The following is a 57,671-nucleotide window of genomic DNA, read 5'->3' on the forward strand; positions in this document are numbered from 1 at the left end:
CTTAGATACTTACAAGAAAACTTTTCCGGACAGAAAAGCCCCTAACAGATCTACTATCGAACGCATTCTTAAGAACGCTGGTTTACAGGACTCTAAAAGAAAAAGAAGATCTCATAACTCAGGTCAGCGAATCTCTATGCCCGAGAAAGCGACTAGACCTAACCATGTTTGGACTGTCGACTTCAAAGGGTGGTGGTACACTCCGGACAGAGAGAAAGTTAACCCTCTCACTGTCAGAGATGATTTCTCCAAATACATTCTCTCTATCAAATGTTTTTTTGTTTTGCAATCTTTTTGACCAAGATGGGCGCTTAGAACGATAATTCTTCGGTACGTTTTGTTAGCGACTTCGCCCGCCTCCAATTGGTTCGACCAATCATCGAGCCCATATGAAAAGATTCGATTTGAACAACAAATCCTTTGGCATCTGAACCAAATTCAGAAACAAAAACCATAACGAACCAGAAGGACCATTGGATCAAAGTCTATCCAGGTAGAAGGAAGGAAGGCACCAATCAAAGTCCGAAAAATTCTAAACAATCCACCTTTAAGCTAAACAGTTACCATTTTCAAGACGGATCTCACTTCTTGTAAAAGGCTTAACCATTGCATCCAAAGCAACAATCCCATTGCTTCCTTCTTCCTGGTAAGAGAGGCTCTGTTTCAATGATCTCCGCCACCGTATTGAAAAACCTTTCCTTCCAATGTAAAATATAGGCCTCCCAAGGGCCCTGATTTCCGTTCACTGACAAATCACTGGGTCTTTAGCACTTCCAACCGAAAATTGAACCTTCTAAACCGTAGAGGGCCACTCTTATCGAACAAATTGTACCAAGAAAAGGAATCCAATTTAATCGATGTCAAAAATTTACCAAGACACATCAACAGAAAACACTGTTTAGAATTTACAGATTAGGAACTGACGAGGAAAATCCTCCGTTTATAGGATTCGAACAGACGGAAACATTGCAAAGACAAAATAGGTATGGAACATAAAAATGGCCCTCTGAAAATTTCTTTGAAGGCTCAGTGAAAAAAAAATACATAAAATACAAAATTTCTTTTTGACAAGTAACATGTACTACACGATACTTCCCTTGCTTTGGATCAATCGAATCTTACAGAAAACCCTGATCATATAAAAAACATTCACTTCAAATCGAATGAGGAAATCAATAAACAAGAAGACGTCGGAGACACTCCGAATGAAAAAGACATTCATTTTAAATTTGATCTGAATGCATTCAAATCCGAACTCTTTGGAACGAGTTCTGAATATTGGTCACCCACGGAAGTAGACGATGGATTGCTATTTAATGAAATAGAACTCATCTATGATGATGAAAAAAAACTTTCAAACGATAACAAAAAGGGAACACCGTGTTCATATACTAATGGGATTTCGCAAGTTACATCCAATCCTGGGCATTGCAGCATTCTAGACCAATTACCAGTTAAAAACATCATTCACGATATCCCAACTTCTCGTAAAAAATGCAAGTGTGGGCAAAAACTAGAATCAATTGGAAGTGAACAAAGCGACAAAGTTGATTTCATTCCCCCACAAATCAATGTCATACGCCACATTTACTTAAAGTATCGCTGCTCAAAATGTAACGACTCAGAAATCAAAATAGCATCATCAACTCCACAATTCCTTTCTAATGAGGTTGCAGATGTTGGCATGTTGGCTTATCTATTCGTATCAAAATTCTTAAAAGGAATTCCCTTCTCTCGTTTTGGAAATATTTTTTCAAAATATGGTTTTGGCATCTCAAAAACTAATCTATCTAATTATGCAATTAGTAGTTACAAGCGATTAAAGTACTTAGAAAATGATTTTTGGAAAGAACTATACACAAGTAATTATCTTCAAATTACAGAAACACCTGTTCAATTTATACAGAAAGAAAGGTTAACAAACACAACACAGCCTTATCTGTATGTATTACGAGGTATCAATCGAGGTAAGCCAATCATTCGATTTTATTATATACAAAATCAAAACAAAGAAGCTATTTCCGAAAAGTTAAAATATTACAAAGGAATTATCCAAACAAAAGGGATTTATACATTCGATGCTTTGACCGAAGAGAACTCCAAAATAGCAAATTCATGTTGTTGGGGTTATTTCCGAAAGATGTTTTCAGAAATACTTACAACAGATGAAAAACATGAGGGAGCAACTAAAATTATACAATTCATAGATGAAATCTACGAAATTGAAGATAAAACCAAACACTTGAGCCGAGAAGAAAGAAAATTATACAGACAAACAGTCTCTAGGCGAGTTATAGATAAAATTTTTGATACCATTGATAGAAAAACATTCAATAACCCTTCTAATCAACTCTATACGCAGGCAATCCAATTACTTAATTCCCATACAAACCAACTTTTAGTATTTATGGATCATCCTGAATTGCCTTTAGATACAAGTCTTGCAGAAAATGACCTACGACCATTTGCCAATGAGAATGAGCATTGGTTGTTTACTGAAAATTCAGAAGGCGCAGAAACAAGTACGTTTTTCTATTCACTGCTTGAGACAGCAAAAGCCAATGGTTATGATCCTGATTCCTACTTAAAGAATTTATGTTTAAAAGTCCAATCGGGAGAAACTCCAAAATTATTTCAAGTCGATTGATGTGCCAGTTTCATTGCTCTAAAATGGAACCCTTTCAAAAGATCAGAAAAGAATAAAAAATATGAATTGGATTCTCTTATTGATTGCAGGTTTATTTGAAGTAGTATTTGCATTTTGTTTAGGCAAAGCAAAAGAAACACAAGGATACGAAACTTATTATTGGTATTTGGGATTTTTTCTTTCCCTACTGATCAGCATGGGTTTACTCATAAAAGTAACCCAAAGTTTACCCATCGGTACAAGTTACGCAGTCTGGACAGGTATCGGAGCCGTAGGAACGGTACTCATTGGTATTCTCTTCTTTAAGGAACCAATCGAATTCTGGCGGATCTTTTTTCTTTTTACCTTGGTTCTATCCATAATTGGTTTAAAATTCATCTCTCATTGAAACACATATGATAGCAAACGTTCCAATGGAATCTGACCATCCAATACATCTGAAGAATTTACTGACTTTATTCTTAAATCCATTAAATGTATCCATTTACGAATTACAAATTGAGAAAGAAAGTTTTGAATACAAAGCTTGTCATTTCAAATGCAACCAAAAGAAAATTCTCTTTCGCAGTGCAAAACTGACACCTAAGAAAAAAGGTTTATTTGTTACCCTATGGAAACGAAATTCCAAAGGCGCAATCCAACCCTTTACTTTGAAAGACTCCATCGACCTTTGTATCATAGAAGCCATTGATAAGGACCAGATTGGTTATTTTATTTTTGATAAACATACATTACATGCAAACGGAATTATTTCGGGGAAGTCAAAAGGGAAACTTGGATTTCGGATTTATCCAACTTGGACGAAACCAGATAACAAACAAGCTCTCACTACACAAAAATGGCAAATACCTTATTTTTATGAATCGAATCCGAATGATAGCCAATGGAAGTCAATTGCTCACCTATTTGGATCTGGCTAACAGTCCAATTCTATCATTGCATATTCAACTTGCAAAAATCAAGATTGGACCTGCATCACAATACGTAAGATTCCATTCGAAAATAAGTCATAGGCCGAATTCCAAATTCTACTTTCAGTTTTTTTAATGGCGAACAGTAGACCGATTGGTTCACATAACCTTTTGTAAGATTCTGTGAGCGAATTTCATTACATTTCACAAACTGAGTGTTTCGGAATTTTTCTTTACCATTCAATGGAAACCAAAACAAAGGTGGTATGGATCAAATTTATCGGAAAACGTTAACCACTCGCCATTTTGATTTGGATTGGAACCGACATGTTACGAGTCGAACTTACGAAAAATTTGCCTATGATGCAAGATGTGAAGTCTTAAAGGAATTCGGATTCTCCATAGAATCTATGTTAAACAATTCCGTCATCATTTCACCTAATAGCTCCTATGTTCGATTTTTAAACCAACAATTTGTTAATTCGGAAATTCTGGTGGAAACGGAAGTTTTTACGCTCCCAAATTTATCCTTGTTATGGAAACAAGTGATGACTGACAAAGATGGTAAAAAAGTTTGTGAGATTGAATCCATTTCTACTTTGTTCAAAGATGGATCAATCCTCTCTATCGAAAACATACCAAAAATCGAAAATAGGACACAACACCAATTTTCAATCCATCCCAAACCAATTCAACAAAATACAATTGAACATGATTATTACATTCCTTATAGCGACATGAATTGTTTTTGGATTTTACCTGCCGATGCGGTTTGGAAAGTTTTTGAGGAAGGTCGATTTCTATTTTTTAAAGAAATCGTTGATTTCCAATTAATCAAAGCAACAGATTCCACCACTTTTTTTATGGGAGGTGAAATCCAAATTTATCACCAACCTAGTCCAGGTTCGCATATAAAGTTATACAGTTGGATCGAAAGTTTTGAAAAAATTCGTTTTTACTTTAGGCAAGATATGATTGATGGAAATGGCAAACTCATTGCGAGTATGAAAGACGAACAGTTGTTTGTTTCTTTGACGAATTCTCGACCAAAAAGAGCCCCTTCAGCCTTTTTTGAAAAAATTGAAAGGTTTATAGAATGAATCATGACCTTTGTTTTAATCTGATCTCTTCATCCTCAGTAAGTTCCCGATAACTTCCTAAACTAAGATTAGGATCCAATTCTAAATTTCCCATCTTCACTCGCTTTAAATACAAAACCTCTTTTCCCAAACTTTGGAACATCCTTCGGATTTGTCGGTATTTCCCTTCTTTCAACCAAACGGTGACAACCTTAGGATGATCTGGATTGGGAATGGCAAGTCTTGCAGGAAGAGTTTTATACCCATCATCCAATACAATTCCATTTTCAAAACATTTGATATCATCATCAGTCACTTCATCTGAAATCTCAGCATAATATTCCTTTTCAACAAAATGTTTAGGAGATGTGTAATAATGTGCCAACGTGCCATCAGTTGTGAATAATAATAATCCTTCCGTTTCCTTATCCAACCTTCCTACTGGAAACAAATTCATATTCTGATGGCGCATTGAAAGATAATCCATAACCGTTTTCTCTTTTGGATCTTCTGTGGCAGTGATGCAATTTGGTGCTTTATTCATCATAAAGTAATAAAATTCTTTTCGCACCAAAACTTCTTCATTAAAAATGATCACATCTTCTAGTGAAACTTTAAATCCTGGGTCTTTGACAATTTGCCCGTTCACTGTTACACATCCTTGGTAAATTTCTTTTTTCACATCTGAACGTGAACCCAAACCATAATTACCAAGGGCCTTATCTAACCGCTCTTTTGCCATCTATGATTAACATAGAAAAATAAATCTGAATTTAGAAAAGTGGATTTCTTTGTTTTCCATAGAAATAAAACAAAAAATGCTACCGATTCGGATTCATAAAAACAATCTAACCAATATGTTCGGAACTTTTTACCGTATCGTTCAATCCTCTAAAATTGCATTCCACCTATCATACAAAAGTTCAGCAAAACTTACAATCCTCATCACTCTTTTGACAATCTTAAATGGTTTATTCCCCTCTACCCTCGTTTGGATAGGCAAACTGATCATTGATTCAATTTTAAATGCAAACAGGAATTATACGAATTGGAATGAAATTTTACAATCAGAAACAGCGATTTATGTTTACTTAGAAGGGATCATCACCATTCTTTTTTTTGGATCTCAAAAACTTTACTTTTTGTGTACAACCTTACTTAGGATCAAACTTGGACAAGAAGTGAACGAAAGGATTTTGTCAAAAGCCATCACTCTGGAACTGACACAATTTGAGAATTCGGAAACCTATGACAAGATGACACAGGCGCGATCCGAAGCTTCATCCAAACCACTATCGATGGTGAATCGTTTTTTTACCATCACCCAATCTTCTATCACAATCATTAGTTTTTTTGGATTACTTGTAAAATTATCACCGATTGCGTCTCTCATTCTCATCATTGCAGCAATCCCTACCTTCATAGCAGAAACACGATTTTCGACTCACAGTTTCCGATTATTCCGATGGAAAGCCAAAGAAACAAGAGAACAAGTATACCTTGAAACATTAATGGCAAGAGAGGATAATGCAAAAGAAATTTTATTATTCAACTTAGGAAAAGAATTTTTAAGTCGTTATCAAAATAATTTTCAAAAGATTTATTCAGAAGATCGAAAACTAACGATAAAAAAATCAATTGTAAGTTTTTTGTTAGGTCTCATTAGCCAATTAGCCTTCTACGGAACGTATGTATGGGTCATCAGTTTAGCCTTAGAAAAAAAAATCACCTTAGGTGAAATGACAATGTACTTGGTAATTTTTCGCCAAGGCCAAACCACCTTTGCCAATGCTTTGTCTGCTTTTGGTGGGATTTACGAAGATCATCTTTATATCGAAAACTTAATGGAATTTTTAAATCTACCGGTTTTACGAAAATTTGGTAAATACAAAAATCAAGATTCTAAATCGGGAATCATTTTTGATTCTGTTTCATTTCAATACCCAGGTTCCCAAACAGATTCACTAACAAATGTTAGCTTTGAATTGAAAGCGGCAGATAAAATGGCAATCGTTGGTGAAAACGGATCAGGAAAAACAACATTAATAAAACTCTTAACACGTTTGTACACACCCACCTCAGGTACCATATACTTAGATGGTGTGAATTTAAATGATTGGGAGGAAGAAAGTTTACGAAAAAGGTTCGGCGTCATCTTTCAAAATTTCGTCCAATACCAATTTAAAGTAGGTGATAATATTGGTATGGGTGATGTGAAAAAAGCCCAATCGGAAGAAGAATGGGTACATGCTGCAAAATTAGGCATGGCCCATGACTTCATCAATCGACTTGACCTCAAATACCACACCCGCCTTGGAAAATGGTTCCAGGATGGAAGGGAACTATCTGGAGGACAATGGCAAAAAATTGCACTCTCAAGAGCCTTTATGAGGTCGGAAGCTGATATTCTCATATTGGATGAACCCACTTCAGCAATCGATGCAGAAGCTGAAATGAAAGTTTTTGAACATTTTAGAGAGCACACTCTTGGAAAAACTGTCATCCTTATCTCACACCGGTTTTCTACCGTAAGGATGGCAGATAAAATTTTAGTTTTAGAACTAGGTAAAAAAACGGAATGGGGAGACCATCAAAGTTTACTGGCAAAAAAAGGAAAATATGAAAAACTATTTCGATTGCAACAGGCTGGATATCAATAAGATTTAAGCCGACTCCGATACTTTAATTAGATCTAAAGCATGAGGTTGGTGAGAAGATGGATGATAAATATTCCAATTTGGGGATGCGAAAACTCAAAGAACTGATTGATTCCTTTGGCGAACGTTCGAAGGAAATAGGTTCCGTCGCTTCATCGATCCAACAGGTAGCAAAGCAGACCAACTTACTGGCGCTAAACGCTTCAATCGAAGCAGCTCGTGCAGGGGAACATGGACGTGGGTTTGAAATTGTCGCCAACGAAGTTACAAAACTATCGTTTCAAACATCAGAGGCCACCAAAAAAATTTCCGAAATTTTATCACGGATCAATTTAGAAAATTCGGAAGCGAATGCAGATGTTTTAGAGATGGAAAAACAATCCATCGTAGAATATGCAGAACTATGGGCGAATAATATCGCAAAAGAACTGGAATCAAAGTTTTATATTATGGCGACATCCCTTTATGGATTAAAGTTTTTAATCCAAAGTTTGGTTCATGCCAATATCGGGATGAAACGAGAACACCTTTTACTTATATTACAAGAATACCTAATCCAAAACGAACAACAGTTAGCTTATGCTATTTGTTGTGAACCAAATGTGATCGATGATAAAGATGCGGATTATGCCAACAAGGAAGGGCATGACCCAAAAGGAAGGTTCGTTCCCTATTGCCATCGACATACAGGTAGAATCTCTATTGAACCTCTCCAAGGATATGATGTTCAGGGCGAAAATGATTGGTATATCCTTCCTCGTGATTTAGGGCAAGATGTGATGATGGAACCTTACGATTATCCAATCGAAGGGAAAACAGTAAAGATGACAAGTCTTATGACCAATTTGTTTTTACATTCTAAATTTGCAGGTATCCTGGGTGCGGACTTTTCACTAGAGCAACTTCAGAAAGAATTATCGCCCAAACAATTATTTGGAGTTGGAAAAACATCTTTGGTTACCTATGAAGGAAACTATGCATCCAATCCTGAAATGGAAAAATTAGGTACCCGAGTCGATTCACTTCCAACCGACGCCTTCCTTGCCATCCAAAAAGGAGAAAGTTATACCTATATCGATTCCAACCAATTTGCTCGTATTTTAAAACCAGTGAGAATTGGACAAAGCAAACGACCATGGAGTATCTTAGTTGAATTCAATATTATTTCCATTTTGAAAAAGTAATTCGTCTAATAACAGATGGAAGAATCAAGAGACGAAAACCTAGAAGCCCAAATCATTACTTTGTATAAAGAAAAAGAAGAATTAGAACTAAGACTTGGAACTTCTGATACGGATGCAATTTTACAAGAATTTGAATCATTAGGAAAAGAATTATCAAGATTATATTCGTTCAAAGAAAATTACAGAAAAGTTGATACAAATTTGATTCGGATCGATTCCATACATTCTGCTTACATTCCAAAAAATCGATTCGAAACAACTTAAAACGAAACAGGGGTCATAATGGAATTAATTTTCATAAAAGACAAATTAACCAATCATTCGTTTACACGGTCTGTTTCGGAAAATTTAGATGATTGGGCCATTGGTTTCGAACAAAACCAAGAGCAAAAAAAGCAGATCCAAGAATGGTTTGATTCAGTGATCCACCAATTCATTCATATTCTAGATGATGTGGAAGTAAAGGAAGAACTGAGTGTCCTTCTATTTTCAAAATATGTAGAACTAAAATGTTATTGGAAACAGCTAAATACCCAAATCCAATACCAGAATTTCAACCGAGGGGACGCGGATCCAGATTTAATCATCAAAGCTTCCCTTACAACTTATATCCTCATCGCATTAGAACCGATGATCCATGAGGAGGATTTGACTGAGATCCAACAATTTTTAGCCAAACCAATCCGAGAACTCATGATTGAGGAAACTTCGCAAGAACTCATTCAAAATCATTCTGATGAGACCGAAAACTATTTATTAGAACAACAAATTGAAGCCTTGTACTATGACAAAGAAAAGTTACTTTTACAATTAAACTGTACGGATATGGCAGGAGTCATCGAAGTGATGCAAAACATGCGAGACCAAGTCCAAAGTTTAAAACAAGAAATGGAAGATTCATGCATTCTGGATGGACAAATCCGTTTTACAGGAAAACGAAGGATACGGATTCAGAAAATCTAATCCAAAGAGAGTTGCCCTAGCCCAATGTTCCTAAAATTCTGGTTTTATGGACATTGATTCTTTACTTGGTGAATTAAAAACACTCATCAATTCACCCAAAGAACTTGTAACCTTACCAGAAGAAAAACGGCTGGAACTTATGATCCTCTGCGGAAAAATTTCCAGACCAGATCGAAATGAAGTTCGTAAGCGAAATCGGACTGTCCGAGTTGAAAAAAAACAAATTATCAAAATCCAAGAGAAACAAAAGACTGCATTAACCGGCATTAGACGAGCTCGTGAATCGTCGGTTTTCAAAGCACCTTTACAGATTTCCAATTCTGCTGGTTGGTCCTGGGATACGGCGACAGAGTTATTGCAACCTAAACCATGTTATATTTGTAAAACTCCATTCACCAAACTGCATTTTTTTTATGACTCAATGTGCCCATCCTGCGCAGAGTTAAATTATTCAAAACGATACCAAACCGCTGATTTAAGGGGAACTGTGGCAGTGATCACAGGTTCGCGGCTCAAAATTGGGTACCAAGCCACTCTCCTCCTGCTTCGGGCCGGCGCAAGGGTGATCGCTACGACAAGATTTCCAATTGACTCTGCCATTCGTTTTGCAAAGGAATCCGATTTTCATTTGTGGAAGGACCGATTACAAATATTTGGTTTGGATTTACGCCACACTCCCAGTGTTGAAATTTTTTGTAAGTTTTTAGAAAACCATTTAGAAAGATTAGATATCCTCATCAACAATGCAGCCCAGACAGTAAGAAGGCCACCTGGTTTTTACGCACATCTTTTGGAAATGGAAAGTACTGCCATTTCTGACTTACCAACTGAAACTCAAAAACTGCTTAACTTTTACCAACATTGCAAAAACGAATTGGACTCCTATCGTTCCGATACAGAAATGAAAGACACCGCAACTGCACTTGCAGTGAGTTGGAACCATAAAACTCCAGGAGTAGGCATTCGTTCTTCAGCGGCTCTTTCCCAAATCCCTTATTCTCATGACAATTCTCATGAGTTAGAAGCAGTTTTCCCTGAAGGGAAGTTAGATGCAGATTTACAGCAAGTTGATCTTCGCAAAACAAATAGTTGGCGACTTAAATTAGGAGAAATTAATACTTCCGAAATGTTGGAAGTGCAACTTGTCAACGCAGTGGCACCCTTTGTATTGTGTAATCGATTGGTGGGTCTTATGCGAAAAGATAATACTGGGAAAAAACACATCATCAACGTTTCTGCTATGGAAGGAAAGTTCCATCGTTTTAAAAAAGAAGATCGCCACCCCCACACCAATATGGCAAAAGCCGCACTCAATATGATGACTCATACTTCTGCAGAAGACTTTGCAAAAGATGGGATATTTATGAATGCAGTTGATACGGGATGGGTGACAGATGAAGATCCTATTGAACTTGCCAAACGAAAACAAGACCTACATGACTTCCAACCCCCTCTCGATATTGTGGATGGTGCCGCAAGGGTTGTGGATCCATTGTTTGATGGAGTGAATACAGGCAAACATTGGATCGGTAAATTTCTAAAAGATTATTTCCCTATCGATTGGTAGAGTCATCCCATATCCAATTAGGTAGGTGAAACCTGTTTTGCATAAAGGGTCGCAGGCGAATACCCAAAACGATTCGGAACAGTAAACCCGTATCCCTTTAAAATCATTGCGATGATGGCATAATGGTGCACGGTATGAGAGACTAGGAAAAGTAATTCTCGTTCGATTGTGGAAGATAAAACAGGTTTCGGAAACTCTGGATTGTAATTTTGAGAGACAAGAACCTGCCCTTCGGGAATTCCATTCTGTAGTAATGCTAAGCAGAGCGTCCCTAAGATTTCCAAAGCATAGGTACGATTTGTTTCGAGTTTTAAATTTCGTTCCCGTTTGTCATAATCAATGTAACCTCGGGCAATACCTTGCAGAAACATTTGGTAGTGTTCTATGATGTGGCGGAAATGTTCTCCTACCGAAGAAAGGCCATCATCCCTTTCCGAATGGTAGAAATCATCTGGTAAAATTTCTAATAGTGCGATCCCTTCCTTCAAAAGGATTTCATTTTCTTCATACAAACTTGGCATCTTTTTCCCAACTTAGACCCGTCATCAAAAAACTGTCTCAAATTAATTTTGCCAAAAGAAAGAATTCTTGTTCTCAATTTACCGTCTTTTTGGTGCAAAAAAACCTCATTCAGCGAAAAAAATCCCTTAAACAAGGGAAAATGAATATTAGTGAAAAAAACGAAGAGAAAAAAAGAATTTCTGTATCGGTTCCATTTCCGAAAACTTCCATTTTATTATATTGACTGACCAGTCAGTATCTCTGTTTATGGAAAACAATGGTTATCATGGTTCCCTTAATCAGTGGCCTTCTACTTCTCATTTTTGGAGCCATCATCAGTTCACCCGATGCCCCATTCCCACAAGGGGATGAGATCATGCACATTCGTTCGATTCGGGAAAGCCTGCAGATGGGAAGTTACTGGATTCCTAGCCTATCTGGTATGCCAAACCCATACAAACCACCTTTACTCTTTTGGTTGGGAATGGTTTCGGACCAAATCTTTGGTGTGGGGTATGCCCCGGAACGACTCGTTTCTTTGGTTTTTGGTTTGGGAAGTTTGTTCCTACTCTACCGATTGGCATATCTCATTCGGAATTCAAAAATAGAAGCGGCCATCACAGCCATTCTATTTGGATTTTCCTTTTTATCTCTAAAATTCTTTGGCCTTCTTATGATGGAAGGGCTGATGGCATTTTTTGTTTTGTTTTACTTTTATCATTTTTACCTCTATCGAAAAACGAAACGTAAGGTTTATTTGATTTTGGGAAGTTTTGTCTCAGGAATTGGGTATTTATTAAAAGGTCCCATCCTTCACGTGTATTTATTTTTATTCATCATCAGTTATTTTTATGTGAAGGTGATTCGTTTCCGAAAAGGGAAAATAAATATCAATTGGAAACATATCTTAAAGGAAAAATTCATAATTTTGTCCTTTGGGTTCACGATCCTTGTTCCAGTGATTTGGATTTTATTTTTGTATTTTTATGTGCCTTCAGGTAAAGACTTATTACGATTTTTCTTTATCACGGAAAATGTAGGGAAGTTTTATTCTGCAAACCAACCAGGGATTCGCATATGGTTTGGCTGGATTCTCTATACGATTCCTTTTACGATACCGATTTTCCATATGGTTTGGAATTCTGTTTTCCAAAAAAATCAAATAAAACACCAAATCTATGTACAAACAATTTTAGTATTTTTAATTTTGGTGACAAGTTTACACCTGCTCCCCAATCGAAAGGACCCATATTATGTGACACCTTTTATTAGTTTTTTATTTTTACTTCCACTCATGAATCGTATGAGTTGGGAATCATACCTATCCACAAAAACAAATCGATTCTCAATTTTAATTGTATATTTCGTACTCGTAATCATCGCAATCTTATTGAGACTCCCCCAGTTATTTGTCGTTTCACTTTTTGGCACTGTCATTGCAGGAAGTTCATTTTCTTTGAATCATAACAATACTAGATCCTTTTGGATGATTATACTCACTCAAATTGCAATCATTCCAATTTTGATCTTTTTTTTACTCCGTCCCATGTCGGATCCAAACTTACCCGAACAAACGTTAGAAGCCAATCAAGAGAACATTTGTGTTGTGGCAGAGAATCCTTGGACGGCTATGGATGTACAAAACAAATTAGAGTCAGCAAAAATTCAATTTTCACTCCCTTTAACCATAGAGGAAAATTGTAATCATACGAATTATCTAATCAATTATACGAGTAAGGAAGTTCCCCAAGGTTACATAATGGTGAATTCTTGGTACCACTGGACACAACACTTACAAATGGATGTACCAACTCTATTCAATTCAATTTTGAAAATGGATCTATCAAAATTCAAAACAAAAATTTCACTATGGAAACGAGGGGTTGGCATTTGAAGAAATATGGAATCTTAGTTTTAATTTTGTTTTCGGTCACGATTTGGGACCTTTCCAAGAACAACCTGATGCATTTTGGGAAAAAAGTTTCTACAATGGAAGCACCTAAATGTAAATCAATGTGTGAATCAGTAAACCGATGTTTGAGTGCAGAACAAAAACAATTACAAGACCCTAAACTTGTTCAGTTTGCATGTGAGATTCTTTGCACAAAACAATACCAACTGTTTGAAGGTTGTTCTCAGGCTATTTTAACTTCCTGTCAATCAGGAGAGGTATGTATTAAAAATTTAACAAAGGGGCTTTTTTAATTATAAAGAAGTTGAATGACCAGTCATGCAAGATAAAACAAGTATCATCATTCCTACATACAATGAAGCAGGAAATATCAAAAATTGTGTAGAAACAATCACTCGTATCTTAGAGAAACATTCAATTTTATTTGAAATCATCATTGTGGATGATCATTCTCCCGATGGAACCTATGAAGTAACAAAAGTAATGGAAAAGTATGACCCGAGGGTCAAACCTTTTGTAAGACTTACAGAAAAAGGATTAAGTTCTGCAGTTACTTTTGGATACAGTAAGGCAAGTGGGGACAAATTGATTGTGGTGGATGCGGATTTCCAACATGATTATAACAAAATTCCAGATCTCATACATTTATTAAAAGACAATGATATTGTAGTGGCGACAAGAAGGAGTCAGGATGGAGGTTATGGAAATTTTCCCATCTTACGTAAGTTAGCAAGCCTTTTCGCAACCAAAATATCAGAATGGCTATTCCCTGTTAAAATTTCAGATCCGATGAGTGGTTTTTTTGGAATTCGTAAATCCGTCTATTTAGACACAAAAGACAAGTTACACCCAAGGGGTTATAAAATCCTTTTTGAAATCTTAGGAGTTGTCAAAACAGACAAAATCGCTGAGATCGGTTACACTTTTGGACTGCGCACTTGGGGGCATTCCAAATTGGATTCCTTTGTGATCTTTTATTTCCTATGGGATTTGGTTTCCATCAAATGGAACCAATGGAAAGAATCCCACCGCTTCTTTTATGGTGCAAAAGGTAGGAATTCTCACATCCATCCCTAATTCCAACTTAAGTGAATTTTGAAAAAAGGTGGATTGAAAAGATTTTTTTTAATTCGTTTTTTCTTTGAGATTCCTAAGGTATTTTATTTGATTACCGTAGATCATTTTGTGAGGGACAAAATGGTTACGGACATCATTCACGAAAAAAGTTACCGAGTGGAAACCAATCGTTTGGATTTATATTCTGCTAAAAGTTTAGAAGAGGAGATGGCAAATCTCTTCCAACCAGGAACCATTGCAATCTACATTGACTTTTCCAATGTAGAAGAAGTATCTTCTGCAGTGCTTGGATTAATTTTATACAAAAAAATGAATTACCAAAAACAAGGTGTCCGGTTGTACCTTGTCAATGTAAAACCACAAATCCAAAAGATCTTAAAAATTTTAAACCTAAGCCACCACCTACTCCCTTGAAGGTTTGGATCCCATCACTTGTAATATCATACCTGAAAGCGAGGGCAATTCTAAAAACGAACCACTTAGTATCGAACCACCAAAAGCATAAATCAGTTTTGTTTTGTTTGGAATTCGTATCTTTTCTCTGCTATTTCCAAAATTTAGATACACATGTAAAATCGTATCTTTATACTTTCTTGCAAAACACAAAACATCATCTGATTCCATCTCGATGGTATCCAAACTCCCTTCTCTGATTGTCTGCCACTCTTTACGAATTTGGAACATGACTCGGTAGTGGTTCCACAAAGATTCTGGGTCTTTTTTTTGAAAGGCAACGGTATCTTCTTTTTGGAATGTTCCCAGTGGCAACCAAGAGGTTCCAATGGTAAAACCCGCATTTGGGGAATCATCCCATAACATTGGTAAACGGCAATTGTCTCGGTTGATATAAATCCCAAGTAAGTTTGATAAAAACAAAGGAACAAACCGATTCATTTTAGCAATTGGATCCTTACCTTTGAAGTTGGAAATTCGCCCCTCACCCCGCCCAATTTCTTCTCCATAATAGATGATGGGAACACCTCTGACTAAAAATTGAAAGCAAACAAGAAGTTTTGCTTTGTTTCGATCACCACCGATCCGATCGATGTATCGCCGTTGGTCATGGTTCCCTAGGACGTACGTTGGAGTATAAGGACTTGGAAAGATAGTTTCATTTTTTAAAAGTAATTGTTTAAAAAACTTTGCTTGGAATTGGAAATGGATGAGTTCAAACTGAAACACTAAGTTTAGGCCGTCGGCTTTCTCTCCTAAAAAAGATTTTAAAACTTGGTCGGAACCACTTACCTCTCCAATGAGGAATGGTTTGTGTTTATACTTTGTTATATGTTTTCTTACTTCTTTGGCAAAGGAAAAAGATTCTGGTAAATTTAGATTGTACTGTTTTTTTTGAAAGAACGCCTCATCATGGTTATCTGGTGTGGGAAAAAACCGAAGACTAAATGGATTGTCTTGGAAACTTTCATCTTTGTAGATTGAATTGAAGATATCCAAACGAAATCCATCCACTCCTTTTTTTAACCAAAAATCAAGGACACCGAACATAGCTAATTTGACCTTAGGATTTCTGTAATTGAGATCAGGTTGGAAGGATAAAAAATTACTATAATAGTATTCGTCCGTCGTTTGGTCATAATTCCAACCCGATTTTCCTACCATTGAAATCCAATTATTGGGAGGTTTTTTTCTCCCTTTTTTCCAGATGTAAAATTCTCGTTTTGGATTTGTTACCGAAGATTTGGATTCCAAAAACCAAGGGTGTTTGTCAGAAGTATGGTTCATCACCATATCAAGCACCACTTTCATTTTCCGTTTGTGGATTTCTTTGATTAAGCGATCACAATCCTCCATGGTTCCAAACCGAGGGTCGATCTTTGTGTAATCAGCAATGTCATAACCAAAATCTTCTCCTGGGCTCTGGTAAAAGGGAGAAAACCAGATCGTCTCTACCCCCAATTCTTGGATTTCATCCAATCGTTTGAGGATTCCCTTTAAATCCCCGATCCCATCCCCATTGGAATCCTGGAAGGACCAAGGGTAAATTTGGTAAATCGAAGTTTGTTTCCACCATTCCATCTTGTTTTCCATGACTTTTCTAAATTCCTTTCGTTATTTCAGTTGCTTCTTACCTAATCACCGAATTTCTGTTCTTTATACAAGCAGGTAGCAATGGATAAAGAAAAAATCAAACTTTCCGGTTTCAACAATCTGACAAAAGTTTTGAGTTTCAACCTCTACGATTTTTGCATCACACTCGATGATGAACAAAAAGGTAGGTACGTAAGTTATATCCACGACAAATACAATGCTAGTAAAATCACAGAGATATCAAAAGAGATCGTAAAACGAATTGATGCCAATATCCTTTCGGTTTCGGCTCAGGATTACGATCCAGTCGGTGCTTCAGCGATGGTCCTTATGAGTGATGTGAAAGGTGGCGGGAATCCCATTCCTTCAGCGCAAGTGAGTATGCATTTGGACAAATCCCATATCACAGTCCACACCTACCCTGATGCGGCTGATCCAGATGGAATTTGTTCTTTCCGAGTTGATATCGATATTTCTACGTGTGGTGAGATCATTCCTCTTGACTCCATCAACTTCTTATTCGAAGCCTTTGAGTGTGATGTGGTTTACATTGATTATGTGGTCAGGGGTTACACAAGACTTGCTGATGGAAGGAAAATTTACAACGACCACCACTTCAATTCCATCCTTGATTTTATCAAACCAGAAATCAAAAGAAATTATACTTATCTATCCGATATCAACATGCCACAAGATAACACTTGGCAAACCAAGATGATGATTCGTGAACTCGGACCTGAAAACTATTTATTAAATCCAGAAGACATTTCTCATCCAGAAGTGCAAAACAAAATGAAACTTCTTAGGGAAGAGATGAAGGAAGTTTACCACATGATCCATTGATGGATCATGTTACACTAGATTTCGGGCTTTGAAAAAATCTCTTTCTGGATTTTCATCCAATCATTCTCGTTTAATTGAGGAAGCGAATATACTATTTCTTTATTTGGTGGGATGAGAAAAAATTGAGTCCCATGTTCATCCCTTCTTTTTAGTAATTCATGTTCAGGCAAATAAGCACCTAACCTTCTGTAGAATCGTTTTTCTTCATCTGAACTCGGACGAAGGGCTTCAATTTTTAATGACTTTTGGTAATATGCCAAATACTCTTCGATCGCTTCATCGGTTTCCTTTGGGTCGGTCACTAAAAAATAAATAGAAAAACTTGTTTTGGGGAAACGAAGGCGAAACTGTCGCATTGCTTCAAGTGCCAATGGGCATTTTTTCCCACAGCCAACTAATCCAGGATAGATGAGTATCCAACTTGATTTCGGTTCCGATTGAAATCGGTTTTTACAAAAATCACAACTTATTTTTCGATAAGAACTAGAGATACTTTGTAAATAAAAACTAAAACCAAGTAATACAATGGCCGAAAAAACAAAAACCCATCGTTTCCAAATGGATTTAGTTTGGACTTCCATGACCAATCATTGAGGCAAGTGTCTCTACTGAATTGTTTAAGTTATTAAAGATCACATTCCCTTTATCAATAAAGGAAATCATTTCAGAACTTGTATTCAAATTGGTTTGTGTTTTTAGATTCAAATCCATTATGGAATCAGAAATTTCAATCATACTGGAAGATTGTTCTTTGCTTGAAAGTTGCATATCCTTGGCAATTTGATCAAGGGTAGTGAGTGCACTCTCTTGTTCCTCAAATGCTGAAAGTGTCCCAGAGATTTTTTCGGTTAACTCTCCCATTCCTACGTCAGATGCTAAAATGGATTTTACGAATCCCTGAACCGTTTGGTTGATTTGGTTTGACTGTTTGAAACTCACTTGGATTGCAGATTTAATTTTCCCAGAGATCGAAGAGATATTTTTTGTCGCTTCTGCCGTGGAATCTGCAAGTTTCGAAATCTCTGAGGCAACTACGGCAAATCCTCTACCCGCATCACCTGCTCTTGCTGCTTCAATCGATGCGTTTAACGAAAGTAAGTTAACTTTTTCAGCGATGTCAGAAATCAAATCTAAAATTTCTTCCATCTTTTCCGAATCATCGACTGCAACTTCCATCGATTGGTACAAAGTAGAAAACTCGGATTCTGTTTTTTTGACTGACTCCGCTGATTCTTGGATTTTTTTTCTCATCACTTCTAATGATTTAACAAAGCCTTCATTCAAATTGAATAAATTACGATTTAATTCTTCCACTTTTTGTACTTCATTGATTTGGCGGTTACTTCCTTCTAAGATCAATTGGCTTGAAGCTGTGGTTTCTTCTGTGGCAGCAGAAATGGCTTCAATGGAAGAAGATTGGTTTTGGAAAGAGGATTCAAATTCTCGAACCGCAGCAGCGATTTGGTTTGAGTTTTCTAAGTAGAGTTTTGTGCCATGAGACACTTCATCAATGGCCGCAGTGACACCAGCCATGACTGTTTCTAAATTCGTTTGGGTTTCTATTTGAACTCGTAAATCCCTTACTGATAATAATGAAAAATAAATTAAAATCCCTGCTTCCATGACAACAAAAAGTGCATGGGTTAACACAATTTCGAGACCCGTTCCATAACTATAAACCATCACTTTGGTATCAAAGAGAATCACTCCGAACTCTTGTAGGTAATTTCGAACCAAGTGGTGGATGGCAATCGTAAGTGCTGCCACAAGTAATACCTTCCAATCCTCATACACAAATAAAATGGCAAGCGCGCTGAAGACATGGAAGTGCATTTCAATCCTTCCAAATTGGGCTTGGATGAAAAGAGCACTGAACATCATGAGGACTGCTCCATTCCAAGCACGTAAGAAAAAACTACCGCGAAACAATCGATAAAATAAAAATGATAACACGGAGAAACTTATGGCGGAACAAGTGACAACGAATGTAGCACCATAACCAAGTGAGAGAAAAAAAACAACGGGAACGTGGGCAAAAATTGCCCAAACAAAAAATGTATCAACTTTCTTTTGGCGTTGAAATAAAACCTCTGCTAATCTTATATCCATACCTTAATAGACGAATGAATCCTTAAAATAAGGACCATTTATTGTCATGATGGTAACCAAATTCGTTTTTTCTTATCCACTCTATCTAAATCCCTGTATGACCATAAGGGATCCAAGCCATACCTTTGAAGTTCACTCCCTCCCTTGGAAACCAATGGTATCAGTTTCTAACCTGAACCTTTTCTTTCATTTCTCCTAAATCTCACTACTTTCTCTCTTGCCCTTTTCTTAATTCTTCTGTAGACTTGTGACTTAGCAGGTGCATTTTGGAACCATTTTCAGAACTTGGTGCAACAGAAAACTCACACTTGGGAAGTGTTTCTGAACCAACGTATTTTATCTCATTACCTAAAAATATTGCCAGTTATTCATTAACCTCGCAAGCCATCTTAGAAGAATTAAGAGTTCGGCACAGAAGGTTGGAAATGCATGGGAGTGCGGAAATCACACCCACTCTCTTTTTAACATTGGACTTAATTCCTGAACTTCTATCCAAACAGGTTCATTTAACCGATTCCCATCGTTCAGTTTCGGCCATTAAAGAAGCTCTGAAGGAACTCGCAGGTCTCACGGAACACAACAAAGAACCAGTTGTGTATTTTTATCCTTTCATTTTACAAGTAGACCAAAAATTGATCTTTCGGGTCAGTATGATCTCTCCACAAATTAATGAAAAAACTGATATTGTCCCTTTCCGAAGGTCTTGTTTTAAATATAGCATTGATTTGGTGGATGTTTTATTAAAAAATCGATCAAACCAAAACTTGATTTTAGATGATGAGAATCCAGGCGCAAATCTGACCCGTGCCGACCAAAAAGGAAATGTTTATTTTTTCCCAACCAAACTCAGTTTTGAATCGGAACTCGAATCCATAGTACGCAAAAGTATGGAACCATATGGACCCTTACCGGTAAAAGACTTCATTTTAGATGTCATCACTCGTGGAAAAGAAATGGCAAACCTTGTTGAGATTGTTCCCGGTTACCATTTCGTATTGCCAAGTGGATCACACCACCCTGAATATGCCAAACACCTTGCAGTCCAACTGGATGGCCTCAAACAGTATGCCTTTCCTTTCCTCAAACGATATGCTAACGAATATCATTATGAATCCTATATCGAAAAACTCAATGGATTAGAATCCAAACTCCCGATCCAAACAGAGGAACTAATCAAACAAGGCCCTCTCCTCTTACAAGAGGTAACTGAAATTTTAGGAAATTTCCCGTTTGAGAAACTAAGTGGTGAGGAATCCAAGCGCGTACAAAATGGAATCCAAGAAAGTCTTATCATCTTACAAAAGTTATCACGTTTCCTCTTAGAACAGGAAAAAGAAGATGCGGAAGACGAATTATTTTCTCTCATCCAACTACTCAGTACAAAAATAGAAGAGAATACAAAAAACACACTCACACTCACCAAACTCAACTTATATGCAGAAATCAAAACCTTGAACTTAAAGTCCGATTCTGAAAAGAAAAAGGTTATCGAAACAATCGTAAAAACATTATCAGATACTTACGGTTGTTTGGAAATGAAGGAAGAAAATTTCCATGTTTTATTTGCCTTAGACCAAAAGTATTTATCAAAGGTAGAGGAAAATACATTCAAACTTGCAAAAACAAACCCTGAATTTCGCAATGAACTTCCCATCCTTGACCAAATTCGCATCATCTTAAAAAATCGTTCTGATGTTTCGATTGATAAAGAAGAATCGATAACAGAAACAAAAACAGAGGAAGAAACAGATCCAATCTCTCAAACAAAAAGCGAACCAAGGATTTCTTTTTCTGCATTACAAGAAAAATTCCATGTTCCCATTGGTGTATTCAGTTTCCTTTTCCTTTCATCGATTGTCACAGTTGTTTCTTTACTTTCGGGAAGCCTAGATTACATCGGTAGTGGATTTTTCATTAGTTTTTTTGTTGGACTAGTCCTTGGGTATTTATACAGAAAGGATGACAAACCAAAACAATCTTTTGAAAAACAAAAACCAACCATCCCAAAAGAAAACAGAATCCTTTCCATTGCAAAGGTGGCAGAGGTTTTTATTTATCCCAAAAAGTTTAATAGCATCGCGGAAAAAGTGTATGATTCCAAACGACTACGCAATCATATCGAAGAATGTGTGGAAGACATCAAACTGCAATTGCCAAGTGCTGACCAAAAAAAAGACACCAATAAAATTGTAGCTGAGATTGAACATGCGATTTTACAAATTTCTGTTGTAATGAAAATCCCAGAAGCCATCCAATTGAAAAATCGATCGAAGGAACTCATCCTTTCGAAAGCTGACTTTCGTACCATATTATTTCGCACTCAACTTGCCGAATACTACCGCAAAGAAGCCAGTCTGTATAAATCAGACCGTGATCAAATGGATTACCTCCAGTTTATCATCCGGGAATTAGAATTTGGCTATAATAAATATCTGAAATGATAAATTTGGTAGTATGAAGTCTTTTTTTTACAATTCGTTACTAGGCATCGTCCTTCTTTCCTTCGTTTTACAATGCAATAAAAAAGTTGTGAATGCAGAAGAATGGATTTTAGAACACAAAGATGAACGTGTCCTGAATCTTTCCAACAAAGAGTTTGGAGGATTACCAACTTCGATTGGAAACCTAACAAAAGTAGAAGAGCTCACCTTGCAATATGATTCATTGAAGGTTCTCCCAAAAGAAATTGGTAACCTCAAACAATTAAAAATCCTCAATCTTTTTGGAAACCCACTTACATCTTTGCCTGATGAACTAGGCAATTTGGAAAACTTAGAAGTTTTGTTACTCGGAAGGACGGAACTGAAAGAGATTCCTGCGGTCATTTCTCGTTTGAAAAAACTTAAAACCTTGGCCCTCGACGAAACCAAAGTGCAACTAACAGAGGCGGATGTGGAAGTGATCGCGTCTCTCCCCGAACTTGAAATTTTAGACCTCACCCTGATGCGAGAATACAAAACCCTACCGAAAAATCTGGCAAAACTTGGCCACCTCAAACACCTTGTTTTGCAAAAGACCCTACTTGAAAAATCCGATGTGGTGAGGCTTCGGGACGAATTGCCAAAGGTACGTGTCAAACTCTAAGGACTAAAGTTTTTTTTCCGTTTTCTCTTTGGCCTAGATGGCAAACATTGGTCTTACTATGGCCAAACCAGAAACGGAAAATCCTTATTCTAAAACAGTCCTCCTTCCGGAGACCAATTTTCCCATGAAAGCCGACCTGGCAAAACGTGAGCCAGGCCAAATTAAAATTTGGAAAGACCAAAAAGTTTTCCAAAAGATGAAGGAAATTCGTAAATCCAAACCTTCCTTTGTTTTACATGATGGACCTCCTTATGCAAATGGAAACTTCCATGTGGGCCACTCCCTCAATAAAATTTTAAAAGACATCATCATCAAATCGAAAACCTTAAGTGGGTTCCAAACAGATATGATCCCTGGTTGGGATTGCCATGGTCTTCCGATCGAAGTACAGGTGTTAAAGAATCTTGGAAAAGAAGCAAGGAACACAAGTCCAAGTGAACTTAGAAAAAAATGCCGTGAGTATGCCACTGAGTTTGTTGGCAAACAAGGTGAAGACTTAAATCGATTCCTTTGTTTCTGGGATGAAAACAACAAATACCTTACTATGGCTCCTGAATTCGAAGCAAGGATCGTGGAAGTCTTTGGATCGCTTTTTGAAAAGGGGTATATCTACAAAGGGAAAAAACCTGTGTATTGGTGTATTGATTTGGCAACGGCCCATGCAGAAGCGGAGATCGAATACCAAAACCACGTATCCCCTTCCATCTATGTAAAGTTTGCTGTTAAGGGCGAAACGGATACACATTGTCTCATCTGGACCACAACACCATGGACCTTACCTGCAAACCTTGCGATCTGTTTCAACGAAGAACTCGCTTATTCCCTCTTCCAATCCGATAGTCATGGAAGGCTCATCCTTGCGGATGGATTAAAAGAAGCTGTGGAACAAAAAACGGGGATTACACTTACAAAAATCAAACCCCTATCCAATGCCCAATTAAAACAAATGGTATTCCTCCATCCTTTTTTGGAGAGAGAATCCATTCCTCTTTTTGGAAACCATGTTACACTCGATGCAGGAACAGGTTGTGTGCATACAGCCCCAGGACATGGAACAGACGATTACCGTGTAGGAACGGCAGCCGGATTACCAACACTATCCCCAGTAGACGATTACGGCCGTTATACGGACGAATTTGAAATGATGAAGGGAATCAAAATTTGGGATGCCAATCCAAAAATTGTCGAATTACTCCGCGAAAAAAATGCTCTTGTTCATTTCTCTGAATTCACACACTCTTACCCACATAGTTGGAGGAGTAAAAAACCTTTAATCTTTCGGGCAACTCCTCAATGGTTTTTTTCGATTGATCATAATGGATTACGAGAAGAATCACTAAAGGCCATCGACAAAGTACAATGGATTCCGGATTGGGGGATCACAAGGATTCGCTCCATGGTGGAATCAAGACCTGACTGGTGTTTGTCGCGCCAAAGGAATTGGGGAGTTCCCATCCCATCGTTTACTTGTAAGTCATGTGGGCATACCCATTTGGATGACAAAACCATCCAACACTTCATCCAAATCGTGAAAAAAGAAGGCATTGAAGTTTGGTATGAAAAAGAAGCAAAAGACTTATTACCACAAGGAACCAAATGTAACCAATGTGGTTCCGAAGATCTAAAACAAGACAAGGATATTCTCGATGTATGGTTTGATTCTGGAGTATCCAGCTTTGCCGTGTTTGGTGATTCAATTGGAAAAGAACCAGCAGATTTGTACTTAGAGGGATCAGACCAACATAGGGGATGGTTCCAATCTTCCCTATGGCCCTCTATGGCGATCCGTAAGACCCCTCCTTATCGGTCAGTTCTCACACATGGTTATGTTTTAGATGACAAAGGCCACGCCATGTCCAAATCCCTTGGCAATGTGATCAATCCAACAACGGACATCATCAACCAATACGGGGCTGATATCTTAAGGCTTTGGGTGAGCACACAAGACTTCCGTGATGACGTAAAAATTGGAAAGGATTCCATCAAAACCGTTTCAGAAGCCTATCGTAAAATCCGAAATACCTTCCGGTATTTACTTGGGAATACAAATGCTGAAACCCTTACATGGAATTTAAAAAAAGAAGAACTCGAAACCATCGATCGTTACTACTTACACAAACTGGCTAAACTGAATGAAGATGTTAAAAAACTTTATGATTCCTACCAGTTCCACCAAGTGTATCATAAGGTACTTGTATTTTGTACTGTCGATTTGAGCCAAGACTACTTTGAAATCATTAGAGACAGGATGTATTGTGATTCCAAAGATTCGAAAACTAGAAGGTCTTCCGAATATGCGCTTGCATTGATTTTAGATGTCCTCACAAAACTGTTAGCTCCGATCCTTTCCTTTACCACAGAAGAAGTATGGACAACCTTTGGAAAAAAAGATTCTGTTTTTTATTCGGATTTTTCTGATTTATCAGAATGGATCGATGAAGGATTAGAATCCAAAATGAAACCTGTTTTTGAAACCAAAGAAGATGTACAAAAAGCTTTGGAAGAAGCAAGAAAACTTGGAAAACTTGGCAAGTCATTAGAAGCAGAAGTTGTCATCGAAGGCAAAAAAGACATCGATTCGTTTTCACAAGAGGAACTCGCTTTATTTTTTGTTGTGTCCCATGTAAATTTTGATGGGAAGGAAATCCAAGAAGTATTTTCAGAATGGAAAGGCGAAACAGGATCCATCCAAATTCGAAAACCAAAACATGCGGAATGCCCACGTTGTTGGCGTCATGTATCGGATAAGGAAGGCAGTCTTTGCAAACGATGTGAAGGAGTTGTATCCAAACTCTCGCCGAACAATGCTTAAACAATTTAACCTAAGATTTAAAAAACAAATTGTAACGAAGCACGGAGTTAAACTGCAGTCAGGTTTCTCTCCGTTTCCGTTCTCGTTTCAAAGCCAAACCCAAAGTCAGACATCGAACCATAGATTACGACTTTGGTTTTTGTTTCCACCTCCGTAAAAACCTACCCAATATGATCTCGGATTCGGAAAGGCCTGTATAGGTTGCGATTCCAAAATAAATGACCACTGCTGGAAAAATCGAAACACTAAGGCTCAAACGACTCAAGTTAGCATAACTGAAACCAAAAATATCGTTCCCCAAACTATGTATGTTAGGTTTGATGACCCACTCCGAAACGATTAACCAAAAGAAAAGTCCGAAGAGTGCCGGCACCATTTTTAACACACGTTTACCGACAGATGCGAAGGGAATCTTCACTTGGTGGGCTTTTAGATAAAACAGTAATAAAGAAGATGTGACAATTGAACTGAGTGCAGAAGCAAGGGCGATGGCGGAATGTTTCAAAAAAAACATTAGGCTAATGCTCACAATCACACTCAAAAAAAATGAAACCAATTGGATGCGTAAAGGTGTTTTGGTATCTGAAAAAGCATAATACGAGGAAACGAGAACTTTATTGATGCTATAAAATGGAATCGCGAGTGAATAAAACACCAAAGGGAAAAATGCGGTAATTGTGGCCAAATGATCCCAACGACCTCCGTAATATATAGAATCCAAAACAGTTTCCCCTAAGACCGCCAAACCAATGCTTGCTGGCAATGTTAAAAAGAATGCAAACGATAACACATCCCCAATTTCTTTTGGAATATTTTCTTCACGGCCTTCCCGTAAATCTTTTAAGAGGGATGGGAGGATGGTCGTCGCAAGGGCTACACCAATGATCCCTGTGGGAAGTTGGACTAACCTTTGGGCATAATCCAAACTCACAACGGCACCAAGCCCTGGGTTTTGGTTTTGGATGTAGTTGGCAAGGAAGATATCCACAAGAAGACCAATCTGATAAAAACTCCCTCCAAGTGCTGCCGGTAACATGAGTTTAAAAATCTTTTTGATGGCAGGGTGTTTCAAATCCAATCGGAAGATGGGGCCATATCCATTGCGGAATACAAACCAAGCTTGGACAAGGAGTTGTAGTATCCCACCACAAACAATTCCATACGCGAGTAAAAAAACTCGGTCTCTGATTTCTTGGTAAAAAGGAAAAACAAATAAAAATACGATCAGATAACTAAAGTTAAGGATGATAGGAGATAAAGAAGGGACAAAGTATTTATGATGGGAGTTTGAAATCGACATAAATATCGAGGACAAACTTGCTGTCATGATAAGGAAAAAAAGAACTAACGAAAGCTCTACGACTAAGTTTCCATATTCAGGTGACCCGCCAACTAAGGTGGGCAAAAACTGAGCAGCAAAAAACCAAAAAAAAGCAACAAATACTGACAAACAAAGGAAAAGAAAACTTAATACCGTTCCCGCCATCACTCGTGCTTCCAAAACACCCATTTTTTCATACTCTGAAAAGATTGGCATAAAGGATTGGCTTAAGGTCCCTTCCGCAAGTAAATTGCGGAACATATTGGGAAGTCGGTATGCCACACTAAAGGCAGATGCCACCATACCTGTCCCAAAGCTAACAGCCATAAAATGGTCACGGACGAGGCCTAAAATCCTAGATAAAAAGGTATAAAATGATAAAGCAAGGGAGCGTTTCGTACTCGACGTATTCCCAGGGACTTGGTTTGTCATACGACCAGGTTTTAAATTGGATTTAATTTTTCAAGGAAACGGATGGAACCATTGGGACTGAGTTGGAATTGTGTTTTACAACTTGGGCATTCATGTTTTCCAAATTTAAATAACCTTAACCTGGTTCCACAAACTTCACATTGGATGATCCTTTCTACCGTTTCCAATTGTTTGGTTTTGGATTGGATATAATTTGGAATTTTTTCCAAATTGGGATCTGGTTCCTTACCCGATTTGTAAACAGAAAATCGCCTTTCGAGTTCAGATTGGAGGGAGTCTTTGATTTCGAGTCGGAGTTGGTTGATTTTTTCTTCTAAAACAGTTTCCATGGACGAGGTTTTGGACTCTGCAACTTTGTTTTCTGTTTCCATCGATTCTAATTTTGAAATTGGCTCTTTGCCTTGGGACTCTTTCCCTTCCCCTTTCGATTTGCCAGTAAAATAAAATCTAATTTTGTTCTCTTCTGCTTTTGGTCCATCTCGCAATTCTTTTTGGATTGGTTTCCCATCCGATTGGTTCGAGTGAAAGGTTTCTTTACTTTCAGAAGAAAGATCCACTTGGAGTAAAAATGATTCGGCCGAATGATGACTCCGAAAAATAGGAAGTCTCTCAAAAAGACCAACTAACTTCAGCACATCTTCAACTTCTGTTTTTAATCCATAAATGGCATACACTGCATTTGCCTTTAGAATTTGTTTGTGGATTTTGACGAGGATGCTAATCCCATTTGAAGTGATGTAGTCGAGAGCTCCAAGTTGGAATAAAAACTTACGATAACCTTTGTTTAGTTGCGATTCGAAGTATCGATAAAAATCCTCGGCACTACTCCCGTCCAAACCACCTTTTAATTGAATGGAAAATACTTTATCTTTTGATTCCATAATTTATCCTAAAAAGATTGCATCTTGAATGTTTGTGTCTTTTGCTTCTGGTTTGACTTGGTTCACAACAGGCCCACTGGATAGAATTTCCACGTCTTCTTTTTTTTCCGTAGTTAGGGCATGTGAAGTTGGAATTTCCGCTTCCATCACACTCACTGGTTCCACCGAACTTTCAGTTGTTTCCAATGTTTTTTTCTGAAGTATGGGCAAAAACTCAGCTGATTCTTTTTGGTTCACTGTTTCCTTATAAGCAAACAGTGAATAGGTGACAAAAGCTCCTGTTAGTAATAAACTCACAACAAAGGCAATCAGAATATAATTGAAAACCATCCATTCCACAAGTTTCCATTGGTTTTCAAATAGAAGTCCTAAATTCCCTCGTTCATAGAAAAGGATCACAAGACCAGAAACATCCAAGGTTCCAGGTTTGTACAAGGGTGTCGTCAACCGAACTGTATTCGATTTCGCTAATGGAAGGTAAGACAATACCCATTCAAATCCGTCTCTTAGTTTTGGGTCACGTTTCGAATTGACAATGGGATTTTCACCATTTTCTGGTTCCGACCATTCCCATTTCTTCATGCGAATCCCTTTGCGAAAGAAAGTGGACTTGGCCAATTCTTCATCCGGTTTTCGTTTTTTTAACTCATCAATTGTATAAATGGTGTCAGTGGAAACAAGCAGAGTGGCATCAGGTGCATACAAACTGATTTTTAAAAAACGAAATTGTTCAGGATCATTTTTTGACTGTTCCACATAACGATGGAACATCTTTTCCATTTCCACATAACCTTCGTTATTTAGTCTTTGCTCTGCCGATTTGGCAAGTGCCAAACTTAAATCTCGTGCTCTGTGGTCAGAAATAAATTGTTCTTGAATGAGAGCATTTTGTAAGGACTCATAAAACGTCCAAACCACCCCACTGAGTGCAAGGGTTTCTGAGAGGATAAAAAAGAGTATAAAGGAAAGAAAAAAACGTGAATATTTCATGGATCCCCCTTATTCTTTTCGGCCAAACTCGAGGAAAGGACATAAAAAATCGAATTTAAGGGAGAAGGGATAGGAAATGGCGAGAGAATCGGAGCACAAATTCTTTACGTTTCTCCAAAAAACCAGAGGCAAGCCCAAGTTCCGCAAGGGATGTCATATCTTCCGACCTGGCCCCACAAGGATGGATGAGTGAGAAAGTAGAGAGAGAATTGATTCCATTCAAAGCAAATCCAAAACTCGTAAAATGGGATTTGGCATAGACCCCTTCTGAGATCAGCTTCTTTTCTGTGGTTTCGGTATAAAGGCCTGGTGCCTTTGGATTTTCCACCACCAAAAGCCCCCAAGTCCCTTTTACGGCCACCGCCAAACTCTCGTTTAAGTTTCGTAAAAAATCACCCAAACTGATATTCCTTTTTTTTAAATCAATGTGGAGGTAACCCACAATTTGGCCAGGTTCATGGGCAGTGAAATCACCTCCTCGAGGGAGAGAGACAAGTTCCACCCCAAGAGTGGTTAAGTACTCCTTAGAAACCAAAAGATTTTCCGCTTTCGCGCCAATGCCCCCTGTCAAACATGGACTGTGTTCCAAAAAGAGCATGGATTCCCTTCGATTTTTCCTGGCATTTTCCTGGAAATCCAAGTATCTTTGGTAAGGTACAATCGAAGGAAAGAGATAGGAAGGTAGTCCTTTTTGATGGAGAAACTTTTGCATGCGATCCTTTGGATCCTCGAAAAATCACCGAATGGCCGAGCTCGCTTAGATTTAGCAAAGCTCCTTTACTTTTCGGATGGTGTCCATTTCCAGAAACATGCGGAGATGATCACACGAGGAGACTATATCCACTTAGAAGACTCTCCTTACCCCGTCAAACTGAACGAAGCCCTCTTACAATTAAAAGATAAGGGCCACATCGAAGTGGTGCCGAAAATTGAAGGGAATGGAATCCAAGGTTTCGCTTTACGTTTTTTGAAGCCGATGGATGGACTAGTCCTTTCCAAGGAAGAAAAACGTGTGATGATGAAAGTGGTAGAAGTTTTCCGAGGCCGTGTGGTGGATGAAAATCGCCATTATCCCAATCTATATGAAAATTATGTCGTCACTCCCCTTTTTGCTGCCATTCCGTTTTCTGTGGACAGGATCAATACGAAAATCCATGTTCTTGTCCAAAAAAGCCTTTTGAATCTATCGGGCAAAATGTTTAGGGTTTTATTTGAGAGGTCCGAATGATCATCACTGTTTGCAAAGGCAAAATCCATAGAGCCGTCGTCACTGAGGCGGAACTCCACTACGAAGGTAGCCTCACCGTCGACCAAGACCTAATGGATATGGCCGGTATGAAACCCTATGAACAAGTGAGTGTGGTAAACGTCAATAATGGCGCCAGATTCGAAACCTACCTCATCGTGGGAGAACGGGGTTCGGGAACCATTTGCCTGAACGGGGCCGCGGCAAGGCTTGGGATGAAGGGGGACAAGGTTATCATCATCACCTACGGCCAGGTAGAGGAAAAGGAACTCCCAAACGATTACAAACCGAAAGTTGTCTTCGTAGATGAAAACAATCGGCCGAAAAAAGCCTAATTTCCCTAATTTTTCTGGGGCATTCCTTCGATACTAACTGTATAAACCAAATTGGTAGTCGGAACATGAACAAAACAATATTCGCTCTTTCATTCACCCTTCTCAGTGTTGCGCTCTTTGCACAAGAAACTGGGAACACACAAGGGACACAGGTTTCCGCCGCTTCTTCCAAAGACAACCGGGATCTTTATCCCCTATCCATGTATGATGCCAGGATTCGTTTGAAGAATGTAAGTTTCATCAGACGGCATGCAGATACAGGTAAAGGTGAATTTTTAGATGTCCAAGTGGAATTGGAATCAAGAGTTCCAGACAACCACGAATATTCAATTTTTGTTTTGGCAGGTTTTGAAGGGGACCGAGTCAATAAAGATGAAAGAAGGTTGGTACCATATCCTGCTTGGCGTAAAGCTGACCCTGAAAAAGACGAAAGAACATTATACTTCTCTAATATTATGCCAACACCTTTCACTGCAAAAGAAATTTGGGGTGAAGAAACCTACGCAAAGAAAAAAGAAGAAATGGAAAAACGCCATTACGCAGGTTTTGAAGCAGAAATGCCAGAACCTACATTCACTGAAGTTGTGGATTACCTCTGTAAAAACAATGCAAAGGCTCTCCCATTCACATTGTTTGGTGAAACTGGCCCATCCAAAGAAAAACAAGTGATTTATAATTACGTTGCCCAAACAGAAGATGAAAAAAAACGTCAGGTGCACGAAACATTACCAAAACACACCTACACCATTTATAATAACAAATACAAAACTACCATCACAAGCCACCACTACACGCAGTACAGACCGAATTTCTTAAGTTTCAACAAAGTAGCGGTCCTTGTGTTTGATACAAAAAAACCAACAAACAGTTTGTTATTCCGTAAGTTCATCGATATCTCCGACCTAAAGATCACTTACTAATCTAAGCATACCAATCTCCATCCAAGACCAAATATTGGTCTTGGATCCCTTTCCAAATCCTTTCCGTTCTCTTTCTCTCCTCGATTCAAATCACAATTCTAAAACCTTCTTTCCCCCTATGTTCTGACTACGTCTGCCACTATAGGTGCCATGGTAAAGTAAACGAATTAAGACTGGGAATCGGAAGTACGTGTGAGAAACGAAGTGGATTTCGGAAGGAACCAAAAACGATCAGCCCTGTCGGAAAAATTTAGTGGTCTGTGCCTTCTGGGCGGATGGGTGGGAATTGTTCGGAAGCCCGTACCCGCCACTCATCCTCAGGGTGGTTTAAGTGCAACCAACCATTGGCAAAGTCCCAACGCCCGTCCAAATCCAAAAAATCCCAGAAAATCGCCTGGTTCATGTATTTGTAGGTGTCGAGTAAATCGAGTAGGTCCCTATGTTTCCTAGGAGAATTTTCCATTCTTTTCCAGTTTCGGCAAACTCTAGGCCAGGTCGACGTTTTTTATGGACAAAACCAGGTCTTTCTGCCGAAAATGAAACCAGACATGGCCATCACGAAGGAAAAAAAAGCGGACTTCAATGACAAATTGGTAGATTTCAAAAACTACCTAGAAGAGCTAAAAAAAGAAGCCAATATTTTCAAAGTCCAAGCCAAAAAAAGTAAGGAGATGGAACCTTACTTTAACATTTCCCTTGCCATCAATTCAATTAAGACGATTAACACTTGTATTGTGATCAATGAACTTTCCACTGCCATCCTTGAGATCAACAATAACAATTACTTAGAAACCGCTAGAAAGGAAATTTATAACTGCATCTCCTATATTGAAAAAACGGTTGGGAACAATGTGGACGGATCTTTATCCGAAAACAAAGAACAACTATCCAAAATTGAAAGGTTCACACCAACCCAAAGGCTAAACCTCATCAAAGGATTGCTGCAAGCCATGAAAAAAACGGTCACAGCCTTTGGAACCAATTCCAAATGGAAATGGTCATGGCCTGACATCAATTTCCGTGTAGCGGCATGTACTAAAAATTTATTCGATTTCATTGCCTATGAAAAAGAACAAGATTTAGAAAATCCTTACTATTATATCCGCAAAGAACACTTTAACCTGATCATCGAACTTGCCAACCAAGCGGCCCAGGACTATCGTTCCAAATTTGAAATGTCAACACAAGATTCCACAGATTTGAAACATTCTGTGGAAATGCTCGAGATGAACCGCAAAATATTCCAAATTACAGGCGAAAATGAAGATTTGGAAAAAACAAAAACACTGATTGAGTCCTTCCAACAAAAGATCACAGACCTCGAATCCGACGATAAAAAGAAAAAAAAGAAACAATAATCGACGATTTTCCCTAGAATCCCCAGTCTAGTTTATAGAAAGGTTATACGTTTCAAAAGGAGATTTCGAAATATGGCACTTACAGAAATCAATGACGCCAATTTCAAACAAGAAACTGCAAATGGCGTGGTTTTAGTAGATTGTTGGGCAGAATGGTGTGGACCTTGTAGAATGGTTGCCCCAGTTCTTGACGAACTTTCGCAAGAAATGGCGGATATCAAAATTACAAAACTAAACGTTGATTTCAACCAGAAGACAGCGCAGGAGCTTGGAATCCAATCCATCCCTACCCTTCTTCTCTATAAAGATGGAGTTTTAGTAGACAAAGCAATTGGTGCTTTACCAAAACCGCAAATTAAAAAATTTATAGAAAATCACAAGTAGGAAATAAATTATCCCCTAATGGTCAGTTCCGAACCGAATGGTTTTACAGCGCTCCCTAGAGGGGGATATTTAGTCGATACTTCAGAAGGGTACATCCAGTTCGGATCCCCTCCTGAAACAATTAAGGACACCATGGGGCTCGAAAAAAAGACCCCTTTGGTGTTTGTCCTCCCAAATAAGTTTTTCCATGTGGAAAAAGGTATCTCCATTGCCGAACTCGAATTCCCCATTTATTTTAATTTCTTCTTTCGGGGCGGTAAAAAAACCTTTATCGTCTGTTCCCCAGAACAAAAAGAACAGCTAACCATTGTTCTCGGGGAATCACTTATGGGACCTCAAGAACTCAACTTAACGTCCGAGTTTATCGATGGTGCCGAAAGTTTTGGTTTTCCCGATATCAAAGCGGAAATGGCTTACTTCCGCAGTTACAAATCCATGGAAGAAGTGGTTGAATTTGTTTTGTTTGATGATTCCCACAAAGCAAAGTTTGGTGGGATCACCATCGAACAACTTCCTTCCAACGAATTCCTTGTTGTGGATGGAGATAAAAAAATCAAAATCCCTGGCGAAGTGGACTTCCATGTCAAATACGATATTGGAAAACGATTGGAAGAACCTTTCCAACCACCACTCATCGGAATCACCTGCCTTGGGCCTTCCCATGGTTTTGATCCAAGTGACAACACTTCAGGTTTTATCATTTGGCTGAATGGACAAGGGATCATGGTCGACCCACCTGTGAACTCAACGGAGTGGTTACGAGAATCGAATGTAAACCCAAAGTTTATCAACTCCATCATCCTCACCCACTGCCATGCAGACCATGATGCGGGAACCTTCCAAAAGATCTTAGAAGAATCCAAAATCACCATTTATGCAACTGCTACGGTGATGGAATCCTTCCTCAAAAAATATTGCAGCCTAACAAAGATTCCACGAAAAGAAATCACAGATTTATTTGATTTTATCCCAGTGGTGATCGGTAGGCCCACCATCATCAATGGGGGAGAATTTTACTTTCACTATGCCCTCCATTCCATCCCTTCCGTTGGCTTTGAATTCTTCTTCCAAGACCAATCCTTTTATTACACATCTGACCATTTAAATGACCCAGAAGCCTTCGAGGATATGTACAAAAAAGGTGTCTTACCAGAAACCAGATACCAGTTTCTAAAAGACTTTCCATGGGATCGTAAAATCATCTACCATGAAGCAGGTGTACCTCCCCTCCATACTAAAATCAGTTATTTGGCATCTTTACCAGAAGAAGTGCAAAAAAGGATCACTGTTTACCACATTGCGGCAAAAGATATGCCACAAGGAAACCACCTAACCCTTGCTAAATTTGGTATTGAAAATACATTGTATCCGGAGATCACCCCTCCCAAACACCAAGAGGCATTCCAACTTTTAGAAATTTTATCCCAGATTGATATCTTCTCTGGATTTCCCATTGAGAAGGCTAAAGAGTTTTTACAAATTGTAAAAGAAGAACGCTTCCGTCGCGGGGAACAAATCATCAAAAAAGGAACCCATGGGGATCGGTTTTTCATCATTGCTTCTGGGAATGTACGGTTTGAAGGACTTTCCAGTGACCATTCCGCAGTGAAACGATACGGAACCTATGAATACTTTGGAGAAGCATCTCTCATCCTCGATACGGTGCGCCAAGCCGATGTGTATGCAGAGACAGATGTACTTGCCCTCACCATCGAAAAAACAAGGTTTTTCCAGTTCATCCGAGGCTCGAAACTCCACGAAAACCTCATCAAACTGAATAGCATCCGAGAAACCAATACCTGGAAAACACTGACCGAGTCCCAAACCTTCCGTGGCCTTACCAGTTACCAGGTGACCCAACTCGAACTCATTTTAAAACTTGAGACAGTCAAAAAAGAAGCCGTCCTCATCGAAGAAAACCAAACCTTCCAAAATGCCTACATTGTCCGGTCTGGGACCGTAGTTGTCATGCAGAACCACAAAACCATCCGCGAACTCGGGGCTGGGGATTTTGTGGGGGAAATTTACTCACTCACGAAAGGCCTCCCTTCCCATTTCAGTTTCATCGCTTGGCCAGGCACAGAGCTCTATGTGCTTTCCCAAGAAGACGCCATCCAGTACATTAAGAAAAATCCTGGTGTCTATATGAAGCTGAACACTGTTTATAATTGACCTCAATTCGCCATTTTTGTAACATTTCCATATCAAGGAGTCACAAATTTTATGGAGCGTATCCTCCCCTTTACTGAAGAACACCAACAATTCCGCGAGATGGCTCGGAAATTTTTTGAAACAGAAGTCAAACCTCACCATGAAGAATGGGAAAAAAACCACATTGTGCCGAAGGAAGTTTGGAGGAAAGCCGGTGAAAACGGACTGCTTTGTCCCGATGTTCCTGCCGAATACGGCGGTTCGGGAGCCGACTTTTTATACAATATCATCATCATCGAAGAATCATCTCGGGTAGGAAATAGTGGATTTTTCATTTCCCTACACAATGATGTGATCGCTCCGTATATTTCGACCTATGCAAGCGACGAACAAAAGAAACGTTGGTTGCCCAAATGTGCTTCGGGTGAATCCATCCTTGCCGTTGCCATGACAGAACCTGGTGCTGGTTCCGATTTAAAATCCTTACGAACCAGTGCAGTGGATAAGGGTGATCATTTTGTTGTGAATGGACAAAAAACGTTTATCTCCAATGGACAGTTGGCAGACCTCATCATCACCGCGGTGAAACATGATAATGGAACCATCTCTCTTGTTATGATCGAAGAAGGGATGAAAGGATTTGAACGTGGCCGTAACTTAGATAAAATTGGACTCAAGGCACAAGATACTTCCGAATTGTATTTCAATGATGTGATTGTTCCTAAGTCCAATCTTATCGGAAAACAAGGACAAGGGTTTCGTTACCTCATGCAAAAACTCGCACAAGAACGTTTGGTGTTAGCGGTGGCAGCAGTGGAAGCAACACGACTTGTGCAAACCATCACCCTACAATACATCAAAGAACGAAAAGCATTTGGCCAAAAGATTGGATCTTTCCAAAACACAAAATTCAAAATGGCAGAAATGGCAACAGAACTGGAGATGGCTCAAGTTTTCTGTGACAAAGTGGTCATGGAACACATGAAAGGTGAAAACACAACAGCAGAAGCCTCTATGTGCAAATGGTATGCAACAGAGATGCAAAAACGCCATACGGATGAGTGTTTACAATTCTTTGGTGGGTATGGTTATATGATGGAGTATCCGATTGCAAGGGCATACCTCGATGCAAGGATCCAAACCATCTATGCGGGAACCACTGAGATCATGAAAGAAATCATTGGTAGAAGTTTAGGTTTATAAACAACCAAAACAATCCAATGGAAAAACCCAGGTTTCACCTGGGTTTTTTTGTTTCGATTGTCTTGATCCAATTTTAGCTTTGCCTTCCCTCTCAACACAAACCATTCCCTAATCCATTGGAAGGAAATTAAAAAGGGATACCCTCTCTCAAATTCTCCTTTAACAGGTAAACTTACAGGTCCATCTCATTGGTTTCCGTACTGGCACTAACCGTTTCCTTTCGTAAATCAGATGTTAGGCGCATGGAACAAAAATGAGGCCCACACATCGAACAAAAATGTGCCTTTTTCATTCCATCTTGGGGGAGAGACTCATCATGGTATGACCTTGCCAGTTCTGGATCAAGAGAGAGGGCAAACTGGTCTTCCCATCGGAACTCGAAGCGAGCTTTGCTTAACAAATCATCACGTTCTTTGGCACCGGGGTGGCCTTTGGCAAGGTCTGCGGCATGGGCTGCAATTTTATAAGCAATCACTCCATCCTTGACATCTTGTTTGTTCGGTAGGCCCAAATGTTCTTTTGGTGTCACATAACAGAGCATAGCCGTTCCATACCAAGCAATCATCGCAGCACCAATGGCCGATGTGATATGGTCATACCCAGGAGCAATGTCTGTGACAAGAGGACCAAGGGTATAAAAGGGAGCTTCCATACAGATCTCTTCTTGCAAACGAACATTTTCTTGGATGAGGTGCATGGGAACATGACCTGGCCCCTCCACCATTACCTGGATGTCATCTGACCATGCTCGTTTTGTGAGCTCCCCTAAGGTTTTTAATTCTGCAAATTGGGCAGCGTCATTGGCATCGTTGATGCAACCTGGACGTAACCCATCTCCCAGTGAATATGAAACTCCATACTTTTGCATGACTTTTGAAATCTGATCAAAATGTTCATAGAGGAAGTTTTCTTTTTTATGGTGGTTACACCATTTTGCCAAAATGGAACCACCTCTCGAAACAATCCCTGTGATCCGTTTTTCTGTGAGTTGGACATACTCACGTAAAACTCCCGCATGGATTGTAAAATAATCCACACCCTGTTCAGCTTGTTCTTCCAAGGTTTCTAAAAATACAGATATATTTAAATCTTCAACCTTCCCCTTCACCTTTTCCAACGTTTGGTACAGCGGAACAGTACCAATGGGAACAGGGGAATTGCGAAGGATCCATTCCCTTGTTTCATGGATGTTTTTGCCTGTGGACAAGTCCATCACGGTATCTGCCCCCCAATGGAGTGCCCATCTTAGTTTTTCCACCTCATCTTCTATTGAGGATAAAATGGCAGAATTTCCTATGTTTGCATTGATTTTAACGAGGAATTTTTTCCCTATGATCATAGGTTCCAGTTCCAAGTGGCGTTTGTTAGACGGTATGATCGCACGACCTATTTTTACTTCGTTCATCACAAATTCAGGAGGCATACCTTCTCTTTTGGCAACATACACCATCTCTTCTGTCAGGATGTTTCGTTTTGCATAATAGAGTTGGGAAAATTTTTTTTCTCCGCGATTCTCCCTTCCGTCTATCCAAGGTTTTCTTAGTTTCGGGATTCCTTGTTTGTAATCATATGTTTCCTCATGGATGCAATACATGCCTTCTGTGCGGTAGGCCTTAAATTCGGTTCCATTTGACAAAGGAATGGTGCTTTGTGGTGTAAACACTTCGTTGATAGACAAATGGGTTGGATGGTTCTCAGACATACGATTTCCTTGGCCGGAAACTCTCATCAATGGTATGCAAGGAAGGAAAAAAGGAGTATAACCAACGTTAGCTAAAAAACCATTCCGATGGAAAATGGTCACAAACACTAACTTAGGAATATTTTTTTTCCGTTTCCCTTCGCAAGTATTACCAAGATCAGGTTCAAAAAGGGTATTTCTCAGCCGAATTTTTGGATCACCAAAAACCTTAGGCACCCCTAACGGTTATCTCTTATCTCTTAGGATTCCAATATTTTGACAACAAAATTTACGGTGTTTCATTATGGTTTCCCGCCTGATTCTCTGGTTTTATTTTTTCTTGGTAGGTATTTGGCTTTCATTTGGTTGTATTTCACTTTAGAGAGGATATTTTTTTCCCATTCCAATGGAAATTCATCCCCAACAAAAAATCGAAACAATCGGTAAACAAAAGACATTTGTTTCCAATACACAATGTTTTTGGCATCTCTGTATAAGTTTTTAAATCTTAGGTTTGACAAAAAACTTTTTTTCACATGGGGGTATTTTTCCATGAGTGTTTCAAAGATGTATAGAGTGTGATCTCCATCATAATAATGTTCAATGGTTTTTTCCATCACGATGTTTCCAGAGCTTACATCCTTAGAAAGGAAAACCCAATAAAAAGTTGAATTATAATAGTATTCACAAAACATCACATCGTCTGCTTTCTGTAATTCTAAGATGACTCGGTCGTTTCCTGTATACATTGATTGATCGATTAACAAAAATCGGCTGATAAAATTATCTCCCATCTTTAACATTGTATACAATATTTCAAAATGTTGTTTGGCTTCAATCGCTGCCTTTTCTTCCGAAATTTTCTCTGCCTTTGTTGTTAATATTTGGTAAATTTTTACAAACTCAAGGATTGGTTCCCCTTCAAAAGAGAGAGTGGACTGGATCGTTTCTAGAAATTCGATTTGAGGCAAATAGGATTGTTTCCTGAGTTCATCAAACTTTGAATCCTTAATTTTTTCTTTCATACCATCGTGAATCACTTTTACACTTGGTTCTAATTCGATGAGTTTTGGAACAATTTTCTCTTCAAAAAACTTAGAGAATTCTAATTCTTTTTGGATCGCATCGGTGGTATCATAATAAATCCAACCCAGTGTGGGTAAAAAAAAGTAAATTTCTGAATTGGCAAATCCATCTTCTAGGTATTCGACTAGTTCTTCACGAAATTCCAGTTTGGTATGAAAAGGTGTATCAAATCCTAATAATAAAGAACGAATGATGGATTCAGGTTTTTGATTTAACGAACTTATCGCAATTTGGTAGAAGTCACTTGTTTCTTTTTGGAAGTTATCTACTAAAAAATTTTGTAAATTGACAAAGGACCTGGCTGCAATGGAATTATAGGCAAACGCATATTTTTCTTCGACCCGTTCTCCAGAATAGGATACAATGGCAAGTTCCACTTGTAATGGTTCTACCAAAGTTGGATAGGAAGGTATTTGGTTTGCAGAAACTTCTTCTTCTTTTCGAACCAAATAAAATATGGGCATTGCCAGTTCATTATCCAACAAATTTTGGATGAGTGATACCATACCTTTCCCATATACCTTTAGTTCATTTTCTTTAATTGTCTCTGTATTGAGTTGGAAGGCAAAATAACTTTGGCTTAGATCAGGAACACATAACTTTCGCAAGCTGGCCAATACTTTGGCTGCTTGGTCTGTTAACATCAACTCGCGTTTATGAGAATCGAACAAACTGTCCAAAAATATCGGTGTGTATATTTTAAGTTGGTCTAACCTGGAAACACCCGAAAGGCGAAACATTGTCATAAATCCACCTACAACCCGCAAAGCCATGGGATTGGTATGATTGAGATGGGTTCCATCTAAATAGAATTATTCTAAATTACAAATGGAATTTTAGAATATAAGTAAAAACGAATGATCGAAAGTTCTGATAAGATCCGATTCCAACTGAGCATCTGTCCAGAAGCAAATCTGTGACTTAGTTAAGGACAGAGGAATTAATTTAAAACCCTTCCTTGTCGTACCATGCGGTTGACATAAACTTGTAAGTCTTGTTTCCCTTTCGGACCCATGGCAGTAAACTGAACACCGTAAATCCCTGATTCTTTCGATTTTTTCCCAATTTGTTTGATCACACCTTTGGCCATAAAATCCGCCAAATCTCCAGGAAGGGCTACAAGGATTTCCACAGTTTCGTTCATGTCCCACTCATCAAAATGGTTCGGGGCAACAATCCCTACCCCACCCATACTGATGTCACTTGCGTGTAAAACGTCGAGGAGGGCAGTTCCCATCAAATGGATCTCCACTGGATCGTTTTCTAGGGGTTTGACACGGACATACTTCCGTTTTTCTTGGATTGGGGGCATTCCAGGAATTTGGCACAAATTCCTTCGGTTGTAAACCAGGAAATTCTAGCCCCCTCAATTGTTAAGAAAGCATAGACCAAACTCCGATATTTGGTATGATAGGGGCTTCATGAGAACGCGTGTCATCACAATCAGTTTTGTTTTGGGTTGTTTTTTCCTTTCGCCAAGTCAAATGCAGGCGGGAGTCACCTGTTCGGGAGATGCCTGTACCATCTTACCTGCGACCATCCAATCCCAGATCAATAATTTAGACCAAGCCCTCCAATTGCAGTACACGGATAAGGTGCTTGCGACCATGTCTGAAGCAGCCGTTGTTTCCAACATCAATTCGTCTCTTATGGGACCTGGACTTGTCAATCGTTTCCAAGTAGGACTTGGGGTGGCAGTGGCAGGCCAACAAAAAGAAGACATCAATGTTGTGTACCAAAATTTAAGTTTTCAAAAACTACCCAATGTGGGAGCCTCTGTTGCACCTAACTTCATTGTGGCGGTTAACTTAGGTTGGCTCATGGGTGGTGGTCCATCCGATACAGAACCAGAACTCAAAACATTTTTACACAGATTCAATTTATACCTACATGGATTCCAATTTAACTTTGCGCAAGGTGACGTTCAAAAAGCCATTCAGGCGCAAAATAAAAACGTAGACTTAGGTGGTGATATCACTACCGGTGGGTTCACACTCCGTTACCATTTGATTGAAAACTATTCAGATGGCATTGGGCTCTTTGAATTCACGGGAATTTCCATGGGACTTGGGTTACACTACCAACGCCAACTCATCGATGTTACCTACAACGACAATAAAACCCAATCGTTGACACTAGGTCCTGCAGTGGGGACTTGGGGTGGTGCCACTACGTTTAATTATTCCAGTACGGTAACAAGTGTCCCCATAGACCTTCGCACGGGATTTCGTTTCTTTTACTTTTTTACCTTATTTGCCGGAGGAGGAACTTCGATGAACTTTGGTAGTTCTTCTCTCAACCTTTCCCGTTCTGGTCCGCTTGTCCTAGCCTTAGATTCGAGTGCGATCGCATCTTCTCTTTCAGCGGAAGTGGCAGCTCTCATCCCTGCCTCGGCACTCGGCCAAACAAGAACCGGTACCTTAACCATGGACATAAGTGGCAAGGCACAAGCACCTAACACAACTAACTTTCTTGTCGCAGGTTTAGAAATCAATGCCCTCATCACCAAACTGACCGTAGAAGCAATTGTGGCCCAAAATGTGCAATCCGTGATGGTTGGGGCAAAATTTGCCTTTTAACCTATCCCTTGGCACTCTTTTTGCAATTTATAGGAAATGAAAGTTTTAGGACCAGTGTGGGATTTTCCTAACACCTTCTGTTTAGGTTCTAAGCAAATTGCAAAAGTTTTAGGAGATTCCAATGGCACAAGTCATACAAGAAGTCAAAAAACCCATCCTACATATCTCTTGTGTCCCAAGAAAAGACACAACCCTCCTAAAAATTTCACTTTCGCAAGATGACTTGGGAATCCTGTACCGGGTTACCTCAGTGTTATTCCACCACAGGTGGGATATATTAGAAGCGGTAGCAGAGACGGCAAGTGATGGGCATGTCCAGGATCTCTTTGTGATCCAAAGTTGGGATGGCAAAGAAATGACAGAGAGCCTACTTTCCCAAATCCGAACCGACCTCTACTCTCTCTTTTATGAAGGTAAGTCTGTTGCGATGTACTTAAGGGAAAATGCAAAAGAAGAAATTCTTGTGCGTAAAATTGGTGATTCCGAAGCCTCTTTGAAATTGTACAATCCAATCTCTTCTGATTTTACTGTGATGGATTTACGAATGAAAGACACCCCAGGAATTTTATTCCAAATCACGGAAGCATTGTACCATTTGGGAATCGATATCATCAGTTTCACAGCCAATAGTTTTGATGGAAAAATCAGAGATAGTTTTTTACTCCGCACCTCTCTCACAGGAGACAAGTTGGACGAAAAACTGATGTTCCCTATGTTACGGGCAAAATTAGAATCCTTCCTTTAAGTTGTCCGTTCCTGTTGTTTTCCTAATAAAATTGTAAACACAACCAGTAAAACAAGGGATACTAAAAATGCAAAACTTGGTCCCTTTTGGAAGTACAACAAAGAAAAAACAATAGGAGACACTGCCCTTCCCAGTGATCCGAAACTACGAAAGAGACCAAGGGACCTTCCCAGGTCTCCTTTCCCACTCTCAAGTGAGGCAAAAGAAGACAATCCAGGATTCACAAGGGCACTTCCAAAGGCCAAAAAGAATAACGAAACAAATAGTCCAATCATCTCTGTACCAAATACAGTGAGGAGTGCCATTCCGAGGACCACAACTACACCGCCATAAAGAGAGATTTTCTTTTCCGAAATTTTTCCTGACAAACGCCTGACCACACCACCTTGCACCAGTATGATGATAATGCCAATGTACAAAAATGTAAATCCAATCTGTTTGGGAGAAAAGGCAAAGGTATCCGAAAGGAAAAAATTCACAACAAATTCAAATCCTGAAAAACTAAGGACAAACAATAAATTGAGTAAAGAGATCCGAACCAAATTCCTAGATTCAATTTTCTTTAAGGATAAAAACGGATGGATTTCTTTATCAGGTATTGTTTTGGGTTTTGTGGAAGGTAAAAATAAGTACACAAGCACCATGGAAACGAGGGAAACCAAAATCGCAAAAAAAGCAGAAGCTGGAAAAATCACAAACTCACCGGACAAAAAATAAGAATCTAAAAATGTCCATTGGGAACTAATCCCACCAAGGAGTGGCCCCATCACAAATCCCAAACCAATGCCTGCACCCAAAAGTCCCATTCCCGCTGCTCTCGACTTTTCATCTGTTTGGTCTGCCATCGCTGCTGATGCGACGGATAAATTCCCACCCATCATCCCAGTGATGACGCGGCTCAAAACGAACATCCAAAACTGTGAGGAAAATAACCAAAGTAAGTAGCCAATGGTATTGCCAAGAGTTGTCAATAGCAAGATGGAACGCCTGCCTGACAAGTCAGACAATCGTCCCCAAACGGGAGCCGCTAAAAACTGTAATAAACTATAAATGCTCCCTAAAATGCCACCAAACAATACAAAGGTGTATTTCTCTTCACCACCAAAAGATAACTCTTTTGCGAAGGAGTAAAACAATCGAAAGAATACATCATCTCCTTTTGCTAAAAAAAACTCCAAAGTTTTTGGAAAAAGGGGAAACAAAAGGGAAAATCCCATCATATCCGTAAATACGATCAAAAATAAAATGAATTGGATTTTTTTAGGAGACTGACTCATCAGAACAAATCTCAGGGATCAAATAAAAAAAGCCACAGAAAACTCTGTGGCTTTTGGTGAATTTCTTCAAAATCTTTTGATTTGTTATTTAGATTTTGCTTTGTCGATGAGGGCCTTTAGCTCATCTAACGTTTGTTTCAATTTCTCTTTCACTTGCGGAGGAATTGCTGTGTCAATTTGTTGGTAAATGGATTGGTAGTTCGCTTGTAATTTTGCCAAAACCTCATCATAACTAGCGTTAGTTTTACCAATCGCACTTTGTGCATCAGCAATTGTTTTACTCAAAAGGTCACGGATTTTTTGTGTTTCTGCAGACTTATCCAATTCACCTTTTGATTTTAATTCATTGTATACTTTTTCTAAATCGACAACCGCTGATTTAAATTTTTCTTCACCAGAACGTAACAAAGCGATTCCAGCATTTACGACATCCATAACCAATTTTTCCATACAACATTCCTATCGGAGGGATCTACCCTAGATTTTGGATTCTAAGTCTAAGAAAAAGAAATAGGGATTACAATAAAAAAAATCGAAGGCTCCGCAATTTCTATGTGACATAGTAAAATCTGGAATGGTTTGCCCGAGGGATTAACTGTTTTCGATGAGTTTTTTGATTTGGTCGCGGATCTTCGCAGCAGTTTCGTAGTCTTCCGTTTTGAGAGCATTTTCCAAGGTTTCTTCTAAGATTTGCAAGTTTGACTTAGGGAGTGCTTGTATCTTTTTTTCGGAGGAAATGTTTTCCCCTTGGATTTCATCGTCTTTCATGATGATGCCAGTTTCATCTAACACTGATTTTGCGATGAAAATGGGAGCATTGGCGCGAAGGGCAAGTGCAATGGAATCCGATGGCCTTGCATCCAAAGTGATGACTTCCTCATCCTTCTTCAGTTGGATTTTTGCATAAAACGTACTATCGATGATTTCTTCGATGGTGATCTTTTGCACCGTGGCCCCAAGCGATGTTAACATATACAACATAAGATCATGTGTCATCGGACGAGGTGGTTTTGTGCCATCGATGACTGTGGTGATGGAATGGGTTTCGAGGGGTCCAATGAAAATGGGAACCACTCGTTTGTCATCCGAATCTTTGGGTCGTAAAAAAACGGCAAAACCAACATTGGTCAGGCTGATATCAGAAATTTTTACTTCATAAAACTCCATACAATATCGTTTCCTTTCCTTTTTGTGGGCCCAGAAGGGCTCGAACCTTCGACCCGCAGATTATGAGTCTGCTGCTCTAACCAACTGAGCTATAGGCCCCACTGACTTCCAATCTTTCGAGGAAATAAGTAGAGACAAGCACAAAACAAGTGACTGGTCATTAAAGCGAAAGAAACAGGTTGGATTCAAAAAAATCATTTAGGTCTTTGCGATCCGATTTCCATTGCAGCCAAATCCAGAGGTAGGGTTTGGAGTCCATTTGCACCCACACTTGGTTTCGCAATGCATTTTGATTCCGAATTTGGTCTGCCTCGTAGACTTGGAAGGATTTGCCAAATATCTTTTTTTCGGATTGTTTCGGATTGATTGGTTTTTGGAAAACCGATTCTGTCCAAAGATTTTTTTCCGTAACCGGTTCACTCCAGGGGAGTATCCTTACGACCATAAAAAATCCATCTCGTTTGGCAGGATACACTGTGAGTTTTTTTTGGGTTGTGGACTCCTCTTTCACAACAACAGCTTCTGGGAATCGGAAAGAAAATGATTCCCATATAAAGTTTTGGTTTGGTTCCACAAGAGTCTGGGAAAGGATCGTATTAGATAGACTTCCCAACAAAAAAAGGAAACAAATCAATACCTTCATCACATGAAAGAGTCCACTGAAGAAACCGTCTGGCAAGTCCGAAATTCCTTTTTGGGAGTTTATGTACACTTCCCCTATTGTTTTAAAAAATGTGATTACTGTGATTTTTATTCAGAAGGGATTGGTGCCAGTCCAGCTAACGACGAGTTGTCGCTCTTCTCTGCCTACCAAAAGGAAGTTTTGGAAAGGGTATCTCATTTTCCCAATTTGAGACACCGGACAATTGATACCGTATTTTTTGGAGGGGGTACCCCTTCCAAAGCAAAAACAAAAAATTGGTCTCATTTTTTAGAATTCCTGAGGTCCGAATTTAATGTTTCCAGGGACGTAGAAATTTCCATTGAAGTAAATCCAGAAGACTTAAGTTCCCAATTGTTGGATGAATATGCAAAAATAGGCATCAATCGGGTGAATGTAGGCGTACAAACTCGTAACCCACAAGGTTTGGAATACTTAGGCCGTCATTATGACAAAGAAAAATACGACTCACTTTTTTTGACTCTCACCCACTCACCCATAAAACGAGTGGGGATTGATTTGATGTATGGCATCCCAGGTTTACAAAGATCGGATTTTCTTTCTGACCTCCATTACTTTTTAGAAGCTGGGTTTCCCCACTTAAGTTTGTATTCCCTCACCTTGGAAAAAGGGACACAGTATTCGAGAGATGTAAAAGATCATAAAAAAAAAGAACCAGAAGAGAGTATCCAATCTGAAATTTTAACCACCTTACCAGAGTTAATGAAAAGCCATGGATACCGATGGTATGAAGTTTCAAATTATGCAAAACCAGGTTTTGAATCCAAACACAATCTTAAGTATTGGACCTTTGAACCCTATCTTGGGATTGGACCAGGAGCACATGGAATGATTGAAGGTTATCGTTATGGGAACCCAAGGAATGCCAACCTTTACCAAAAAAAAATACCAGCGAAACAATATGAACCCGTCACTCCTAATTCCGAACTGGCACTCACTCTGTTTCGGTTATTTTCACCTTTTCGGTACTTGGAGTTTATCGAAACGTATCTGGACAAATCATCACAAACCAAATTCAAAGAAACCATCAATTTATGGGAAAAACGTGGGCTTTGTACCGTTTCCAATGGAATTTTCCAATGGAAAAAAGAAGCATTACTTTTGTTAGATGACCTAATCCTCTCCATTGCAAATTGAATTTTCTCTTTTCCTTTTGTAAAATAATCCTAAAAAAAGATTGCCCATAGACCCCTCTCGAAAAATACTGTTCGTATCCCGGGCCTGTAGCTCAGTTGGTTAGAGCACTCGCTTGATAAGCGAGGGGTCACAAGTTCAAGTCTTGTCAGGCCCATAAAAGAAACGGGGCGTTAGCTCAGCTGGGAGAGCATCTGATTTGCATTCAGAAGGTCATCGGTTCGATCCCGATACGCTCCAAAAACCCGTTTTCTCTTCCCTACCTTTTTAAAAATTTCTTGCTATCTCAAACGATTTCCGGTACACCAAGGGTGTCATGTCCGTAAAAGATATCCTAAAAGACAAAGCCTCCTCCGTTCTTTCCATCGAAGAAGATAGAAATGTTTTGGAAGCCACTCAGATGATGGTGGGTGCCAAAGTGGGATCCCTCATTGTCACCTTCCAAGGAAAACTAGTTGGGATTTTTACAGAGAGGGATTTGATGCGTGTGGTTGCCAAAGACCATGCCAATTTGGATAAAATCAAATTAAAGGATGTGATGACAACCCAACTCACCGTTGCTGGACCTGATGAAGATGTAGATGATATCTTAAACAATATGATCACAAAACGGTTCCGCCATATGCCTGTCCTTGATGGGGACAAAATCATTGGGCTCATCTCCATAGGAGATGCGGTCAAAACCAAACTTAGCAAAACACAGGCGGAGATGCATATCCTCAGAGAGTATATGTATGGCCCACACTAAAACAAACGGTTTTCTGATAAGAGATCGATTGTTTTTTCGAGCACAATTTTAAGATTTTTCGTATCCTCTCTGTTATACGCTATCAATTTTTCCAAAGCTTCTTTGTTATTTGTCCTTTGGTATTCAAACCATAAAAGGGGAGCTTCTCTTCCATCCATTCCAGCAATGGCTTCCGGCCGAACAAGGCCCAGTTGGATTTCTGATTTTTTTAATCCCCCTTTGATGCCAATAGAATGTAAGAGGTTCATTAGATCGAGTTGTGGGTTTTTCACTCTGTAATGGAATTCTCTTTCTAAAAAAGGAATGTCAAACCGCCTACCGTTGTAGGTGACAATGATGTCTTCTGGTTCAATCACATCAAATAAAAACTCTAAATCCTTTCCACGTTCAAAAGTACGAATGGTTTCATTCTGGAACAAACTCACAACGGTTGTGACAGAAGATTCAGATATGCCTGTTGTCTCAATGTCTAAAAAACAAAATCGTTCAGGGAAATGTTGCCAAAGCCTCCAGTACTCTAAACTCGGAAGTTCTTTTGTGAAAAACGTAAAATTGGCTTCTTGGAATTCTTTTTCTAATTCCTCCCACCTTTCTTCTAAAATTGTCAGGTTTGGTAACAGTGGATCATTTGTTTTCTTTTGGTATTGGATGAGGCTCGGCCAATCATACACCCCGACACCTAACAATTGTTTTTCTTTTTTTTCTCCAATCCCTGGAAAGAGTTGTAGGCTTTTTCTTAAATGAGATCCGTACATTCCATCCACCGCGTAAGGCCTTCCAAAAACACTCCCTCTTTTGCACCAAATCCAATGCGGATGTAACCTTCCATTTCAAAATTGGACCCAGGCAATACAAACACCCCAGTTTTCAGATACAGTTTGTCCGCATAACCTTCCGAAGAAATCCCAGGTTCCAGTTGTAACCATCCCACAAGTCCACCACTAGGGGGGGTAAAGGATTGGCTCTTTGGTAACTTCTGCCAAACGGAAGTGAACGCATCGATATTCTTTTGAACTCGTTTTTGGATTTCTGGAAGGAAACTTTCTTTTTCTGTTAAAAGACCGAGTGCAATCCGTTCGGAGATTGGGTTTACCGTATGGGTAAGATAATCCTTAAAAGAACGGGCTCTTTGTATGAAATCTTTGTCTGCGATAAGCCATCCTACCCTAAGGCCTGTTACACCAAAACACTTGGTAAAGGAACCAGTTCCGTAAAACTGATCCCCTGGATTCACACCTGTGATCCCCAAACCTCCACCTTTTGGCAAAAATCGATAGTGTTCGTCAAAGAGTACGGTTTTCTTTTGGGACCGAAAGAACGTGAGGAGTTTGTCCCATTCTCCAAGTGGGAAGGTCTGTCCTGTTGGGTTGTGAGGGTGGTTGATCACATAAAGGTCTGCCTGAACCTTTTCCCAAGTGTTGGCAAAAAATGCCTTTTCATACGAAACAGGGATGACCTCTCCTCCTAACATCTTGGGAATTTCATATAGGGCCTGGAAGGCTGGCCAAATGAGAGCCAGTTTTGTTTTTGGTTTCACAAGGAGGTGGAAGGCGAGGTACAAAGCCTCACCGGTTCCTGTTGTCACAAGCACTTCTTCTTTTGAGACACCAGGGTAGAGATTTGCAATCGCACTTCGGAGTTCAAAAGAACCTTGGTTTGGTGCGTCATACATGGGAATTGGGGAAAGATCTTTCCACGTGAGACAAGCGAGAGATAACACCTCCTCCAACGTAAAATGGGAAAGTCCACTTTCACCCATATTACAAAATGCATTCAGACGGTATCGTTCGAGTCTGTCTTCTATGAAAAATTCTCTCGGTTCCAAAATTGATTTCCATTCAACTTAGCTTCAAAAGATTAGTATGTAAGCTATGTTGAAACCAGAAGACAATATCCTATCTTGGACGAAATCACCTTTTTCTACAGAAATCCAATCAGAAGCCAAAAAGGCATACGACGATTGGCAAAAAGGAATCACCTCGGAACTCGTTGATTCATACGCACACCCACTCAGTTTTGGAACCGGAGGGATCCGAGGGAAAATTGGGAATGGAATCGGCAAAATGAACCTGTATACGGTGGGCCGGGCCGCACTTGGTTTTTTACGTTATCTGAAAGACACAAAAGAAAATCCTTCCATAGTCATCGCCTATGATTCGAGAAGGTTGTCAAAAGAGTTTGCAGAACTATCAGCAGGCATTGGAGCAACTCTTGGGGTTAAGGTTTATGTATTCCCTAAGGTAACACCCACCCCCCTTCTCTCCTATGCCATCCGTTACTTCCAAGCAAGTGGTGGGATTGTCATCACGGCTTCCCACAACCCCCCTGAGTACAATGGATTCAAAGCTTACCTTGCCGATGGAGGGCAACTTGTGCCTCCAGATGATGCCTTCATCATAAAAGGGATCAGTGGGATCGAAGATTGGAACTCCATTCCAATGCTTTCCAAATCAGATCAACTGTACAAAAAATTTGTGAAGTCAGTTGGGCCTGATTGTTTTAAGAGTTACCTTAAAGATTTAAAGAAAGCAAAAATCCAATCAAATGCCAAACCAAAAACACGTAACAATTTAAAGATCGTTTACTCCCCGTTACATGGAACAGGTGGCGATTACATGAAAGAAATGTTATCCTTTTTTGGATACAAATCCGTTTTTTTGGTTCCAGAACAAAAAAAACCAAATGGTGAATTCCCAACCGTTCAATACCCAAACCCTGAAGAAAAGGAAGCACTCGGATTATGTGAGTTCCATGCTAAAAAGAAAAAAGCAGAAGTATTCATCGCAACAGATCCTGATGCTGACCGGTTAGGAGTGGGTGTACGAAAATCAGATGGGGAGTATGAGTATTTAAATGGAAATCAAATTGGTTCCATTATGGCCGCATACCTTTCCGAAAGGAAAAAAGAAAAAGGGAAAGTGTATCACTTGGTTAAAACCATTGTGACAACTGACTTACAAGAAGCCATTGCGAAAAAAAATGGAATCAAAATTAAAAACGTTCTCACCGGATTCAAATACATTGCGGAAGAAATGAAACAAATTGAATCCAAGAAAAACAACTTATTTCTGTTTGGTGGCGAAGAATCTTACGGATATTTACCCGTTCCGTTTGTCCGTGACAAAGACTCACTTTCGAGTGCCCTTCTTTTTGTAGAAATCCTTGCCGAAAAAGGTGACCTACTCAGTTACTTAAATGAAATTTATCTGAAGTATGGGCTCTACCGCGAAAGTTTGTATTCCTTAACCCTAGAAGGTAGTTCTGGCCAAACCAAAATCAAAGCATCCATCGAAGCCTTACGAAAAGAAAACCTGATCGGTAAAATGGTTGGAGGAAGAAAAGTAATTTCTGTTTTCGACTATGAAACGCAAACCGCATCCGGAAAAGGAAAGGATTCTGTCTTCAAAGGGATGCCAAAATCCAATGTCATCCAAGTGGAACTCGAAGGGAATGCAAAGCTTACCATCCGTCCATCGGGAACGGAACCCAAAGTGAAAGTGTATTCCTCGTTTGCTTCTCTTAAAAAACCCAAAAAAACATCGGAGATCCCAATGCTTTGGGAAACTCTTGGAAATGAAATTTCCCTCGCTGAAAAAGACTTTTTACAAATGGCAGGCCTACTATGAGTTCCGAAACCAAAACTAAATTTGAAAGTATCAAATCACTTTCTGACAAATACCTGCTGAATACCTACAACAGGTACCCAGTTGCCTTCCAATATGGTGTTGGTGAAATGATCTTTGACCAAGATAACAAAGGTTATATCGATTTCCTCGCTGGGATTGCAGTATCCAACTTAGGGCATGGGGAAGCAGACCTCATCGAAGCCTTGCGAAACCAAATGGATAAAATCCTCCATTCTTCTAATTTGTATTATTCAGAAGAACAAGCAAAACTAGCAGAAGTCATCATTGAAAACAGTATCCCAGGAAAAGTATTTTTGTGTAACTCTGGAACTGAAGCAAATGAAGCCGCATTCAAATTGATGCGTAGGCACGGAATCAACCAAAACATCGATCATCCAGTTATTTTAGCACTTCAGTCTAGTTTTCATGGAAGGACATTATCTGCCATGTCCATGACAGGAAATGAATCAGTGCGTAATGGATTTGGAGAACTAGCAGCTGACATCCATTTTGTGGAAGCCAATAACGAAGATTCCTTGATCCAAGCCTTTGAACAATACGGTGGTTCCATTGCAGGGATCATTATGGAGCTCATCATCGGAGAGGGTGGTGTAATTCCCCTTTCCCAATCCTTTGTGAACTTGGCTCGTAAACTTACAGAAGAAACCAATTCTCTTTTGGTATTTGATGAAATCCAAACTGGAATGGGTAGAACAGGAAAGATGTTTTGTTTTGAACACTACGGTATGTACCCTGATGCCTTCACTCTTGCAAAAGGACTTGGATCAGGATTTCCGATCGGGGCCCTTGTCGTTTCAAAAGAATATGAATCAGTTTTGGAAAAAGGGATGCATGGTTCAACCTTCGGTGGAAACCATTTGGCATGTGTGGCAGCGTTTGAAACATTTAAAATTTTGCTCTCACGTAACATCCTCGACCATGTAACAACCATTTCAGAACAAATGTTCCTTCGCCTAAAACAAATCATGGAGTCCACAGGTAAAATCAAAGAAGTCCGTGGTCGTGGACTACATATCGGTGTGGAATTATATACCGAATCAAGACCAATTGTGGAAGAATGTTTGAAGCGAGGTCTTGTGGTGAATAGCACCGCCGGCAAAGTCATTCGTATTATCCCACCACTCATTCTCAGCATCGAAAAAGCAACAGAAGGATTGGATATTTTAGAATCAGTTTTAAAGGAAATGAAATGAAAAAGGTAGCAGTACTTGCCGGTGACGGAATCGGCCCAGAAGTAATGGAAGTTGCCCTACAAGTAGTAGGGAAAGCATTAGGCAATAAAGCAAGTGAATTTAGCTTTGAACATGCATTAGTTGGTGGTGCGGCGATAGACGCCACTGGATTCCCACTCCCTGACGAAACATTAAAACTTTGTGAATCGGCATCTGCCATCTTTTTTGGTTCTGTAGGTGGGCCAAAATGGGAAGGCCTTCCACCAGATCGACAACCTGAACGAGGTGCCCTACTCCCTCTTCGCAAACATTTTGATTTGTTTGCCAACCTTCGCCCTGCGATCATCTACCCTGAATTAAAAAAAGCAAGCCCCATCCGTGGTGACATCATCGGAGATGGACTTGATATCTTAATCTTACGTGAGTTAACTTCTGGCATTTATTTTGGGAAACCAAAAGGCCGTGAAGGCAGCGGTGCCGAAGAGTTTGCTTTTGACACTATGCGTTATTCCAGAAGAGAAATTGAAAGGATTGCACGCACTGCATTTGAGGCCGCCAAAAAACGTAACAAAAAAGTAACCAGTATTGATAAAGCAAATGTTTTAACTACTTCTGTTTTATGGCGCGAAGTGGTTGTGGAACTTCATAAAAAAGAATACTCAGATTGTGTGTTGGAACATCTATATGTGGATAATGCTGCCATGCAACTCATTGTAAAACCAAAACAATTTGATGTGATGCTATGCGAAAATATGTTTGGGGACATCCTTTCCGATGAAGCGTCTATCATCACAGGTTCGATTGGAATGTTGCCATCAGCCTCTCTCTCAGAATCCGGTTTTGGATTGTATGAACCATCTGGTGGTTCCGCTCCTGATATAGCAGGAAAAGGAATCGCAAACCCAATTGCCCAGATTCTCTCCGGTGCTCTAATGTTACGGTATTCATTTGGAATGGAAACGGAGGCCGTTGCCATTGAAAATGCCATCCGAACTGTTCTGAAAAAAGGAATGAGAACCCGAGACATCGCTGAGGAAGGCACAACCGTCCTTGGAACCAAAGAAATTGGGGTTGAAATCGAAAAGGCACTTGGATAAGGTACGTAGAACATCATGCAAGCAGGCATAGGACCCACAGGCAGACCATACCAGATTCTCATTGCTGAGAATTCCAAATTCCAGTCCAAACAACTCCAACAGATTTTGGAATCAGAAGGTTTCAAAATCATAGGGATTGCCGAAACTGGGAAAGAACTCCTTAAGATGTACAAGGAAAATCGCCAACAAATTGACCTTGTTACCATCGAAATCTTTTTACCTGAAGTGGATGGTTATGCAGCATTTTGGGACATGAAAGAGATGGGTGTTTTACCAAGGATTCTTTTTATTTCAGAAGAGAACACTCCTTCTGTCATCAAAGCCTTGTTAGAAAATGGTGCGATGGACTATATCGTAAAACCGATCAAACGAGAAAAAATCTTAGAAAAAATCAAAGAAACCCTCATCAAGATTCCCAAAGTATAAAATTTAAATTCCTACCCTCTTCTTTGGCCCTATGGCTAAAGAATTGAGGGCTTTGGAAAACTTCTGAATGTTCGTTCACAAGCCTAAAGACACCACCAAACTTACGTTCCATTCTCTTTTCAATCGCAAGGCCTACATCCAAAAGAAATTTACCATTCCCTTTTGGGAAACAGACTGCACTGCCTAGGTCTTGGAAGTATTTAGCAACATCTTCTCCCACTTCATAATTTTGCCGTTGGATATAGGGACCGAGTTCCAAAACCAATTCATCCATTTGGAACCCTTTTGTAAGTAACTCTTGGATCATCTTTTCGGTGATACCTAACATGGTTCCTTTCCATCCAGAATGCAGGACAGATACAAACGGTCGTTTTGTGGAATAAAGAAAAACTGGGACACAATCAGCTGTCCGGACAACGAGGATTTTATTTTTCTCGATTGTCCATAGTCCATCACCTTCTTTTGGTTCCATCGTACCAAGGCCATCCGCAGATTCATCCACCGCTTCAATCCTATCCCCATGGACTTGTCCCAAACTAAACACTTGATAACCACCAAACATTCCCAAACGGGAAATCAAGTTTTCGGTATAGGTCTGCCACCCACTTGGAGAATTGGGAAAGCTTTTGGACTGGTCCAAATACAAACTGGCTTCATTTTTCCCCAAAGTGCCGATTGTTAAATTTCCATAAGGAAGTGGTATTTCTTTTTTCATAAAGAACTTGTTTTTCCAAAAAACTTAAGCGAGTTTAGATCCCAGTTTTCTTTTTGGAATTTGGATTTTAAGTCTTCACAATTCCAATCTTTCCTTTGGCATATCCGATTGAGTTTGAGAGGATCGTACTTCCAAAGATAAAAATGTATGGGGATCGATCGCCAAGTATAGGTGATGAATGGAAGCTCTAACTCAGGGAATCGGTTGTCTAAAACCAAATCGATGTCACGCATTGAAATGTCTTCATACCTAAGTTTTGCTTCATGACCAATCCTACCACGATTCTCAAGTGGTTTTTTTGCAAATGTTTTGTCCGTTAAACCTGATTCTGCTTCGAAGGCATAACTTGGTCTTAGATAATAAATAAAATGGGCTTGTGCTCCAAAAAAGGCGACGCGAACACCCTCTAAGGCACCAACATCATACCCACTCACATCCAACAAATGATCCTCATAAAACATTCGTTCTTCTCCAATGCCATGCCATTCAGCAATGCGACCCTTGGTTAATTTTAAAGGATCTATATAAACCGCGGAGGCCAAAACAAATAGAAGAGAAAATAAAATCATATTTTTGGAATAAATCCGATAAAAGATTTTTTTGTGGTTGGAAAGAATTTGTGAATCCAAAGTCCACACTTGTAATTGTTTGAAAGCCAAATAGGAAAAATAAGGTAGGATGGGAATCCAAAATCGATTCCCCATAAAGTCACCACCGACATACAAAACATAAAAAATATAGAGGAGTAAAGCAATGAAAAGCATTCTGCTTTCCTTTTCTTTTGTAAACAAACGGTAGATATGAATTCCAGAAAGTAAAAACACAAAAGGATACAAAGGATAAGAGCGAATCAAATATGATAAATAATAGAACCCTTGTGAGAAGTAACTACCTTTATTCCCTTTTGCATAAAACGTATTCGGAAAAAAATCTTCGTAATACAGATAACGAAAAACATAAAAACAAAACAATAAAAACCCAAATAAGATTGGGATTCTAAATCGTTTCGTACGGATCCAATCAAGACATAGAAAAAATAAAAACAACGCCCCTTCTGGTCGAGTGAGGCTTGCCAAAAAAAAACTGAAATATGCGAACTGATTTCTTTTTTCCCAAAGTAGAAATCCTAGGCTAACCAAAAAAGTAAATACCGATGTTTCAAGACCAGAACTTGCAAATACATACAAATGGTAAAACATTGATAAATGGACAAGTAATAATGGATATAAATTTCCAAAGGATTGTTTGTTTTCTTCATAAAAAAATAATCCAAGTAGGAGGAAATAAAAGAATAAACCTGTGTACACAGAAAGAGTTTGCGGAAGGATTCCCAGTAAATACCCAAAAGACAAATACACGGTCCATAAAAAATTTGTATACCCTTCTACTCTTTCCTCAAGATTGAAAACGAGACCATGCCCTTGCCAAAAATTTTTTGCATACACAAAACTGATATAGGCATCATCACAGATCCAACGCAAATTAAATGCCTGGTACAGTGCAAAAAGAATAAAGAATAAAGACAATATAGAAAAGGAAGTATAATTTCGTTTCAAATCAATCATACAACGATCAGTCCAATTCAAAAGACTTGATAAATTCTTCAATGATTTGGATATGATCCATTTCAGGTGTTGGATTTTCTAAAGAGGGTTCATATAAATAATCATCAAACACGTGAAAATCAAAAATTTTTAATTCAAAGTCAGGGAGTGTGATGATGATGTTTTCTGCGTGGATATCAAAAATTAATTTTTCTTCTTCTGCTAAGTATTTAGTCACTTCGATCACACGATTAAAATCCACAGCAATTTTTTTAAGTTTTGATTTGGAAATCACACCAAAGCGATGGGAATCAAAGTTCAATTTCCATTTTGGAAAAAATTTATCCAAAATTGGATTTTGGTCTAATTTCTCATTCCGTATGGTAAATTCTTTTAAATGTTTTCCTGCAAGTAAGGGTTGTTGGTCACAAGGAGTGAGTGTGATATTGGGTATTCCAAATGGATTTTTTCGGACACGCATACCCATAAAAAAACGAGTGGGCACTACCAAATCCGGGATCAGTGATTTCAATTTCCAATAATGCAAACGTTCTAATCCCAATCGTTTGAATTTAAAATCAATTTCATCTTTTTTGGAATCTCGGAAGGTTTGCGTTTTTAAAAAATCTCTTAACTCAATTTCTTCTGGTTTTAAAAAACGTGATAAATCACGACCAACTTCTTTGAATAGAGATCCAAATATGGCATCAGAGGGTAATTTCGATTTTCCAATTTTTACCACTTGGTTCCATGGGAGTTTGTAAACAAATTTATAGGAACCACGGCCAATGTATCCATCCGTGGAAAGTGGCATAAAATTATCTAAAAATTCACGGTTGTAGCGGTATGTCATCCGAAAGACATGGGAAACAGGGAACAAACTTTCGTATAGATTACGAATGAATCCAGACTTTCTAAGGACTTCATCCACTGGTAGGTCTTCCAGCGGAATCGGTTCCTGTTTCTTATTCGGGTCAACAAACAGCTCTTTGTCGAGACCCTTTTCCAATAACTCCAAAAATTGGGGAATTTTTCCCCAATTTGGATACTGGTTCCATAATTGTGAGATCTTATCTTTGATCCCTTTGATTGGGCCTTGTTTTTCGGACACTAGATCAATTTATTTCCAACGAATGATGGCTTCGTAATTTGAAAACGTTTCTTTTTTGGAAACTGACTCGGAAAGTTTTTTGTCCTTCTCCTCATCATACCACCAATAATCTGAAGAAAAACTTTCGTCCCCATACTTGCCGAGTGGCAATGATGGCATTCCATACTTTTGCCAGTACAATATCCTTGTACTTGGCAAATGCCATAGCAAGACATAAGGGTATTCCTTATAAACAATCCGATCTATT

At 39.1% G+C, this 57,671-nt stretch carries 55 protein-coding genes, 3 tRNA genes, 1 pseudogene and 1 riboswitch (1 of these 60 running past the window's edge); of the genes and pseudogenes, 35 read left to right on the plus strand and 24 right to left on the minus strand.

What is annotated here, in order from left to right; translation table 11 throughout:
* Positions 1 to 1,306: 1,306 nt before the first annotated feature.
* The 4 genes from tnpC (at position 1,307) to EHQ62_RS01150 (ending at position 4,658) form a co-directional block, all read left to right on the plus strand.
* Positions 1,307 to 2,647, plus strand: coding sequence for an IS66 family transposase (tnpC, locus tag EHQ62_RS01135; RefSeq protein WP_167482820.1), 1,341 nt, complete (start codon positions 1,307 to 1,309; stop codon positions 2,645 to 2,647).
* A 61-nt stretch (positions 2,648 to 2,708) separates the two neighbouring features.
* On the plus strand, positions 2,709 to 3,035 hold the full coding sequence (locus EHQ62_RS01140) for a DMT family transporter (RefSeq protein ID WP_135640437.1): 327 nt from the start codon (positions 2,709 to 2,711) through the stop codon (positions 3,033 to 3,035).
* A gap of 7 nt (positions 3,036 to 3,042) precedes the next feature.
* Positions 3,043 to 3,567 (plus strand): MepB family protein, encoded by a 525-nt coding sequence (locus tag EHQ62_RS01145; RefSeq protein ID WP_135640438.1) that lies wholly within the window; start codon positions 3,043 to 3,045, stop codon positions 3,565 to 3,567.
* Positions 3,568 to 3,824: 257 nt separating this feature from the next.
* Complete coding sequence (locus EHQ62_RS01150) at positions 3,825 to 4,658, plus strand: acyl-[acyl-carrier-protein] thioesterase (RefSeq protein WP_135640439.1); 834 nt, start codon at positions 3,825 to 3,827, stop codon at positions 4,656 to 4,658.
* A 1-nt stretch (position 4,659) separates the two neighbouring features.
* Here EHQ62_RS01150 and EHQ62_RS01155 read toward each other — a convergent pair whose 3' ends face one another.
* Positions 4,660 to 5,379: a pseudouridine synthase gene (locus EHQ62_RS01155; protein WP_135640440.1), complete on the minus strand. Its 720-nt coding sequence runs from the start codon at positions 5,377 to 5,379 to the stop codon at positions 4,660 to 4,662.
* Positions 5,380 to 5,455: 76 nt separating this feature from the next.
* Here EHQ62_RS01155 and EHQ62_RS01160 point away from each other — a divergent pair, with 76 nt between their 5' ends.
* The 6 genes and pseudogenes from EHQ62_RS01160 to EHQ62_RS01180 all read left to right on the plus strand — a co-directional run bounded on the left by EHQ62_RS01160 (position 5,456) and on the right by EHQ62_RS01180 (position 11,008).
* Positions 5,456 to 7,297 carry an ABC transporter ATP-binding protein gene (locus EHQ62_RS01160; RefSeq protein ID WP_244241579.1) on the plus strand — a complete coding sequence of 614 codons (1,842 nt, stop codon included), beginning with the start codon at positions 5,456 to 5,458 and terminating at the stop codon, positions 7,295 to 7,297.
* Between the two features lie 83 nt (positions 7,298 to 7,380).
* A pseudogene (locus EHQ62_RS18830) lies at positions 7,381 to 7,620 on the plus strand (methyl-accepting chemotaxis protein); the annotation flags it as partial.
* Positions 7,621 to 7,662: 42 nt separating this feature from the next.
* A complete protein-coding gene (locus tag EHQ62_RS01165) occupies positions 7,663 to 8,478 on the plus strand; it encodes a PDC sensor domain-containing protein (protein ID WP_482793323.1) in 816 nt (271 codons plus the stop codon).
* A 15-nt stretch (positions 8,479 to 8,493) separates the two neighbouring features.
* Complete coding sequence (locus tag EHQ62_RS01170; RefSeq protein WP_135640442.1) at positions 8,494 to 8,742, plus strand: hypothetical protein; 249 nt, start codon at positions 8,494 to 8,496, stop codon at positions 8,740 to 8,742.
* Between the two features lie 18 nt (positions 8,743 to 8,760).
* Positions 8,761 to 9,441 carry a hypothetical protein gene (locus tag EHQ62_RS01175; RefSeq protein WP_135640443.1) on the plus strand — a complete coding sequence of 227 codons (681 nt, stop codon included), beginning with the start codon at positions 8,761 to 8,763 and terminating at the stop codon, positions 9,439 to 9,441.
* A gap of 46 nt (positions 9,442 to 9,487) precedes the next feature.
* Complete coding sequence (locus tag EHQ62_RS01180; RefSeq protein WP_135640444.1) at positions 9,488 to 11,008, plus strand: SDR family oxidoreductase; 1,521 nt, start codon at positions 9,488 to 9,490, stop codon at positions 11,006 to 11,008.
* Positions 11,009 to 11,025: 17 nt separating this feature from the next.
* Here the strand turns inward: EHQ62_RS01180 and EHQ62_RS01185 are convergent, their stop codons facing one another.
* Positions 11,026 to 11,529, minus strand: a complete 504-nt coding sequence (locus EHQ62_RS01185) for a DinB family protein (protein WP_135640445.1) — start codon at positions 11,527 to 11,529, stop codon at positions 11,026 to 11,028.
* A gap of 266 nt (positions 11,530 to 11,795) precedes the next feature.
* On the opposite strand from EHQ62_RS01185, the gene EHQ62_RS01190 reads away from it, so the two are divergent.
* The 4 genes from EHQ62_RS01190 to EHQ62_RS01205 all read left to right on the plus strand — a co-directional run bounded on the left by EHQ62_RS01190 (position 11,796) and on the right by EHQ62_RS01205 (position 14,912).
* Positions 11,796 to 13,403, plus strand: coding sequence for an ArnT family glycosyltransferase (locus EHQ62_RS01190; RefSeq protein ID WP_135640446.1), 1,608 nt, complete (start codon positions 11,796 to 11,798; stop codon positions 13,401 to 13,403).
* Positions 13,404 to 13,498: 95 nt separating this feature from the next.
* Positions 13,499 to 13,714: a hypothetical protein gene (locus EHQ62_RS01195; protein ID WP_244241580.1), complete on the plus strand. Its 216-nt coding sequence runs from the start codon at positions 13,499 to 13,501 to the stop codon at positions 13,712 to 13,714.
* Between the two features lie 25 nt (positions 13,715 to 13,739).
* Positions 13,740 to 14,498, plus strand: coding sequence for a polyprenol monophosphomannose synthase (locus tag EHQ62_RS01200; protein WP_135640448.1), 759 nt, complete (start codon positions 13,740 to 13,742; stop codon positions 14,496 to 14,498).
* A 33-nt stretch (positions 14,499 to 14,531) separates the two neighbouring features.
* Complete coding sequence (locus EHQ62_RS01205; RefSeq protein WP_244241581.1) at positions 14,532 to 14,912, plus strand: STAS domain-containing protein; 381 nt, start codon at positions 14,532 to 14,534, stop codon at positions 14,910 to 14,912.
* Here the strand turns inward: EHQ62_RS01205 and EHQ62_RS01210 are convergent.
* On the minus strand, positions 14,901 to 16,544 hold the full coding sequence (locus EHQ62_RS01210; RefSeq protein WP_208720595.1) for an alpha-glucosidase: 1,644 nt from the start codon (positions 16,542 to 16,544) through the stop codon (positions 14,901 to 14,903). The two genes, EHQ62_RS01205 and EHQ62_RS01210, sit on opposite strands and share 12 nt — an antisense overlap.
* Positions 16,545 to 16,625: 81 nt before the next feature.
* On the opposite strand from EHQ62_RS01210, the gene speD reads away from it, so the two are divergent.
* Entirely contained in the window at positions 16,626 to 17,387 is a 762-nt protein-coding gene (gene speD, locus EHQ62_RS01215; protein ID WP_015678680.1) for an adenosylmethionine decarboxylase, read from the plus strand.
* 14 nt (positions 17,388 to 17,401) lie between these two features.
* On the opposite strand, the gene EHQ62_RS01220 is transcribed toward speD, so the two are convergent.
* Positions 17,402 to 17,968, minus strand: coding sequence for an SCO family protein (locus EHQ62_RS01220; RefSeq protein WP_135640449.1), 567 nt, complete (start codon positions 17,966 to 17,968; stop codon positions 17,402 to 17,404).
* Complete coding sequence (locus EHQ62_RS01225) at positions 17,952 to 19,496, minus strand: methyl-accepting chemotaxis protein (protein WP_135640450.1); 1,545 nt, start codon at positions 19,494 to 19,496, stop codon at positions 17,952 to 17,954. Before EHQ62_RS01225 ends, EHQ62_RS01220 begins: the two co-directional genes overlap by 17 nt.
* A 266-nt stretch (positions 19,497 to 19,762) precedes the next feature.
* Between EHQ62_RS01225 and EHQ62_RS01230 the strand changes: the two genes are divergently transcribed.
* Genes EHQ62_RS01230 through ileS form a run of 3 tightly spaced genes read left to right on the plus strand, consistent with a single transcriptional unit; the run spans position 19,763 to position 25,392 of the window.
* Positions 19,763 to 21,937, plus strand: a complete 2,175-nt coding sequence (locus EHQ62_RS01230; RefSeq protein ID WP_135640451.1) for a hypothetical protein — start codon at positions 19,763 to 19,765, stop codon at positions 21,935 to 21,937.
* A 13-nt stretch (positions 21,938 to 21,950) separates the two neighbouring features.
* Positions 21,951 to 22,580: a leucine-rich repeat domain-containing protein gene (locus EHQ62_RS01235; protein WP_135640452.1), complete on the plus strand. Its 630-nt coding sequence runs from the start codon at positions 21,951 to 21,953 to the stop codon at positions 22,578 to 22,580.
* Between the two features lie 58 nt (positions 22,581 to 22,638).
* Positions 22,639 to 25,392, plus strand: a complete 2,754-nt coding sequence (gene ileS / locus EHQ62_RS01240; protein WP_135640453.1) for an isoleucine--tRNA ligase — start codon at positions 22,639 to 22,641, stop codon at positions 25,390 to 25,392.
* Positions 25,393 to 25,516: 124 nt separating this feature from the next.
* Here the strand turns inward: ileS and murJ are convergent, their stop codons facing one another.
* The 4 genes from murJ to lipB are packed head-to-tail and all read right to left on the minus strand — an operon-like array spanning position 25,517 to position 29,614.
* The gene (gene murJ, locus EHQ62_RS01245) at positions 25,517 to 27,145 is read right to left on the minus strand and encodes a murein biosynthesis integral membrane protein MurJ (RefSeq protein WP_135640454.1); all 1,629 of its coding nucleotides are present in this window, start codon (positions 27,143 to 27,145) and stop codon (positions 25,517 to 25,519) included.
* An 11-nt stretch (positions 27,146 to 27,156) separates the two neighbouring features.
* Positions 27,157 to 28,026, minus strand: coding sequence for an STAS domain-containing protein (locus EHQ62_RS01250; protein ID WP_135640455.1), 870 nt, complete (start codon positions 28,024 to 28,026; stop codon positions 27,157 to 27,159).
* A gap of 3 nt (positions 28,027 to 28,029) precedes the next feature.
* The gene (locus tag EHQ62_RS01255) at positions 28,030 to 29,016 is read right to left on the minus strand and encodes an LIC_12071 family protein (protein WP_135640456.1); all 987 of its coding nucleotides are present in this window, start codon (positions 29,014 to 29,016) and stop codon (positions 28,030 to 28,032) included.
* Between the two features lie 55 nt (positions 29,017 to 29,071).
* A complete protein-coding gene (lipB, locus tag EHQ62_RS01260; protein ID WP_425269516.1) occupies positions 29,072 to 29,614 on the minus strand; it encodes a lipoyl(octanoyl) transferase LipB in 543 nt (180 codons plus the stop codon).
* Between the two features lie 96 nt (positions 29,615 to 29,710).
* Between lipB and EHQ62_RS01265 the strand changes: the two genes are divergently transcribed.
* The 3 genes from EHQ62_RS01265 (at position 29,711) to EHQ62_RS01275 (ending at position 31,517) form a co-directional block, all read left to right on the plus strand.
* Positions 29,711 to 30,244 carry a type II toxin-antitoxin system antitoxin SocA domain-containing protein gene (locus tag EHQ62_RS01265; protein WP_135640458.1) on the plus strand — a complete coding sequence of 178 codons (534 nt, stop codon included), beginning with the start codon at positions 29,711 to 29,713 and terminating at the stop codon, positions 30,242 to 30,244.
* A complete protein-coding gene (gene panD / locus EHQ62_RS01270) occupies positions 30,241 to 30,597 on the plus strand; it encodes an aspartate 1-decarboxylase (RefSeq protein WP_015678674.1) in 357 nt (118 codons plus the stop codon). The genes EHQ62_RS01265 and panD overlap by 4 nt, the downstream gene beginning before the upstream one ends.
* Positions 30,598 to 30,662: 65 nt before the next feature.
* The gene (locus EHQ62_RS01275; protein ID WP_135640459.1) at positions 30,663 to 31,517 is read left to right on the plus strand and encodes a hypothetical protein; all 855 of its coding nucleotides are present in this window, start codon (positions 30,663 to 30,665) and stop codon (positions 31,515 to 31,517) included.
* Positions 31,518 to 31,767: 250 nt separating this feature from the next.
* Here EHQ62_RS01275 and EHQ62_RS01280 read toward each other — a convergent pair whose 3' ends face one another.
* Entirely contained in the window at positions 31,768 to 31,980 is a 213-nt protein-coding gene (locus EHQ62_RS01280; protein WP_135634984.1) for a hypothetical protein, read from the minus strand.
* An 85-nt stretch (positions 31,981 to 32,065) separates the two neighbouring features.
* On the opposite strand from EHQ62_RS01280, the gene EHQ62_RS01285 reads away from it, so the two are divergent.
* From EHQ62_RS01285 to EHQ62_RS01300, 4 genes are read left to right on the plus strand one after another with little or no spacing between them, the layout of a single operon-like run.
* A complete protein-coding gene (locus EHQ62_RS01285) occupies positions 32,066 to 32,875 on the plus strand; it encodes a hypothetical protein (protein ID WP_135640638.1) in 810 nt (269 codons plus the stop codon).
* A 45-nt stretch (positions 32,876 to 32,920) separates the two neighbouring features.
* Positions 32,921 to 33,259: a thioredoxin gene (trxA, locus tag EHQ62_RS01290; protein ID WP_083930036.1), complete on the plus strand. Its 339-nt coding sequence runs from the start codon at positions 32,921 to 32,923 to the stop codon at positions 33,257 to 33,259.
* 18 nt (positions 33,260 to 33,277) lie between these two features.
* Positions 33,278 to 35,431 (plus strand): cAMP/cGMP-dependent 3',5'-cyclic-AMP/GMP phosphodiesterase, encoded by a 2,154-nt coding sequence (locus tag EHQ62_RS01295; protein ID WP_135640460.1) that lies wholly within the window; start codon positions 33,278 to 33,280, stop codon positions 35,429 to 35,431.
* 51 nt (positions 35,432 to 35,482) lie between these two features.
* Positions 35,483 to 36,613 carry an acyl-CoA dehydrogenase family protein gene (locus EHQ62_RS01300; RefSeq protein WP_135640461.1) on the plus strand — a complete coding sequence of 377 codons (1,131 nt, stop codon included), beginning with the start codon at positions 35,483 to 35,485 and terminating at the stop codon, positions 36,611 to 36,613.
* A 172-nt stretch (positions 36,614 to 36,785) separates the two neighbouring features.
* Here EHQ62_RS01300 and thiC read toward each other — a convergent pair whose 3' ends face one another.
* From thiC to EHQ62_RS01315, 3 genes are all read right to left on the minus strand, one after another.
* Positions 36,786 to 38,315 carry a phosphomethylpyrimidine synthase ThiC gene (thiC, locus tag EHQ62_RS01305; protein WP_135640462.1) on the minus strand — a complete coding sequence of 510 codons (1,530 nt, stop codon included), beginning with the start codon at positions 38,313 to 38,315 and terminating at the stop codon, positions 36,786 to 36,788.
* Between the two features lie 117 nt (positions 38,316 to 38,432).
* Positions 38,433 to 38,545: riboswitch (TPP riboswitch) on the minus strand.
* Positions 38,546 to 38,596: 51 nt separating this feature from the next.
* Positions 38,597 to 40,126 carry a hypothetical protein gene (locus EHQ62_RS01310; RefSeq protein ID WP_135640463.1) on the minus strand — a complete coding sequence of 510 codons (1,530 nt, stop codon included), beginning with the start codon at positions 40,124 to 40,126 and terminating at the stop codon, positions 38,597 to 38,599.
* A 194-nt stretch (positions 40,127 to 40,320) separates the two neighbouring features.
* Positions 40,321 to 40,692, minus strand: a complete 372-nt coding sequence (locus tag EHQ62_RS01315) for a PilZ domain-containing protein (protein ID WP_135640639.1) — start codon at positions 40,690 to 40,692, stop codon at positions 40,321 to 40,323.
* Positions 40,693 to 40,801: 109 nt separating this feature from the next.
* Between EHQ62_RS01315 and EHQ62_RS01320 the strand changes: the two genes are divergently transcribed.
* On the plus strand, positions 40,802 to 41,959 hold the full coding sequence (locus EHQ62_RS01320) for an Lsa36 family surface (lipo)protein (protein ID WP_135640464.1): 1,158 nt from the start codon (positions 40,802 to 40,804) through the stop codon (positions 41,957 to 41,959).
* 121 nt (positions 41,960 to 42,080) lie between these two features.
* Positions 42,081 to 42,704 carry a hypothetical protein gene (locus EHQ62_RS01325; protein ID WP_015678659.1) on the plus strand — a complete coding sequence of 208 codons (624 nt, stop codon included), beginning with the start codon at positions 42,081 to 42,083 and terminating at the stop codon, positions 42,702 to 42,704.
* Here the strand turns inward: EHQ62_RS01325 and EHQ62_RS01330 are convergent.
* The 5 genes from EHQ62_RS01330 to EHQ62_RS01350 form a co-directional block, all read right to left on the minus strand.
* On the minus strand, positions 42,701 to 43,981 hold the full coding sequence (locus EHQ62_RS01330) for an MFS transporter (protein ID WP_135640465.1): 1,281 nt from the start codon (positions 43,979 to 43,981) through the stop codon (positions 42,701 to 42,703). The two genes, EHQ62_RS01325 and EHQ62_RS01330, sit on opposite strands and share 4 nt — an antisense overlap.
* Positions 43,982 to 44,065: 84 nt before the next feature.
* Positions 44,066 to 44,431: a phasin-related domain-containing protein gene (locus tag EHQ62_RS01335; protein ID WP_135640466.1), complete on the minus strand. Its 366-nt coding sequence runs from the start codon at positions 44,429 to 44,431 to the stop codon at positions 44,066 to 44,068.
* Positions 44,432 to 44,572: 141 nt separating this feature from the next.
* A complete protein-coding gene (locus tag EHQ62_RS01340; protein WP_135640467.1) occupies positions 44,573 to 45,148 on the minus strand; it encodes a bifunctional nuclease family protein in 576 nt (191 codons plus the stop codon).
* Positions 45,149 to 45,173: 25 nt separating this feature from the next.
* Positions 45,174 to 45,247: transfer RNA gene (locus EHQ62_RS01345), tRNA-Ile, on the minus strand.
* 61 nt (positions 45,248 to 45,308) lie between these two features.
* On the minus strand, positions 45,309 to 45,827 hold the full coding sequence (locus EHQ62_RS01350; RefSeq protein ID WP_244241583.1) for a hypothetical protein: 519 nt from the start codon (positions 45,825 to 45,827) through the stop codon (positions 45,309 to 45,311).
* Here EHQ62_RS01350 and hemW point away from each other — a divergent pair.
* The 4 genes from hemW (at position 45,795) to EHQ62_RS01370 (ending at position 47,712) form a co-directional block, all read left to right on the plus strand.
* Positions 45,795 to 46,967 carry a radical SAM family heme chaperone HemW gene (gene hemW, locus EHQ62_RS01355; RefSeq protein ID WP_135640468.1) on the plus strand — a complete coding sequence of 391 codons (1,173 nt, stop codon included), beginning with the start codon at positions 45,795 to 45,797 and terminating at the stop codon, positions 46,965 to 46,967. The genes EHQ62_RS01350 and hemW overlap by 33 nt on opposite strands.
* A gap of 80 nt (positions 46,968 to 47,047) precedes the next feature.
* A tRNA-Ile gene (locus tag EHQ62_RS01360) sits at positions 47,048 to 47,121 on the plus strand.
* A 10-nt stretch (positions 47,122 to 47,131) separates the two neighbouring features.
* Positions 47,132 to 47,204: transfer RNA gene (locus EHQ62_RS01365), tRNA-Ala, on the plus strand.
* Between the two features lie 76 nt (positions 47,205 to 47,280).
* Positions 47,281 to 47,712 (plus strand): CBS domain-containing protein, encoded by a 432-nt coding sequence (locus tag EHQ62_RS01370; RefSeq protein WP_015678609.1) that lies wholly within the window; start codon positions 47,281 to 47,283, stop codon positions 47,710 to 47,712.
* On the opposite strand, the gene EHQ62_RS01375 is transcribed toward EHQ62_RS01370, so the two are convergent.
* Entirely contained in the window at positions 47,709 to 48,467 is a 759-nt protein-coding gene (locus tag EHQ62_RS01375; RefSeq protein ID WP_135640641.1) for a ribonuclease H-like domain-containing protein, read from the minus strand. The genes EHQ62_RS01370 and EHQ62_RS01375 overlap by 4 nt on opposite strands.
* The gene (locus EHQ62_RS01380; protein WP_135640469.1) at positions 48,449 to 49,537 is read right to left on the minus strand and encodes a pyridoxal phosphate-dependent aminotransferase; all 1,089 of its coding nucleotides are present in this window, start codon (positions 49,535 to 49,537) and stop codon (positions 48,449 to 48,451) included. The genes EHQ62_RS01375 and EHQ62_RS01380 overlap by 19 nt, the downstream gene beginning before the upstream one ends.
* Positions 49,538 to 49,583: 46 nt before the next feature.
* On the opposite strand from EHQ62_RS01380, the gene EHQ62_RS01385 reads away from it, so the two are divergent.
* Genes EHQ62_RS01385 through EHQ62_RS01400 form a run of 4 tightly spaced genes read left to right on the plus strand, consistent with a single transcriptional unit; the run spans position 49,584 to position 54,054 of the window.
* On the plus strand, positions 49,584 to 51,338 hold the full coding sequence (locus tag EHQ62_RS01385; RefSeq protein WP_135640470.1) for a phospho-sugar mutase: 1,755 nt from the start codon (positions 49,584 to 49,586) through the stop codon (positions 51,336 to 51,338).
* Entirely contained in the window at positions 51,335 to 52,552 is a 1,218-nt protein-coding gene (locus tag EHQ62_RS01390; RefSeq protein WP_135640471.1) for an aspartate aminotransferase family protein, read from the plus strand. The genes EHQ62_RS01385 and EHQ62_RS01390 overlap by 4 nt, the downstream gene beginning before the upstream one ends.
* Positions 52,549 to 53,628 (plus strand): 3-isopropylmalate dehydrogenase, encoded by a 1,080-nt coding sequence (leuB, locus tag EHQ62_RS01395; protein WP_135640472.1) that lies wholly within the window; start codon positions 52,549 to 52,551, stop codon positions 53,626 to 53,628. The genes EHQ62_RS01390 and leuB overlap by 4 nt, the downstream gene beginning before the upstream one ends.
* A gap of 15 nt (positions 53,629 to 53,643) precedes the next feature.
* Complete coding sequence (locus EHQ62_RS01400) at positions 53,644 to 54,054, plus strand: response regulator (protein WP_135640473.1); 411 nt, start codon at positions 53,644 to 53,646, stop codon at positions 54,052 to 54,054.
* Here EHQ62_RS01400 and EHQ62_RS01405 read toward each other — a convergent pair.
* The 4 genes in view from EHQ62_RS01405 to EHQ62_RS01420 are tightly spaced (at most 30 nt apart) and all read right to left on the minus strand, a layout consistent with a single transcriptional unit that may run on beyond the window.
* Positions 54,035 to 54,769, minus strand: coding sequence for a purine nucleoside phosphorylase YfiH/LACC1 family protein (locus EHQ62_RS01405; RefSeq protein ID WP_135640474.1), 735 nt, complete (start codon positions 54,767 to 54,769; stop codon positions 54,035 to 54,037). The genes EHQ62_RS01400 and EHQ62_RS01405 overlap by 20 nt on opposite strands.
* Positions 54,766 to 56,355: a hypothetical protein gene (locus EHQ62_RS01410; RefSeq protein ID WP_341866954.1), complete on the minus strand. Its 1,590-nt coding sequence runs from the start codon at positions 56,353 to 56,355 to the stop codon at positions 54,766 to 54,768. Before EHQ62_RS01410 ends, EHQ62_RS01405 begins: the two co-directional genes overlap by 4 nt.
* Positions 56,342 to 57,403, minus strand: a complete 1,062-nt coding sequence (locus EHQ62_RS01415; RefSeq protein WP_244241599.1) for a hypothetical protein — start codon at positions 57,401 to 57,403, stop codon at positions 56,342 to 56,344. Before EHQ62_RS01415 ends, EHQ62_RS01410 begins: the two co-directional genes overlap by 14 nt.
* A gap of 30 nt (positions 57,404 to 57,433) precedes the next feature.
* A protein-coding gene (locus EHQ62_RS01420; RefSeq protein WP_208720596.1) for an extracellular solute-binding protein crosses the window boundary here: on the minus strand, positions 57,434 to 57,671 show its final stretch. It continues 1,610 nt past the right edge of the window; only the last 238 of its 1,848 coding nucleotides appear in the window; the start codon falls outside the window, past its right edge; it ends in the stop codon at positions 57,434 to 57,436.

Source organism: Leptospira jelokensis (genome assembly GCF_004769635.1).
GTDB classification, from domain to species: Bacteria; Spirochaetota; Leptospiria; order Leptospirales; family Leptospiraceae; genus Leptospira_A; species Leptospira_A jelokensis.

Excerpts from the sequence above, each read along its gene's own strand:
- EHQ62_RS01140 (WP_135640437.1), top strand. The coding sequence starts at position 2,709 with ATGAATTGGATTCTCTTATTGATTGCAGGTTTATTTGAAGTAGTATTT.
- EHQ62_RS01145 (WP_135640438.1), top strand. The coding sequence starts at position 3,043 with ATGATAGCAAACGTTCCAATGGAATCTGACCATCCAATACATCTGAAG.
- EHQ62_RS01150 (WP_135640439.1), top strand. The coding sequence starts at position 3,825 with ATGGATCAAATTTATCGGAAAACGTTAACCACTCGCCATTTTGATTTG.
- EHQ62_RS01155 (WP_135640440.1), bottom strand. The coding sequence starts at position 5,379 with ATGGCAAAAGAGCGGTTAGATAAGGCCCTTGGTAATTATGGTTTGGGT.
- EHQ62_RS01160 (WP_244241579.1), top strand. The coding sequence starts at position 5,456 with ATGCTACCGATTCGGATTCATAAAAACAATCTAACCAATATGTTCGGA.
- EHQ62_RS01165 (WP_482793323.1), top strand. The coding sequence starts at position 7,663 with ATGGAAAAACAATCCATCGTAGAATATGCAGAACTATGGGCGAATAAT.
- EHQ62_RS01170 (WP_135640442.1), top strand. The coding sequence starts at position 8,494 with ATGGAAGAATCAAGAGACGAAAACCTAGAAGCCCAAATCATTACTTTG.
- EHQ62_RS01175 (WP_135640443.1), top strand. The coding sequence starts at position 8,761 with ATGGAATTAATTTTCATAAAAGACAAATTAACCAATCATTCGTTTACA.
- EHQ62_RS01180 (WP_135640444.1), top strand. The coding sequence starts at position 9,488 with ATGGACATTGATTCTTTACTTGGTGAATTAAAAACACTCATCAATTCA.
- EHQ62_RS01185 (WP_135640445.1), bottom strand. The coding sequence starts at position 11,529 with ATGCCAAGTTTGTATGAAGAAAATGAAATCCTTTTGAAGGAAGGGATC.
- EHQ62_RS01190 (WP_135640446.1), top strand. The coding sequence starts at position 11,796 with ATGGTTCCCTTAATCAGTGGCCTTCTACTTCTCATTTTTGGAGCCATC.
- EHQ62_RS01195 (WP_244241580.1), top strand. The coding sequence starts at position 13,499 with ATGGAAGCACCTAAATGTAAATCAATGTGTGAATCAGTAAACCGATGT.
- EHQ62_RS01200 (WP_135640448.1), top strand. The coding sequence starts at position 13,740 with ATGCAAGATAAAACAAGTATCATCATTCCTACATACAATGAAGCAGGA.
- EHQ62_RS01210 (WP_208720595.1), bottom strand. The coding sequence starts at position 16,544 with ATGGAAAACAAGATGGAATGGTGGAAACAAACTTCGATTTACCAAATT.
- speD (WP_015678680.1), top strand. The coding sequence starts at position 16,626 with ATGGATAAAGAAAAAATCAAACTTTCCGGTTTCAACAATCTGACAAAA.
- EHQ62_RS01220 (WP_135640449.1), bottom strand. The coding sequence starts at position 17,968 with ATGGAAGTCCAAACTAAATCCATTTGGAAACGATGGGTTTTTGTTTTT.
- EHQ62_RS01225 (WP_135640450.1), bottom strand. The coding sequence starts at position 19,496 with ATGGATATAAGATTAGCAGAGGTTTTATTTCAACGCCAAAAGAAAGTT.
- EHQ62_RS01235 (WP_135640452.1), top strand. The coding sequence starts at position 21,951 with ATGAAGTCTTTTTTTTACAATTCGTTACTAGGCATCGTCCTTCTTTCC.
- ileS (WP_135640453.1), top strand. The coding sequence starts at position 22,639 with ATGGCCAAACCAGAAACGGAAAATCCTTATTCTAAAACAGTCCTCCTT.
- murJ (WP_135640454.1), bottom strand. The coding sequence starts at position 27,145 with ATGACAAACCAAGTCCCTGGGAATACGTCGAGTACGAAACGCTCCCTT.
- EHQ62_RS01250 (WP_135640455.1), bottom strand. The coding sequence starts at position 28,026 with ATGGAATCAAAAGATAAAGTATTTTCCATTCAATTAAAAGGTGGTTTG.
- EHQ62_RS01255 (WP_135640456.1), bottom strand. The coding sequence starts at position 29,016 with ATGAAATATTCACGTTTTTTTCTTTCCTTTATACTCTTTTTTATCCTC.
- lipB (WP_425269516.1), bottom strand. The coding sequence starts at position 29,614 with ATGCTCTTTTTGGAACACAGTCCATGTTTGACAGGGGGCATTGGCGCG.
- EHQ62_RS01265 (WP_135640458.1), top strand. The coding sequence starts at position 29,711 with ATGGAGAAACTTTTGCATGCGATCCTTTGGATCCTCGAAAAATCACCG.
- panD (WP_015678674.1), top strand. The coding sequence starts at position 30,241 with ATGATCATCACTGTTTGCAAAGGCAAAATCCATAGAGCCGTCGTCACT.
- EHQ62_RS01275 (WP_135640459.1), top strand. The coding sequence starts at position 30,663 with ATGAACAAAACAATATTCGCTCTTTCATTCACCCTTCTCAGTGTTGCG.
- EHQ62_RS01280 (WP_135634984.1), bottom strand. The coding sequence starts at position 31,980 with ATGGAAAATTCTCCTAGGAAACATAGGGACCTACTCGATTTACTCGAC.
- EHQ62_RS01285 (WP_135640638.1), top strand. The coding sequence starts at position 32,066 with ATGGCCATCACGAAGGAAAAAAAAGCGGACTTCAATGACAAATTGGTA.
- EHQ62_RS01295 (WP_135640460.1), top strand. The coding sequence starts at position 33,278 with ATGGTCAGTTCCGAACCGAATGGTTTTACAGCGCTCCCTAGAGGGGGA.
- EHQ62_RS01300 (WP_135640461.1), top strand. The coding sequence starts at position 35,483 with ATGGAGCGTATCCTCCCCTTTACTGAAGAACACCAACAATTCCGCGAG.
- thiC (WP_135640462.1), bottom strand. The coding sequence starts at position 38,315 with ATGTCTGAGAACCATCCAACCCATTTGTCTATCAACGAAGTGTTTACA.
- EHQ62_RS01310 (WP_135640463.1), bottom strand. The coding sequence starts at position 40,126 with ATGACAATGTTTCGCCTTTCGGGTGTTTCCAGGTTAGACCAACTTAAA.
- EHQ62_RS01315 (WP_135640639.1), bottom strand. The coding sequence starts at position 40,692 with ATGCCCCCAATCCAAGAAAAACGGAAGTATGTCCGTGTCAAACCCCTA.
- EHQ62_RS01320 (WP_135640464.1), top strand. The coding sequence starts at position 40,802 with ATGAGAACGCGTGTCATCACAATCAGTTTTGTTTTGGGTTGTTTTTTC.
- EHQ62_RS01325 (WP_015678659.1), top strand. The coding sequence starts at position 42,081 with ATGGCACAAGTCATACAAGAAGTCAAAAAACCCATCCTACATATCTCT.
- EHQ62_RS01330 (WP_135640465.1), bottom strand. The coding sequence starts at position 43,981 with ATGAGTCAGTCTCCTAAAAAAATCCAATTCATTTTATTTTTGATCGTA.
- EHQ62_RS01335 (WP_135640466.1), bottom strand. The coding sequence starts at position 44,431 with ATGGAAAAATTGGTTATGGATGTCGTAAATGCTGGAATCGCTTTGTTA.
- EHQ62_RS01340 (WP_135640467.1), bottom strand. The coding sequence starts at position 45,148 with ATGGAGTTTTATGAAGTAAAAATTTCTGATATCAGCCTGACCAATGTT.
- hemW (WP_135640468.1), top strand. The coding sequence starts at position 45,795 with ATGAAAGAGTCCACTGAAGAAACCGTCTGGCAAGTCCGAAATTCCTTT.
- EHQ62_RS01370 (WP_015678609.1), top strand. The coding sequence starts at position 47,281 with ATGTCCGTAAAAGATATCCTAAAAGACAAAGCCTCCTCCGTTCTTTCC.
- EHQ62_RS01375 (WP_135640641.1), bottom strand. The coding sequence starts at position 48,467 with ATGTACGGATCTCATTTAAGAAAAAGCCTACAACTCTTTCCAGGGATT.
- EHQ62_RS01385 (WP_135640470.1), top strand. The coding sequence starts at position 49,584 with ATGTTGAAACCAGAAGACAATATCCTATCTTGGACGAAATCACCTTTT.
- EHQ62_RS01390 (WP_135640471.1), top strand. The coding sequence starts at position 51,335 with ATGAGTTCCGAAACCAAAACTAAATTTGAAAGTATCAAATCACTTTCT.
- leuB (WP_135640472.1), top strand. The coding sequence starts at position 52,549 with ATGAAAAAGGTAGCAGTACTTGCCGGTGACGGAATCGGCCCAGAAGTA.
- EHQ62_RS01400 (WP_135640473.1), top strand. The coding sequence starts at position 53,644 with ATGCAAGCAGGCATAGGACCCACAGGCAGACCATACCAGATTCTCATT.
- EHQ62_RS01405 (WP_135640474.1), bottom strand. The coding sequence starts at position 54,769 with ATGAAAAAAGAAATACCACTTCCTTATGGAAATTTAACAATCGGCACT.